The sequence below is a fragment of the Marivita geojedonensis genome, from assembly GCF_002115805.1.
Taxonomy (GTDB): Bacteria; Pseudomonadota; Alphaproteobacteria; order Rhodobacterales; family Rhodobacteraceae; genus Marivita; species Marivita geojedonensis.
Genome location: NZ_JFKC01000003.1, coordinates 225,908 through 282,732, shown reverse-complemented (window position 1 = coordinate 282,732; position 56,825 = coordinate 225,908). Strand labels below are relative to the sequence as shown.

Below are 56,825 nucleotides of genomic sequence, written 5' to 3'. Positions count from 1 at the left end.
GCCGCTGCGCACGGGCCAACGCCAGCGTCAACTGATGCGCCAGGAGCTCGTCATAGGCCAAACGCCGCCGCGCCGGGCTGTCAAACGACAGCGCGCCCGTGCCCTGCGGCGCATGTGCCATCTCCATCGCAGCATGCCAGCTGGGCCAGTCTTCACGCTCCATCAGACGCGGGTCGATCCATTCCGGCAGGTCCGGCGCACGGGACAGCGCGTCAGTTGCTGCCTTGACCATCGTTTTCTGCGTGACCCCGGCAGTCAGTGGATAGACCGGCTCGAACGGAAGAAGGCTGTCCGCCTCATCCGGCATCAGCACGTGGTCGGGATGCACCATCTGCGCCATGCCGTCAAAAAACTCGACCTTGCCCGACACGATCCGCCGCGCACCGAAAGGCAGGATTTTCGCAACGTAATCACCACGTGCGTGGAAAAAGACGATCTGGAACGCGGTCCTCGAATCCTCCACCTGCACCCGGTACGCGCCGCCCTTGTTGCGCGGCGGGCGATGTTGGCCGATCTGCACCTCGACCGTCAGGGTCGCTGGCAGATCCGCCCCGTTCACCGTGTCGCGCAGACGACGATCCACCACCGAATGCGGCAGCGTATAAAGCAGGTCGCGCGGCACCTCGATGCCGATCTGGCCGAGCGTGTCTGCGGTTTTCGGGCCGACGCCCTTGAGCCCGCTCAGTTCGCCAAAGAGCGGAAACAGGATTTCCGGCCTCCCGCTCATGCGCCCTCGATCAGTTTGAACCAGCCGTCTTCGTCGATGATCTCGACCCCCAGATCCCGCGCCTTGGTTTCTTTCGACCCGGCCCCCGGCCCGGCGACGAGCAGGTCGGTTTTGGCGGACACGGAGCCAGACACCTTGGCCCCCAGAGATTCCGCCCGCGCCTTGGCCTCGGCCCGCGTCATGCGTTCGAGCGTGCCGGTGAAGACAACGGTTTTGCCCGCAACCGGGCTGCCTTCGGTGCGGGGGCGTTCGGCCTCTTGTACCGTCAGATGCGCCACCAAGCGGTCAATCGAGGCGCGTTCGGCCTCCTGTGCAAAGCTGTGCACCAATGAGTTGGCAACCACCGTGCCGATGCCGTCGATGCCGATCAGGCCGACCCAGGCCTCGCCCTCAGGGTCATGGGCTGCGTCGATTGCCGACTGAAACGCATCCCACGTGCCATAGGATCGCGCGAGCAGGTTGGCGACCACTTCGCCCACATGTCGAATTCCGAGGGAAAAAATGAGACGTCCCAGTGGGATGGTACGCTTTTCGTCGATGGCATCGAAGAGGTTCTGAGCCGATTTCTCGCCCCACCCCTCGCGGTTCTTAAGTTGCTGGAGGCCACTGCCATAGCGGTCTTTCAGCGTGAAAATGTCGGCGGGTTCCTTGATCCAGCCGTCATTGTAGAACTGTTCGACCTGTTTTGCGCCCAGACCTTCAATGTCGAAGGCGGCGCGGGACACGAAGTGCTTGAGCTTTTCCACCGCCTGCGCCGGGCAGATCAGACCACCGGAGCAGCGTCGAACTGCGTCGCCCTCCTCGCGGATCGCTTCGGACCCACATTCAGGGCAAAGTTTCGGAAATTCATAGGGTTGCGCGCCATCTGGCCGCTTGTCGAGATCGACATCGGCCACTTTGGGGATCACGTCTCCGGCGCGGTAGACCTGCACCCAGTCGCCAACGCGAATGTCCTTGCCACCCCGGATCGGCGCGCCATTGGCGTCGCGCCCGGCGATGTAATCCTCGTTGTGGAGCGTGGCGTTCGACACCACAACGCCGCCCACGGTGACGGGGGTCAGCCGCGCCACGGGGCTGAGCGCGCCAGTGCGGCCGACCTGAATATCGATCGCCTCAAGCCGGGTCCAGGCGAGTTCGGCGGGAAATTTATGCGCGATGGCCCAGCGGGGCGTGGTGGAGCGGAAGCCAAGGCGGGATTGGTAGCCGAGGTCATCCACCTTGTAGACCACCCCGTCGATGTCATAGCCGAGCGTCGCGCGCTGTTCTTCGATGGATTTGTAATGCGCGATCATGTCGGCGGGGCCGTCGCAGCGTTCGGTCAGCGGGTTGGTCTGGAACCCAAGCTCCTGCAGGCGTTGGATTGCGCCGATCTGCGTGTCGGCCAAAGGCGCGCTGAGCGCGCCCCAGGAATAGGCGAAGAACCGCAGCGGCCGGTCCTTGGTGATATTCGCATCCAACTGGCGCAGCGATCCTGCGGCGGCATTGCGCGGGTTGGCGAATGTCTTGGCGCCCTTCGCGGCCTGCCGTTCATTGAGATCCGCGAAATCGGCGTGGCTCATATAGACCTCGCCGCGCACTTCCAGCACCTCGGGCGCACCGCTGAGCGTTTCGGGAATGTCGTCGATGGTACGGGCATTGGCGGTGACGTTTTCGCCTGTGGCACCATCGCCTCGTGTGGCCGCCTGCACCAGCTTGCCGTTCTCGTAGCGCAGAGACAGCGACAGCCCGTCGATCTTGGGTTCCGCCGTATAAGCCAGCGGGTCCCTGTCCGAGAGCCCCAGATAGCGCCGGATGCTCTGGTCAAAGCTGGTGATGTCATCGTCTTCAAAGGCGTTGGAGAGCGACATCATCCGCACTTCGTGGCGGACCTTGGCAAAGCCGTCGGCAACCGGAGCGCCGACCTGTTCGCTTGGGCTGTCGGCGCGTTTCAACGCCGGAAAACGGGCCTCGATCTCGGCATTGCGGCGCTTGAGGCGGTCATACTCCGCGTCCGGCATCTCGGGCGCGTCTTCGGTGTGATAGGCGGTGTTGGCTTCTGCCAACAGCGTCGCCAACCGCTCCAACTCAACGCGGGCGTCTGCCTCTGACAGGTCTTTGACCGCGATCTCCTGCTCTGCCATGTGCCCCCCGCTGGCTGCCTTGATGGACAGAGTGATAGGCCCGGGGGTGCTGAGCGTCCAGATTTGAAACGATGCAAAACCCGACTTCCTGCCGGTCAGGTCGGTCGGGAGGCCAGCGCCGCCGCCAACCGCCGGGGCGCAAGACGGGCCTCAGGCCCCGATGGCAAGACGCCCTGTTTCCTCAACCTCCGGATCACGCAGGACATAGCCCCGCCCCCAGACGGTTTCGATATGGCTGCCCTCGCCGGTGGCTTCCGCGAGTTTCTTACGCAGCTTGCAGATGAACACATCAATGATCTTGAGTTCGGGTTCGTCCATCCCGCCGTAAAGGTGGTTGAGGAACATTTCCTTGGTCAGCGTGGTCCCCTTGCGCAGGCTGAGCAGCTCGAGCATCTGGTATTCCTTGCCGGTCAGATGCACCGTGTTGCCATCCACCTGAACGGTCTTGGCGTCGAGATTGACCTCTACCTTGCCGGTTCGGATGATCGACTGGGAGTGACCCTTCGAACGTCTGATAATCGCATGAATCCGCGCGACCAGTTCTTCGCGGTGGAACGGTTTGGTCAGGTAGTCGTCCGCGCCAAACCCGAAACCCTTGATCTTGTCTTCACTGGCGTCATTGCCCGACAGGATCAGGATCGGCGTTTCGATCCGCGCAAGGCGCAACTGCCGCAGCACGTCAAAACCGTTCATGTCAGGCAGATTGATATCAAGAAGGATCAGATCGTAGTCATACAGCTTGGCCAGATCGACGCCTTCTTCCCCGAGATCGGTGGAATAGACGTTCAGGTTGGCATTGCCCAACATCAATTCGATGCTTTTTGAAGTCGTCGGGTCATCCTCGACCAAGAGTACACGCATCAATTTTCTCCGCAATGTCAGTCTCCGGCGTGGGGAGACTGTCTCAAAAAGGTTAACCCAAGGTTAGCAGCGTACGCGCAATTAACTCAACCATAGATTGTGTTGATTCCAACAGTCATCGAAACCGTTGCACTGCAGTCGCTTTGAGCGCCTCGCGGCCATGACGGGTTGACGCGGCGATCCAGGACTCAAGTTCCTCTTCGCTTAACTCGTACCGTTCAAGCGCTTCTTTCTTTGTAATGAGACGGTGCACCACCGCATCAACCACGATGGCCTTGCGTGACGCCACCCAGCGATATGTGTTGGGCGGCGGCAGATCCCCGCGCGACAGGACCGCCCCATTGGCGAGGGTCACGGTGCGGGGGCCGTGCGATTTCTTTAGATACATGTGCGGCCCCTTCCAAGCCAGATTTCCGTGTTGCCCGGCACTTTGGGCGTCCCAGCCTTAATGCGAGGTGAAGCCAAGGGTTGAGAGTGTCTCGGATTTACCTATATTTCGCCCGATCAGCCCGACCGACCCGGAGACACCCGAAATGGCCCTCGATGCGCCAAAGCTCAATTCGCTTGGATTTGCCAAGCCCCCGTCCGAGACACGTGTCGTCGTGGCGATGTCGGGCGGCGTGGACAGTTCGGTTGTGGCCGCGCAACTGGCCGAGGAAGGCTATGACGTGGTCGGCGTGACGCTTCAGCTTTATGACCATGGCGCAGCTTTGGCCAAGAAAGGCGCGTGCTGCGCCGGCATCGACATCCACGATGCGCGCCGCGTGGCCGAAGACATGGGTTTTCCGCATTACGTTCTGGATTACGAAAACATCTTCAAGGATGCGGTGATCGACGAGTTTGCCGACAGCTACCTTGCCGGCGCAACGCCGGTTCCGTGCATCCGCTGCAATGAGCGGGTGAAGTTCAAGGATCTGCTGGAAACGGCCAAAGACCTTGAGGCCGACTGCATGGCGACCGGCCATTACATCCAGCGCAAGATGGGGGAACACGGGCCCGAACTACATTGCGCGACCGATGCGAACCGCGACCAGAGCTATTTCCTGTTCTCGACCACGCCGGAACAGCTTGATTACCTGCGCTTTCCGTTGGGCCACCTGCCCTCCAAAGACGCGACCCGCGAATTAGCGTCGCGCTATGGCTTGCAGGTGGCGGACAAGCCCGACAGCCAGGACATCTGTTTCGTGCCGAACGGCAATTATGCCAGCGTGATCGAGAAACTGCGCCCCGGTGCGGCGGAACCCGGCGAGATCGTGCATGCCGACGGACGGGTGCTGGGCACGCATCACGGCGTGATCCATTACACCATCGGTCAGCGCCGGGGCTTGGGCATCGGCGGGCTGAGCGATCCGCTTTATGTGGTCAGACTCGACGTGGACGCCAAGCAGGTGATCGTCGGTCCGAAAGAGATGCTGTCCACCCGCACCATCCCGGTGCGCGAAATCAACTGGCTGGGTGATGCGCCCTTCACCAGCCAGAAAGAATGGCATGTCTCGGTCAAGGTCCGCTCCACCCGCCCCCCACGCGAGGCGATCATCCGGCCCCTGACGGACACCACCGCAGAGGTGGAACTGCTGACGCCTGAAGAAGGCGTGTCACCGGGTCAGGCCTGCGTGTTCTATGAAACCGAAGGCAGCCGCATCCTTGGGGGCGGCTGGATCTGGCGCGGCTGAGCAAAAGTCATTGCGTCGCGGGCGCGCTTAATTCACCTTAAGGGAGAGCAGCACAAAGCCCTCTCTGATGCCCGAACGCACCTCAACGCACATCATCTGCATCGTTCCCCGTCTGGGCGCGAGCGTTGGGGGAGGTAAGATCAACGCGGTGTTCCGCAGAATGTGCCTGCTTGCGGACCGTCCTGATACGCAGGTGACGCTGCTCAACCTTCAGCATGACTGCAATCAGAAGATCGCGTTTGCCGAACTGGTGGCACAGGGTGTTCTTGATCCTAGGATTGACCATCGATCGCTCTATGAGATCTGCGTCCCCGACCAGCCTGCCTCAGAAGGTCCAGATATCGCTCTGCCGGAATGGGACGAACAGACCTCGAGCATGGGGGCCAAACTCCGGATCACCTACACTCGGGACGGCGTGCCTGTCATGCGGGACAGCATTGCGCCAAGCGCGGCCGGACGCCTGACAATCCGGCAGATCCTGACCGACCCCGACAAAGACATCCGCCTGAAATATCTGGATCAATCCCTGGTCGAGGCCCGCACCCGGTCGGGTGATGGAATGGTGGACAAAATCGCCTATGTCGAAGGAGAGGCCCGCTGCGTCATCCGGCGGGAGACACGCGCCTTCGTGCATGTCGAGGATTTCGGCATGGGTCAGACATTTACCGATGAGGTCGCACATCAGCGGGCGCTGGTGCTGCGGTATTTCCCACAGGATTGCATCGTCTTCATCGACGGAGTGACATCGGCGCATCTGTCCCGGCCGATCACGGCCCGCAAAGTCCTGTTCCTGCACGCGGACCATCGCGATGCGGCGGGCAAGGTCGTGCCGCGGTCGCGCGGCCTGATCCAGGCTTTCGACGGGGAAGCGATCATCACGGCCACCCATGTCCACAAGCGGCAACTCGAACGGGACACCTCGCCTTCGGCGCCGATCTACGTGATCCCGCATGTGGTCGATGCTGCCCCCGCCACCAAAGGCCCCCGCCATCACATCTGCACGGTGTCGCGGCTGGATCTGACCGGCAAACCGATCCACCAGTGTATCGAGGCCTTTGTGAGGGTCATGCATCTGATCCCCGGCACCAACTACCTGATCTACGGCTCCGGCATCGGTCAGGCGCGGTTGCAGCAATTGATTGACCACCATGATTGCGGCGACCGGGTCAAGCTGATGGGCCATACCTCGGATGCGCCCGGTGTTTTTGCCCGGTCGCTTCTGTCACTCGCGCCGACCATGACCGAAGGGTTCGGTCTTGCCCTTCTTGAAGCGCTGAACGCCGGTTGCCCCGTAATCAGCTACGACGTGGATTACGGACCGCGGGAACTGATCACGCCGGGCCGGAATGGCGAGCTGGTGACACCCGGAGATATCGACGCGATTGCACAGGCGATCCTGCGTGTTCACGCCAATCACGAGCAATATACCGCGGCCTGCCCGGCGTCGGTCGAAAGCTATTCGTTCGACGCCTACAAGACGCGGTATTACAGGCTGATCGACGATCTGAACGCCAGTCGCTTTTCTTTCGATATCGGCGCGCCTGACCTGAAGGCCGAGGCCCTTGCGGCGCTTGAACGTGCGCCCGGCCGACACCGGGAGCGCTTGCTCGACCTCTACATCCATCTCTGCCACCTGAGCCGTGATCTGGGCGGGATGTATGATGGTTTCCTTGAAAAACACCACAAAGCACCGGACGATCAACGTCCTCTGGTGCGCTGCATCTGGCTCAGCCGCAGGCTGGGACAGCAGGATGCGTGTCGTGGACATTTAAGGGACTTCGCGCACGGCTTTCCCGACGCGCACGCGCAATTCCTGCGCCGTTACCCAGAGTTCCTTGACCTGTCCGAGACCGCGCAGAACTCAGGCTGACCGCCGATCAGAGCGTCAGAGGTTGCATTTGTCCCGCATGAAGGCCAGCGCCACCGACAGACCGTCCGGCGCGATGCCATGTGCCGTGCCCTTCATGATATGGGCATAAACCTCATCCCAGCCCGCTTTCTGCAGAGCCTCGGCTGCTTCCGGCAGAGATTGCGGCGGCACCACGTCGTCCTGATCGCCATGCACCAGAAGGATCGGGAAGCGGCTTTCCACCTCGTCGGCAAGCAGCTCCGGCGCCAGCAGACGGCCCGAGAACGCCACCATCCCGGCAATGGCGTCTTCGCGGCGCGGAGCGACATGCAGCCCCATCATCGTGCCCTGGCTGAAGCCGAACAGCACCACCTGCTCGGGCAGCAGATCCTCATCCACCATCAACGCGTCAAGAAACGCGTTCAGGTCATCGACCGCGCGGGCCATGCCCGCCATCGATTCCTCCTCAGAGGAGCCGTCAATCCACGGGATCGGGAACCACTGGAACCCGAACGGCGCGCCGGCACAGGCTTCGGGCGCGTCAGGCGCGACAAACAGCGTGTCTGGCAGGTGTTCGCCCAGCGGATCCGCCAACCCCAAAAGGTCGGCCCCGTTGGCCCCGTAGCCATGCAGGAACACCACGGCAGATCGGGTTTCCCCGGATAGCGGTTCCTTGCGGCCTGCGTTCAACACCCGTGTCATGCGATCCCCTCTCGGTCTTTTGCCACATGGTAGTAGGCCCAGAGCGCCCGCGCCGCAACCGATCTCCACGGGCTCCACGCTTCGGCCATCTGGCGCAGCGGCTTTTCCTTGGGGCGTTCGGGCAGATCGAACAAAATCCGCGCACCTTCCTGCAAGGCAAGGTCGCCGGGCGCGAACACATCCGCCCGGCCAAGCGAGAACATCGCGTAGATTTCAGCGGTCCAGACGCCGATCCCCGTGACATTGGTCAGGGTCTTGATGACCTCGTCATTGGGGGCATGACGCAAAGCGTCATAGTCGATCCCCGCCTCGGCCAGCGCACAGGCATAGCGCGCTTTCTGTCGACTGAGCCCCAACTCTCGCAAGCCGTCCTGATCATGGCGCAGCACCGCGTCGGGTGTGACCGCCCCCGCGTCCTCCAACTTGGCCCAGATCGCACGGGCCGAGGCCACGCTGACCTGCTGGCTGACAATCGCACTGAGAAGCTGCGCAAACCCGTCCGGCCTGCGCCGCAGCGGCAGCGGTCCGGTCTGTTCAAGCGCGTCGGCAAAGCGTGGCTCTGCCTTCGCCAGCCACGCGGCACCTTCGGCCACGCAGGCGTCGGTTTCGATCAGGCGTCCAACCACAGCTTTGTCTCCAGCCAATCCATCGCGGCCTCGACCGAGTTCACCTCCGGGCCGGTTGCGATGCGCGGGCGGCCGACCATGTAGACCGGAAGACCCAGCGCCCGCGCCGCCGCGATCTTGGGCCAGCCGCCCGGCCCTCCTGCATTGCGGGTCAGCACCGCGTCGATCCGAAACCTGCGCATCAGCGCGATTTCTCGCGCAACGGTGAACGGGGCGGTGCCGTGCAGATAACGCCCGTAGCGCAGCGGAAACGGGTCGTGGTGTTTGTTCAGTTGCCGGACATAAAGAACCGCGTGCCGCAACGCCCGCAATTCGTGCAAGGCTGGTCGCCCCAGCGTCACCAAGACCCGCGCCCCTTTCGGGATATGCGCCGCCGCGTCCCGTGCGCTGGGCAGAACGACCCAATGATCCCGTGCGGTCGGTCGCCACGCCGGACGCGCGAGGCGCAACACCGGAACCCCGGCCTGCGCACCGAGCCGCGCGCCAAGGCGCAGGCTGTCCACGTCACAGGGATGAGGTGCAAGAACCAAGGCGTCCGCTGACTGCACCTGCGCGACCAGCGCGGCCGAGGCTGATGCCCCCTGCCCGGTGATCCGGTCACTGTCCGGCAACCAGAGCTGTGCTGTCGCGCCAAGCCGTTCCGCCAGATGCCGCGCTTCGGCGGAACCGCCGAGTATCACCACCTGGCCGCGGCCAGCGGAATTGGAGCCGTCAAAATCCTTCATCCCGCCCCGTTTACAAAACCTCGGGGCAAAGCGCCACGCAGCGTTGCGCACACTTGCAGGAACTTGAATTTGGACATACGGCTTCTCGCATGAGCACAATTGACCATGCCACCCCCGACAACACCACAGAAAACCGCCGTGCCAAGCGCAACGTGTTTGTTCTGGTCCTCGCCCAGGCCATTCTGGGTGCGCAGATGCCAATGCTGTTTACCGTGGGTGGTCTGGCAGGTCAGTCGCTGGCATCAAACATCTGCTTTGCCACGCTCCCGATCTCGCTGATCGTTCTGGGGTCGATGACCACCGCAACACCCATCTCGGCCTTCATGCAGAAATTCGGGCGTCGTGCCGGGTTTGCCGTGGGCGCAATGGGTGGCGCACTGGGCGGTGCCATCGGGGCCTATGGTCTCTATATCGCGTCTTTTCCGGTCTTCCTCTTGGGCAGTTTCCTGACCGGTATCTATATGTCAGCACAGGGGTTTTACCGCTTCGCTGCCGCCGACACCGCCACGGATGATTTTCGCCCCAAAGCCATTTCCTATGTCATGGCAGGTGGCCTTGTCGCCGCGATCCTTGGGCCGCAATTGGTCAAGGCAACGGCGGATTGGTACGTTGTGCCGTTCCTAGGCACCTATTTTGCGGTGATCACCCTGAACCTGTTCGGTTCGACGCTGTTCCTGTTCCTCGACATTCCAAAGCCCAAGGCACCCAACGCGGACGACCCCAAGGGTCGCACCCGGTTGGAGCTGATAAAGACGCCGCGCATCGCAGTGGCGATCATCTGCGGCATGGTCACCTATGCGCTGATGAACCTCGTCATGACCTCGACACCGCTGGCCGTGGTCGGATGTGGCTACACCGCCAACAACGCGGCCGACATCGTGTCCGCGCATGTTCTGGCGATGTTCATTCCGTCCTTTTTCACCGGGCATCTGATCGTTCGGTTCGGGGTGGAAAAGATCGTCGCCACAGGATTGTTGATCCTCGCGGCCGCCGGCGCTGTGGCGCTGCAGGGTGTGGCGATCGAGAATTTCTATATCGCCCTGATCCTGCTTGGCTTTGGCTGGAACTTCGGCTTCATCGGCGCAACCGCGATGCTGACCGCCGCGCATGAGCCGCACGAGCGCGGCCGTGTGCAGGGCATGAACGATGTGCTCCTGTTCGGCGGCGTGACGATGGCCTCACTGGCGTCGGGCGGGTTACTGAACTGTTCCGGCGGCACCCCGGTTGAAGGGTGGAGCGCCGTGAACATGGCGATGGCGCCGTTCCTGATGCTGGCCGGTGGCGCGCTGATCTGGCTGATGTTCCAGTCGAAAGAGACCACGGCCTGATCGGTAAAATGCAACGCAGTTTTCCTATCGCCGGGTAAGCACGCGTTCACAGGTTTCACGCAGGGTTGCAGGCAAATTCCACCAGAACGGTGTTTGCCATGCTCCGACTCCTCTTGCTCTCTCTCCCCCTGCTGGCCGGGTGCCAGCATTACGACAAGGCCGCGCATTTCGCCGCCGGTGCGGCGGTGTCACATATCGTGACACAGGAAACCGGAAACCCGACGGCGGGCTGTCTTGCCGCCATCGGGGTCGGGGTTCTCAAGGAAATGGTCGACGAGGTCGCGGACCCGGCGGATATTCTGTCGACGGGTTTGGGATGCAGCGTGGCGCTGGCGTTCTAAGTCACCAGCGCCCGGTTCCGGCCTGCCACATCAGGCGCAGCGTCCTGTACGCGTCAGACATGCCAAGCGTTCCGTTCGCCACCCGGCGCGGATCAGCCTTTGCCTGTTTCAGGACTGGCCCCGCCTGCCACGCGGCAAGGGTAAGCGGCTGCGCCGCCTTGGGCAGATCGGCGCGGCGCTGGCGGGATTTTACCAAACGGTCAAATCCTTCAGCAGCCAGATCGCGCACCGCATCGGGACGCCCATCCACCAGCGGCCTGCGACCCTGCCGTTCCAGTTCCGGCACAGCCCGGAGGAATTGCGCGAGGCCGCTGGCATAGCCAAGGTCGGACAGCATGTCGGGCATGGTGCCACTCAGGGCTTGGGATGCTGCACGCAGCAGCGACGCGGACGTATCTTCGATATATTTTGAAAATGCTGCCTGATCTTCAAACGGATCGCGATAAACATCCCAGAACCGCGCCTCGACCACCTTTTGAAGCTCCCGCGCGGCGGGAGCATCCAAAACATGTGCCAACGAGGTCACCACCTCATGCCGCCGCACCAGCCCACCGCTGGCGATTTCCTCCAGCGCATCAGTCCACCATTGCAGGCGCATTTCGGCGATGATCGCCTCTTTCGTCACCCAAGGCGCGCGTGAGACTTCGACATTGAATGCATATATGGGAAACAACACCTTACGCGCCTCGACCGGCGCGGCCATTGTTGAGGCGAACCGGTCGGGATCACCCTTTTCGACGAGCTTCGCGCAGGCGATCAGGTCGGCGTCAAAGCTCATGCCGGGGCTGCGTCCCGCACCAGTTTCCAGCGCACCGCATCCAAAAGCGCTTCGAACGACGCGTCGATGATGTTGGCGCTGACACCGACAGTAGACCAACGCCGCCCCTGACCGTCTTCGCTGTCGATGATGACACGGGTCACGGCCTCGGTCCCGCCCTGGGTGATACGGACCTTGAAGTCTACAAGACGCAGATCGTCGATCATGTGCTGATACGGGCCAAGGTCTTTGGCGAGCGCCTTCGACAGCGCGTTCACAGGGCCGCGGTCATTGCCAAGCTCGTCCATGGACTCACTGACCGACAGCTTCTTCTCGTCGCCCACCTTCACGACAACCACCGCTTCGGAATGAGAGATCATCTTGTTGTACTTGTTCTTCCGCCGCTCCACCGTCACGCGGTAGCGTTTGACCTCGAAGAACTCGGGCAGCATTCCCAATTCATCACGCGCCAGAAGCTCGAAACTCGCCTGCGCGGTGTCGTAGGAATAGCCTTCCGCCTCGCGCGCCTTGATCCGGTCGAGGATGCGGGCAAGCGCCGGGTCCTTGTCCGGCACCTCGATCCCGGCCTCGGCCAAACGGCGGCGCAGGTTCGACTGTCCAGCCTGATTGGACATCGGGATCACCCGGCGGTTGCCCACCAGTGCGGGGTCGATATGCTCGTAGGTCGTCGGGTTCTTCAGGATGGCGCTGGCGTGCAGACCGGCCTTGTGCGCAAAGGCGGATGACCCGACATAGGCCGATTGCTTGAGCGGCACGCGGTTGAGGATTTCGTCCAGCATCCGGCTGATCCGGGTCATGCCTTCGAGCGCCTCCAGCGTGACACCGGTCTCATAGGTGCTGGCGTAAGGTTCCTTGAGCAGCAGCGTCGGGATCAGCGATGTGAGGTTCGCGTTGCCGCAGCGTTCGCCCAACCCGTTCAGCGTGCCCTGGATCTGCCGCGCGCCTGCGTCGACGGCGGCCAGAGTGGTGGCGACCGCCATTTCCGTATCGTTGTGGGTGTGGATACCCACATGGGTGCCGGGGATGCCAGAGGCGATGACGGCTTCGGTGATCCTGCCCACTTCGCTGGGCAGCGCGCCGCCATTAGTGTCACAGAGCACGATCCAGCGCGCGCCCGCCTCGTATGCGGCGTGCAGGCAGGTCAGTGCGTAGTCGGGATTGGCCTTGTAGCCGTCGAAGAAATGTTCGGCGTCAAACAGCGCCTCGCGTTTCTGCGACACGATATGGGCGACCGAGGCCCGGATGTGTTCGACGTTTTCCTCTAGCGTGATCCCAAGCGCGGCAGTGACGTGGAAATCATGTGTTTTGCCGACAAGGCAGACCGACTTGGTCCCGGCGTTCATCACGGCCGCAAGGACGTCGTCATTTTCGGCCGAGCGGCCCGCGCGTTTGGTCATTCCGAAGGCGGTGACGGTGGCGCGGGTGTGGCCGACCTCGTCGAAGAACGCGCTGTCGGTGGGGTTCGCCCCCGGCCAGCCACCTTCGATGTAGTCGATGCCAAGCGCGTCGAGCGCCTCGACAATGCGGTGTTTTTCGGGGGTCGAGAACTGCACGCCCTGCGTCTGCTGGCCGTCGCGGAGCGTGGTGTCGTAGAGGGTCAGGCGGGTTTTGGTCATAGCTTGGCCTTTGTGCAGAGGGCCGCGCCCGACCCTGGGTGGGCGCTTTTTGTGTTCGAGCGGTAAGAGGCGGCGTCACGCGCATATCGTTGGTTCGGAGCGAGCGGGTCCCCAATGCGCCCTCCCGGGGGGAGGGTCGGGCGCGGCCCGGCGTGCCGCCGGGCACAGTGCTTCGAGCGGAGCACCATTACACAGCCTCCAGCTTTGCCGCGTCGAAACCCGTTCCCGGGACCAATTCGACACCAGCCTTGGACATGCGCACTTCGACACCGGCCTCGGTCAGCGCGGTTTTCATCGCGTCAACAGCCGAGAAATCCTTGGTCTGCATTGCGGTCTCGCGCAGAGAAGCGAGGCGATCCGCGAAAGTGGACAGATCGACACTTACACTGTCCCATCCCCCAAGATCGTCTGTCAGCAGGCCAATCATCCGCGCTCCGGCCAACAGCCCGGCTGCATCACCGTCCCCAGCCAACTTGTGCAGGATCGAAATCGCGCCGGCGGTGTTGAGATCATCCGAGAGCGCATCGATGATCTCGGGAGATGCCTCTCCCGCCGCCACGCCATCTGTCATCGCCCGCCACTTGCGCAGCGTCGCTTCGGACTCTTCGCGCTTTTTCTCGGTCCAATCCATCGGCTTGCGGTAATGCGTCGACAGGAACACGAACCGGATCACCTCGCCCGGCACGCCCTGATCGAGCAAATCCCGCACGGTGAAGAAATTGCCCAGTGACTTGGACATCTTCTTGCCCTCAACCTGCAGCATCTCGTTGTGCAGCCAGTAGCGCGCAAAGCCGTGGCCTGCGCATTTCGACTGCGCGATCTCGTTCTCGTGGTGCGGGAACATCAGGTCGTTGCCGCCGCCGTGGATGTCGAACTGATCCCCAAGCAGATCATAGGCCATGGCAGAGCATTCGATATGCCAGCCGGGTCGGCCCCGGCCCCATGGGCTGTCCCATCCCGGCAGATCGTCAGAGGACGGCTTCCACATGACGAAATCCATCGGGTTACGCTTGTAAGGCGCGACTTCGACCCGCGCACCGGCGATCATGTCATCGACCGAGCGGCCCGACAGCTTGCCGTAGCCTTCTTTCCACGAGTCGACGGCGAAGAGAACGTGCCCTTCGGCCTCATAGGCATGGCCACGCGAGATCAGGTCTTCGATCATCGCCACCATCTCGGCGATATAGGTGGTGGCGCGTGGCATATGTGTCGGCTCCAGTGCGCCGATGGCAGCCATGTCTTCCAGATACCACGCGGTTGTCTCGGCAGTGATGTCGCCGATGGAGCGGCCGGACTCGGCCGCGCGCGCGTTGATCTTGTCGTCGACGTCGGTGAAATTCCGCACGTAAGTCACATGATCCGCGCCATAGACATGGCGCAGCAGGCGGAAGAGTACGTCGAACACGATCACCGGACGCGCGTTGCCGATATGGGCGCGGTCATAGACGGTGGGCCCGCAGACATACATCCGCACGTTTGTCGGATCGAGAGGCGTGAATTCCTCTTTCTTGCGGGTGGCGGTGTTGGTCAACCAGATGGTCATGGATGCTCCTCGCGGGCCGGGTTCGCGGCGGGAGTAGCAACTTCACTTCAAGATGGGAATAGAAGACCGGCCCGCCAGGTGGATTAGCGGATAATGCAGCAAATAATCGTTGCGATACGGGTCATGGCGCGCAGTTAGACGCGATCCGCTTTTCCGGTCAAGGGTTTTGCGCCAGGTGCCGGTTCGATCTGGACTTTCGGGCACCGGCTCTGGCAGGAGTCGGAGACCAGTATCCGGAGACCATCATGCCAGCCTTGTCACACCGCATCACCACGCTCAACGGCGACGGATCCGATGGCTGGGACGTGTTCTACCGCGCCCGCGCGATGATTGACGCGGGCACACCGGTGACCGAGTTGACCATCGGGGAGCATGACATCCGCACAGATCCGTCGATCCTCAAGGCGATGTACGAAAGTGCTGTGGGTGGACACACGGGTTACGCAATTGTGCCGGGAATCAGCGCCTTACGGGACGAAGTCGCGGCACGTGTCGAGGCGCAGTCAGGTGTACCGACCCGGCGTGAGAACGTGCTGATCACACCGGGTGGTCAGGCCGGGCTCTTTGCCGCGCATATGGCGGTTTGCGGACCGGGAGATGTGGCGCTCTATATCGACCCCTATTACGCGACCTATCCCGGTGTTGTGCGGTCCGCGGGCGCGGTGCCTCGGGCCGTGCCGACACGGTCGTCGCAAGGCTTCCTGCCCCAACGCGATGTTTTGGAGGCGGCAAGCGACGGGGCTGTTTCGCTGCTGATCAACACCCCCAACAACCCGACCGGTGCGGTCTATCCGCGCGACACGCTTGAGGGCATCGCCGACGTGGTGACGGAGCGGGACATGTGGCTGATCTCGGACGAGGTGTACGACACACAGGTCTGGGAGGGCGCCCATCTGAGCCCTCGCGCCCTGCCCGGCATGGCCGAGCGAACGCTGGTGATCGGATCGATGTCCAAAAGCCATGCGATGACAGGCAGCCGGATCGGCTGGATCGTCGGGCCGGAAGAGGTCATCACCTGTCTCGTCGATCTGGCGACCAACACCACCTACGGCGTGCCGGGTTACATTCAGGACGCGGCCCTGTTCGGCCTTCGGGCCGGGGCCGAATTGGAGGCGCAGGTCGCTGCTCCTTTCCTGCGGCGGCGTGCCATTGCCGAGCGGGTTCTTGCCGGGCAGCAGGCGGTGCGGATGATCCCCGCACAGGGCGCGATGTACGTGATGCTGGATGTGCGCGCGACAGGGATGAGCGGTGAGGAATTCGCCTTTGCCCTGCTCGACGCGCATCACATCGCGGTTATGCCGGGCGAAAGTTTCGGTCAGTCGGCAGCGGGCCATGTGCGGGTGGCCAAGACGCTGGAGGACAGCCGGTTCGAGGCGGCGCTGCGCACCCTGTGCGCGTTTGCAGCCGGGCTGGCCCAGGCCGCGTGATGGCAGAGCCGGTCTCGTCGATCCGCAATCTGGGACCGGCGATGGATGCCGCCTGCGCCAAGGCGGGGATCACATCGGCAGAGGAGTTGCGCGAAATGGGCGCGGATGCGGCCTATCGGCGCCTGCTGCTGTCTGGGATGCGGCCGCATTTCATCGGCTATTACGTTCTGGTGATGGGCTTGCAGGGGCGACCGTGGAACGATTGCAAGGGTGATGAGAAGAAAGCCCTGCGGATGCGTTTTGATGCCATCGAGACTGAAGCTGCCGAAAGCTCGGATGGTGTACCTTCCGGGATCGAGCGGTTTCTGGACGAGATTGGCGTCGTAGCCAAAAAATAAGCCGGGCAAATGCCCGGCTTACATCATGTCAGACGTCTGCGACGGGTGGCTTAGCCGACCAGTTCGAGACCCGAGAAGAAAAATGCGATTTCTTCTGCTGCGGTTTCCGGAGCGTCGGAGCCATGCACGGAGTTTTCACCAACGGATTCGGCGAACTCGGCGCGGATGGTGCCGGGAGCGGCGTCTGCCGGGTTGGTTGCGCCCATGACTTCGCGGTTCTTGGCAATTGCGCCTTCGCCTTCGAGAACCTGCACGACAACCGGCTCGGAGGCCATGAATTCGCACAGTTCGTCGTAGAATGGACGCTCGGCGTGTACGGCGTAGAACTTGCCAGCCTGCGCCTTGGTCAGGTGGATGCGCTTCTGCGCAACGATGCGCAGGCCCGCTTCTTCGAACTTGGCGTTGATCTTGCCGGTCAGGTTGCGGCGGGTGGCGTCGGGCTTGATGATCGAGAATGTACGTTCGAGGGCCATGATGGTCGCTCCGTGGTTGGGTTTAAGGATTGGTGCGCCCGTTAGCATGAGGGTTTGGCGTTGGAAAGCCCCTGCCGTGGCGTACGGGGGCTCTGCCGCCGAACCCCCGAGGTATTTTTGGCCCAAAGAAGCGAAGGGTGCTGGTTTGTCATCACCGGCGTTGCTATGGGCGTGCCATGCTGAAGATCGAAGACATCACCTATTCCGTTGAAGGGCGCCCTCTTTTCGAGGGCGCGAGTGCCGTTATTCCCGATGGCCACAAGGTGGGTCTTGTCGGGCCGAACGGGGCAGGAAAAACAACGCTGTTCCGGCTGATCCGCGGGGAACTGGTGCTGGAAGGCGGCAGTCTTTCCGTGCCGCGCGGGGCGCGGATCGGCGGGGTGAGCCAGGAGGTGCCGGGGTCGTCGGTCTCTCTGATCGATACGGTTCTGGCCGCAGATACCGAGCGCGCTGCCCTCATGGCCGAGGCGGCGACAGCCACGGACGGGGCACGCATCGCCGAGGTACAGACGCGGCTGGCGGATATCGATGCGTGGTCGGCGGAAGCGCGGGCGGCAGCGATCCTCAAGGGGCTGGGCTTTGATGATGACGAGCAGCGGATGCCATGCTCGGCCTTTTCGGGCGGTTGGCGCATGCGGGTGGCTTTGGCGGGGGTGCTTTTTGCCCAGCCCGATCTGCTGCTGCTCGATGAACCGACCAACTATCTGGACCTTGAAGGCGCGCTGTGGCTGGAAAGTTATCTGGCGAAATATCCCTATACGGTGATCGTCATCAGCCACGACCGCGGATTGCTGAACCGGGCGGTGGGGTCGATCCTGCATCTCGAAGATCGGCGACTGACCTATTATCAGGGACCCTATGACCAATTCGCGCGGCAGCGCGCCGAACGGCGGGCGCAGGCGGCGGCGGTGGCCAAGAAGCAGCAGACGCGCGTGGCGCATCTGCAGAGCTTTGTCGACCGGTTCCGCGCCAAGGCGAGCAAGGCCAAGCAGGCGCAGTCGCGGCTGAAGATGATCGAGCGGATGGACATGGTGGCGGCGCCGGAAGACATCGCCAAGCGCGTCTTCACCTTTCCGCAGCCCGATGAACTGTCGCCGCCGATCATTCGCGTGGAGAACGGGGTCACCGGCTATGGCGACACCGAGGTGCTGCGCAAGCTGGACCTGCGGATCGATCAGGATGACCGGATCGCGCTTCTGGGCAAGAACGGCCAGGGGAAGTCCACTCTGGCCAAGCTGCTGTCCGACCGTCTGCCGCTGATGGCGGGTCGGATCACGCGGTCGTCGAAGCTGCGGATCGGGTTCTTTGCCCAGCACCAGGTGGACGAGTTGCACGTGGACGAGACACCGCTTGACCACCTGCGTCGGGCGCGCCCCGATGAGATGCCGACACGGCACCGCGCGCGGTTGGCCGGGTTCGGGCTGATGGCGGCGCAGGCGGAAACCGTCGTGGGCAAGCTGTCGGGTGGGCAGAAGGCACGGCTGTCGCTGCTTTTGGCAACTTTGGACGCGCCACATCTGCTGATCCTCGACGAACCGACCAACCACCTTGATATCGAGAGCCGCGAAGCGCTGGTTGAGGCGCTGACCGCCTATTCGGGGGCGGTGATCCTTGTGAGCCATGACATGCATCTGATGTCGATGGTGGCCGACCGGCTTTGGCTGGTGAAAGACGGCACTGTGGCGCCCTATGAGGACGACCTCGATGCCTATCGCGCCATGCTGCTGGCTGCTGACAAGCCGGTGAAGCCCGAGAAGCCCAAGCCTGCGCGCCCTGCCCGGCCCGACCGGGACACCATGCTTGCGCTGCGCGCCGAGGTGCGCAAATGCGAAGCGCGGGTCGAGAAGATCGAGGAGATGCGCGAGACGCTGGCGAAGAAACTCGCCGACCCGGCGCTGTATGAGGACGCCCGCAAAGGCGAGTTGGAGACCTGGAACCGGAAATATGCCGAGGTGATGGAGGGCTTGAGCCGCGCTGAAGCGCTTTGGGAAAAGGCGCTGGAGAAACTCGAGGCGGCGGAAAGCGCCTGAGAGGCGCGCTGGCGAAACGTGTTCTTAGCGTACAGCGCTTGCGCCACGGGCACGAACGTGATTGAGCGGGGATCATGGACAGCGCCTTTCTCATATCCGCCTTCGTCACCATGTTCGTGGTCATCGACCCGATCGGACTGACGCCGATCTTCATTGCCCTGACACCCGGAATGACGGCGCAGCACCGTCGGGCGATTGCCGTGCGGGCAACAGTGATTGCGGCAGGGCTTCTGTTTCTGTTTGCCTTTCTGGGCGAGCAGGTTCTTGGGTTTATCGGCATCTCCATGCCGGCCTTCCGCATCGCCGGTGGTATCCTGCTGTTTCTGACGGCCCTCGACATGCTTTTCGAACGGCGTACAAAACGACGCGAAGATCAGGCCGAGATGGACGACGTGCCCGATCCCTCGGTGTTTCCAATTGCAATCCCGCTGATTGCCGGACCCGGGGCAATCGCATCGATCATCCTGCTGGTCGGTCAGGCCGACGGTACGGTTGGGATGATGTCGGTTCTGGGCGTGATGGTGGGCGTTCTGGCCATCGTGTTTGTGCTGTTCCTGAGTGCGACCTTCATCGAACGCGCGCTGGGCAAGACCGGGATCGTCGTTGTGACAAGGCTTCTGGGGATGCTTCTGGCCGCGCTTTCGGTTCAGTTCGTTCTGGACGGCATCCGCGGATTTGGGCTCATGATGGGGGCATAAGCAGCCTGCCCTACAAAACCGCGCCCCGCTGACCTACATTTCCTGAAGGGCAAGCTGGGGTGTGACAATGACCGCGATGGAGTATGGCAATCTGGCCTATCTGGTGCTGCTTGGCGCCGTCATCGGTTTTTGGTTCTTCGTGCAAAACCGGCAGAGCCTGAACCGTACCCTGCAGCAGGGCGCGATCTGGGGCCTGATCTTTCTCGGTGTGATCGCGGCGGTCGGTCTTTGGGGCGATATCCGTCAGACGGTCCAGCCACAGCAGCTTGTCATGGCGGAGGCTGGTCGGATCGAGGTGCCGCGTGGGCCGGATGGGCATTACTACCTCACTCTTGAAATCAACGACGCACCGGTTCGGTTCGTCGTCGATACAGGGGCGACAGGGATGGTCCTGACGCAGCAGGACGCCGAACGGATCGGTCTGACAGACGAGGACATGATCTTTTATTCCGAGGCCATGACGGCGAACGGTCCTGTGCGGACCGCGCCGGTCCGGCTTGAGGATGTGGCGCTAGGACCGTTTCACGACAGCGATGTGCGCGCCTTTGTCAATGAAGGCGAAATGAGCAAATCTCTGCTTGGGATGGAATACCTCAACCGGTTTGCCCGGCTGGAAATCAACAACGGCCGCCTGATCCTCGAACGCTGAGCGACCCCGCCGTTTCTGGGGGGTTGGCGGAACCAAAGCCTTGGGCTACGGTCAGCCCGTACGACAAAGAGAACCCTATGCGCCACTCGCTGCCACTTGCGCCGCAGTTCTATGTGACTGCGCCTCAGCCCTGCCCGTATCTTCCGGGCCGGATGGAGCGCAAGCTGTTCACCGCCCTTCAGGGTGAAGCGGCGGACAAGTTGAACAACAGCCTGTCGAAACAGGGTTTCAGACGGTCGCAGAACGTCCTTTACCGCCCGTCCTGTTCGGACTGTGCGGCCTGCCTTTCGGCGCGGATCTCGGTGGAAAAGTTCCGTCCGTCCCGCAGTCAGAAACGGACCATCAAACGCAACGCTCATCTGCGGCGGCGGGCGACAAGCGCCTGGGCCACAGAAGACCAGTACGAGCTGTTCCGAACCTATCTGGATGCGCGCCATGCCGATGGCGGAATGGCGGATATGGATGTGTTCGATTTCGCGGCCATGGTCGAGGAAACGCCGATCCGGTCACGTGTGATCGAATACAGCGATGAGGTGACGCGCGAATTGCAGGCGGTGTGTCTGACCGATGTGCTCGATGACGGGTTGAGCATGGTCTATTCCTTCTATTCGCCCGACGTTCCGGCGCAGAGCCTTGGCACCTACATGATCCTCGATCATGTGGAGATCGCGCGAGAGGCCGGATTGCCTTATGTCTATCTTGGCTATTGGGTGCCCGGCAGCGCGAAAATGGGGTACAAGTCCGCCTTCTCGGGGCTGGAACTTTACCGCCATGGTGGATGGGAGCCGTTCCGCAGCAGGGACAGCTATTCGGCTGACACGCACCCGATGTCCACGGATCCGATTGCCGAGCAGGTGGCCAACATCTCACTTCCCGATCTTCGCGGGTAGCCGTCAGTCAGCTACGGGAACGGATCCCGAAGTCGCACGTTCTTCTGTCGCAACGACACAGGAGCGAGCATTCATGGCTGAACATGACACATTGGTACTGCCGGTGGCGGAACTGGCGCGGAGCAACGACAAGTTCCGCGAAGTGATCTGGACAGGGAACAAGACGCAATTGGTTCTCATGGCGATTCCCGAAGGTGGTGAGATCGGTGGCGAGACCCATGAAGGCCATGATCAGCTTCTTTATTTCGTGGACGGTACGGGAACAGCCAAGATCGGCGATGACGAGATGCCCGTGTGGGCTGGCGACGTGGCAATCGTGCCTTCCGGCCAATATCACAACTTCAGGAATACCGGCTCGGGGATGATGCGGCTCTATACGACCTATTCCCCACCCGAACATGAGCCCGGGACGGAGCACAAGTCAAAGGCCGATGCCGAGGCAGATCCGAACGAAGACTGAAACGAAAAAGGCCGCCCTCGGGGGCGGCCTTTCGCTTTGGATTTCTGTCGCCGATCAGTTCGGCATCAGATCCGGCACAATCGTCACGATACCCGGGAAGAACCACAGGATCGCAAGACCAAGAACCTGGATCAGCACGAACGGGATCACGCCGCGATAGATATGTCCGGTTGTCACCTCTTTCGGTGCGACGCCGCGCAGGTAGAAGAGTGCAAAACCGAAGGGCGGTGTCAGGAACGACGTCTGCAGGTTCACCGCGATCATGATGGTCACCCATGCCGGATCGAAGGATCCGCCATAGATAACCGGACCGACGATGGGCACGACGATGTAGATGATCTCAAGGAAGTCGAGAACGAAGCCAAGGATGAACATGATCAGCATAACGATCAGGAACACCTTGAATTCGTTGTCGAAGCTCTTCAGGAAATCCTGAATGTAGTGTTCGCCACCGAATGAAATCACCACGAGGTTCAGAAGCTGCGAGGCGATCAGAATGGTAAACACCATACTGGTTACCTTTGCCGTTTCCCGCACCGCAGGCGTCAGAACACCCGAGCGGAACAGCACCCAGCAGCTGAACAAGAGGCCAAAGAAAGCATAGAGATAGGCCGCATATGCTACGAAGAAGCCAACCCAGCTTTCCGCCGAAACGGTGTCGAGATTGATCCGGAGATCGAAATTGACACCGATCAGGATCATGATCGCCACCGCGAAAGTGGAGTTGATGATGATCTTGCCCGACTTATCCTGCTCGCGCAGTTTACGATAGGCCGCAAGCATGATCGCACCTGCCGCACCAAGTGCCGCAGCGGGTGTCGGATTGGTGATGCCGCCGAGGATGGACCCCAGCACGGCGACAATCAGAACCAGCGGCGGGAACACGACGCGGATCAGTTCGTTCCCGGCCATCAGCCTGACCGCCGCCGCAGTCCCATAGAGCGTCAGCACAGCGGGGATTGCCATCAGGGCAACGGTGCCACTGGCCGAGGTCGTCGGCTTGATGAACAGCATATCCACCAGCACCATCAGAGCCAAACCGCCTGCACCGATGATCAGCGGGCGCGGTTCCGCGCTGGGCGAAACACCCCGTCCAATGCTGAGCGCCAGTCCGAACATGACAATCAGAACGGCAATACCGGTTCCGATGGGCGCAGCATTTGCGACCTTCTCGGCAATGGCTGCGGTCATTTCCTCTTCGCTGAGACGCACACTCTGGGCTTGCCCGCCGGCTGCGTTGATCGCTTCCTGTTCCTCAACAGCGGTGTCCCATGCTTCCTGACCGTGCAGTTCGATCATGGACGCCTGACACTCCGGGCTGACGCTGGTGCGCAGGCTTGCCGCCTCGCCGATGTCCGAGAAGCTGTCCACCTGTGTGGACTGCGATCCGACAACGTTGACCTGTCCCAACAGGAGCGTACCGGCAATCAGCGCGACCGGAATAAAGAGGAACCATGTCAGAGCCTCACCCCGTGTCACCGGTTCGGCATTGGTGGAGCCAAGCTCGACCGGCGGGGCCTTTGACGGGTTCAGCATCGCGAACCCAAAGGCATAGGCCGCATAGAGACCCGCAAGGAGAATACCCGGAAGCAGAGCGGCCTGGAACAGGGTTCCGACCGACACAACCGCCGGTTCGCCAAGATAGGTCAATGCGTCGGTACAGCCCGCAAGAACGGCGCGGTTTTCCTGTGCGGCGGAATAGATGTCGCCGGCGAGCGTTCCGAGAAGAACGATCACAATCGAGGGCGGGATGATCTGTCCGAGTGTCCCGGATGCCGCGATTACACCGGTCGCCAGTTCCGGCGAATAGTTGTTCCGAAGCATCGTCGGCAAGGCCAACAGGCCCATCGTCACAACGGTCGCGCCCACGATCCCGGTGGATGCCGCGAGGAACGCACCCACCACAACGATGGACACCGCGAGACCGCCCGGCAGCGGACCGAAGACCCTTGCCATCGTCGTCAAAAGATCGTTTGCAATCTTCGAACGCTCAAGCACGATCCCCATCAGAACGAACATCAGAACGGCAAGCAGAGTTTCGATCGACTGGCCTGCCAGCACGCGTTCGTTGATGCGGTTCACAATGAACGACACGTTCCGGTCAAGCGCGACCTCCCAGCCCTGTGGGAAGACATGTTCACCGATCCTCGGAAGTTCAGGATACCTGAATATCGAGATCGAGTTCGGATTGGTTCCTTCAGCGACCAACGCGGCATAGGCCGGCGACGCGGTGTCGATTGCCTGGTGGATCAGCAGGCCCGCACTGTCGAGTGCGGCGATGATTCCAAAGGAAATCGCCCCTGCCCCACCGATGGCGAACGCCACCGGGAAACCCGAAAGAATTGCGCTGAAGAGCGTGAGAAAAACGATGATCAGGCCGATCTCGACGCCATCAAGTCCAAAAAGCATGACTGTCTCCGCCCTTAGAATTCTGCGTGGTCGTAGGGTTCTTCGCCAGCTTCAAGCACATCCCTGTCGAGATACTTGTCCTGGCTGTCTTCGCCTTCCCTGAGTTCAAGGTAAGACCGGTAGAGGAAGGCGACGGCCTGAAGGAAGATCAGTCCGCACATTATCACCAGAAGCACCTTGAACATGAAATAGCCGTTGAACCCCGATGGGCTGAAACCGATCGTCTCGACGTTCCAGCGCAGCGCGCGCGCCTTGTTGATCAGGCGGTCGAGGTCTTCGGAGGCCGATGGCTTCGGCACGATCAGGTGCCGCCACATGAAGAACCAGCTGTAGAGCCAGATCAGCACCGCCATGGGCATCATGAAGATGACGCTGCCAACCATGTCGATGATCTTTTTTGTCCGGTGCGATACGGCAGAGTAGATCAGGTCCACGCGCACGTGTCCGCCCTGCACGAACGTGTAGGTCAGACATAGCGTCACGACGAGCGCGTTGTAGAGCTTCAACTCTTCCGCCCACCACGAAATATCGAACTGGAGTGGGATGCCGAACCCCATCGAGATGTCCGGACGCGTAAAGATCCGCTGCATGAAAACGATGACGACCTGCTGGATCACCATAAGCAGACCGGCCCATGCAAAGAACCGGCCGACCGTGTTCGCCATCCCTTCTAGACCGCGTACACAGGCCCACATGAAGTCGTTGCGCCACAGGCCGATGGCCGTGACGATCAGGAAGGTGGTGAAAACAACAAAGAAGAATTCCACCGAGCCGCCGTAATAGACAAACCGCATGATCGCCTGTTTGTCGCTCCAGTCGAGCCACAGCCCCGGATGTGTGATTGCGTAGCCGAAATTGTAGAAGGATGCGGCAATATTCTGCAGCACCCAGACAATTCCGCCCCCGAACGCAGCTAAGGCTTCACCAAAGCTGACTGCACGGACCTCTTCCATGATGTTCCCCCGTCACTCCCAGATCGGACCCTCTCTCCCCGGGTCCTGTATCGGGTTGCCCGGCATTTTGTACCGGACGCCAAACAAGGGCCCCTGCGATGCAGGAGCCCCCGATTATTGTGAAACTGGCCGGATCACTGACCCAGAACGCGAACGCGCTGTTCGACGTAGTAACCGTCGGACTTGTTGATCCATGCGGCCGAGGTCGCGAGGCTTTCCTCGAAGGACGCGCGGATCTTGGCGAACAGTTCGTCGTTCATGTTTTCGTCCATGACCTCTTTCGAGGCTGCGCCGAACGCATCCCAGACGTCGTCGGAGAACTGAAGCGTCTTGACGCCCTGCGCCTGCAGACGGGCCAGTGCGGCACCGTTGTTGGCGAGAGTTTCGGCCAGCTGGAACTGTGTGGTCGCCATGGATGCATACCGCAGGATGGCCTTGTGCTGGTCGCTGAGCTCGTTCCAGACGTCGAGGTTGACGTTGGCAGCAAGCGCCGAACCCGGCTCGTGGAAACCGGCGGTGTAGTAAACTTTTGCCACTTCCTGGAAGCCGGCGCGTTCGTCAGCCATCGGGCCAACCCACTCCAGACCGTCGAGCGCACCCGAGGACAGAGCCTGGTAGAGTTCGCCACCCGGAATGTTCTGCACGGAGGCGCCCATCTTGGTGAGAACCTGACCGCCAAGGCCCGGCATACGGAACTTGAGGCCGTTGAAGTCGTCTGCCGACGTGATTTCGTTGCGGAACCAGCCACCGGACTGCGAACCGGAGTTACCGGCAATCAGACCCTTGAGGTTGAAGATCGAGCCCAGTTCGTCGTGCAGCTCTTCGCCGCCGCCATGGTAGTACCAGTTCGATACTTCCTGCGCGGTGCCGCCAAACGGCACGGCGGTGAAGTACGCGTAGCCCGGGTGCTGACCGATGAAGTAGTAGTCTGCGGAGTGGTACAGGTCTGCCTGACCCGAGGACACAGCGTCGAACACTTCGAACGCGCCCACCAGTTCGCCCGGTGCTTTCTTGTCGATGACGAGGCTGCCACCGGACATTTCGCGCACCATGGTTTCAAAGTAGCTTGCTGCGTCATCGAGAACCGCGAAGCCGCGCGGCCAGGATGTGACCATTGTCAGCGTCCGGGTGCTCTGAGCGACAAGCGGTGTTGCCAGAGTGGTTGCTGCGGCAGCACCTGCACCGACAGTAGACGCACGTAGGAATGAACGACGATCCATGTATTTCCTCCCCTTGAATTGGATGCGCAAAAGCAGCCAGCCCGCTGTTTGCGCGGATCGTTAAGTGCGCCGACCCTAGCCAGACGATTTGGCGATGCAAATACCCACTCCTACGTAGGCCATGCAGAAATTGCGCCGATTTCCGACAAAAATTGCGTCATTTGCCGATGTCCCGATGATTTCGCCGCTTTGCATCCTCCCCCTCCTGCGGTAGCGATTTGTCATGCGCAGGGCGTTCGAACGACTTCGGATCACCAACGGCCAGAAGCTGTTTCTGTTGGCCTCGCTGCCGTTGATCCTGTCGGCAGCGGCCATCGCTATTCTTGTGGCGAATCAGTCGCGGGCAATGGCGGATCGCGAAATCGCAGTGCTTGAGAGCCAGTTGATCGAGGCGAAAAAGCGCGAGCTTCAGAACTATGTCACACAGGCGCGCAACGGGTTTTACTTCATTTACGGGTCTGCAGCCCCCGATGACATGGCGGCGCGCGATCAGGTGGCACAGATCCTCAGCGCCATGATCTATGGCGATGAAGGGTTCTTTTTCGTTTACGATTACGATGGCACCAACCTTGTCAGCCCGCGGCAGACCGAGCTGATCAATGGCAACTGGCTCGATCTCGAAGACAGCGATGGCACCCGCGTTGTCGAAGAGTTCATCCGAACCGCGAGATCCGGTGCCGGATATGTGGAACACCTGTGGCCCAAACCTTCGACCGGAGAAGAGGCGCGGATGATCACTTACGTCACTTCATTTCCAAGCTGGCGATGGGCCGTGGGGACCGGTGTGTTCATTGACGACATCCTTGCCTCGGTTGCGGCAGCGCGGGCCGAAGTGGAGGCACGGGTTCAGCGTACCTTTGTCTATATTTCGGTCATCACGCTGGTCGCCCTGACAATGGTGTTCCTGAGCGGGTTGTTCCTGAACGTGCGCGAACGCAAGCTGGCCGACGCAAAGCTGCGAGAGCTTACCCAACGGGTGCTGGACGCGCAGGAGGAAGAACGCGGTCGCGTTGCGCGGGAATTGCACGACGGGATCAGCCAGATTCTTGTCGGGGTCAAATATGCGCTGGACGTCGCTCTTCGCCGCACCCGGAAAGGTGAGGCAAATGCAGCCGAACCGCTGCAGAAAGGCATCGACAATCTGAACACCGCGATCACCGAAGTGCGCCGGATCAGCCGCGATCTGCGGCCCGGCGTTCTTGACGATCTGGGCCTCGGTCCGGCGATCAAATCCCTGAGCGAGGATTTCCGCAGCCGCACCGGCATCCGAACGGATTTCGACACCGTGGTGTTCCGCAATCGGCTGGATCAGGATGCCAAGATTGCGCTTTATCGGATCGCGCAGGAAGCATTGACGAATGTTGAACGCCACGCGCAGGCCACAGAGGTGAAGATCGATCTGCGTGGTCACCGGGATGGTGCCACGCTTCGGATCGAAGACAATGGGCGCGGCTTCGAAACCGGCGGCAAGGAAGGCCGCACCGGGATCGGCCTGCGCAACATGCAAGAAAGGATCGACCAGCTGGGCGGTTCGTTGCGGGTCTTGTCAACGCCAAAGGGGACCCTTATCGAAGCGCAGGTTCCGTTGACCCACATCCTGCCGCCGGAAGATCGGCGCAATACGAAACTGACGGAGGCACCGGTATGACTGATCGCACACGGGTCGTTGTTGTCGATGATCATCCGATGGTGGCCGAGGGGATCGAGGCGATCCTCGAAGGCTATGACGACATCAAAGTGATTGCGACACTGAGCAACGGTCAGTCATTGATCGACCAGCTGGACGAACTGGCGCCGGATGTGGTCCTGATGGACCTGAACATGCCGGGCCTGAACGGTCTATCTGCAACGGAAATCGTGTTGGAGCGCCGTCCGCAGACCCGCGTGCTCGTCCTGTCCATGCATGATACCCCGGAATACATTTCGACTGCGCTTGGCCACGGAGCAAAGGGATATGTGCTGAAAGACGTGCCAACAGACGAAATCAAGAACGCGATCGACGCGGTGATGCGCGGTGAACAGTATCTATGTACGGGTGCCGAAGGTGCGTTGACACCGGCAGAAGGGTCCGGGCGCGAACAGCTGACCAACCGGGAGCAGACCATTCTTCTGGAACTGGCCCAGGGCAAATCCAACAAGGAAGTCGCTCTGAGCCTGGATATCTCTGTGCGCACAGTGGAAACGCACCGCAAGAACATCAAGCGAAAGCTCGGCATCAGCTCGACCGCCGGGCTGACACGATACGCGCTGGAGCACGGTGTCCTTCAGGGCACCGGCGTCAACGGCTGATCACACGTCGACATCGTCCACTTCGGTTTCGTCGCAGGACCAGAACGCCTTGAAAGACGCGCGGATGATCCGTGGCTCAGGCTGTTCCTGGTAGGACAGCTCTGACAGCTCGACGCCAGCCGCCTTGCGGATGTTGTCCAGCTCCGCACTCAGGATCGGAGCCAGTCCAAGCGCAGCGATCAACACACCCGCATGAACCAGAGTGAAGGACGCTGCCCGGGTTTTGTGTTTGCCAATCATGGAACCCTCCCTGCGGGAACTTTGGCGTTACAAGTAAACTCTGCGGTTCACTTTAAATCTGAAACCCCATTACAGGCAATTCACAACTCCGCGCGCTGGCGCACATGGCGTGTGAGAGCCGGCAAACCGAGTCGTATTGGTGGCATCCGCCCTCTGGATTTCGCGATATTTCGCCAAACAGGTCACTTCACGAAATTTCTGACAAGAAAAACTGCCGCACGGGTACTTTTTTCGCGCTTTTCGATGTTGACGCCCCAGAAGGCTCACCATAATGTCCGCCCCACGCGAAAAGGAGCCAAAATGGCACGAGTACTTGTCATTGTTGTAGGAAAGCGCATGGGCCGGTAACGGAACCTGATGAGGACCCCATGCGCCCCCGACTGAAAAGCGGGGGTTTTTTTTCGCGTAACGAACAGAAGTGTCTGTAAACGGAGCAAAGCGATGACACGTCAGATGACCGGAGCGAAAATGGTGGTTCAGGCCCTGAAGGATCAGGGTGTGGACACAGTATTCGGATATCCCGGTGGCGCTGTGCTACCGATTTACGACGAGATTTTTCAGCAGAACGGAATTCGTCACTATCTCGTGCGCCACGAACAGGGTGCGGTGCATGCCGCAGAAGGCTATGCGCGCGCAACCGGAAAGCCCGGTGTGGTTCTGGTGACATCCGGCCCGGGTGCCACCAATGCTGTGACCGGCCTGACCGATGCGTTGATGGACAGCATTCCGATTGTGGTTCTCACCGGTCAGGTGCCGACCTTCATGATCGGTTCGGACGCCTTCCAGGAAGCGGACACCGTGGGCATCACCCGCCCCTGCACCAAGCATAACTGGCTGGTGAAAGACACCGACACGCTGTCCGGCATCATCCACGAGGCGTTTCATGTCGCCACCTCTGGCCGTCCCGGCCCGGTGTTGATCGACATTCCGAAGGACGTTCAGTTCGCGAGCGGCGCCTATACCGAAAAGGCCAAAGCCTCGGTGAGCCATTACCAGCCGCAGGTGAAGGGCGACATGGAGACCATCACGCAGCTGGTGGAAGCCATCGAGACGGCAGAACGCCCGGTGTTCTACACCGGGGGCGGCGTCGTGAACTCCGGACCGGGTGCGAGCCAGCTTCTGCGCGAGTTGGTGGATGCCACCGGCATTCCGATCACATCGACCCTGATGGGTCTGGGCTGCTACCCGGCGTCCGGCAAGAACTGGCTGGGTATGCTGGGAATGCATGGGCTTTACGAAGCCAACCTCGCCATGCATGGCTGCGACCTGATGATCAATGTGGGCGCACGGTTCGATGACCGGATTACTGGGCGTCTGGATGCGTTCAGCCCGAAGTCGCGCAAAGCCCATATCGATATCGACCCGTCTTCGATCAACAAGGTAATCCGCGTCGACATGCCGATCATCGGAGATGTGGGCCACGTGCTTGAGGACGTGCTCAAGGTTTGGAAAGCGCGCGGTCGCAAGGTGAACCGCGAAGCGATCCAGAAATGGTGGGCGCGGATCGAGGAATGGCGCAAGGTCGACTGTCTGAAATACAAGCCCTCCGGCAAAACGATCCGGCCGCAGCACGCACTTGACCGCCTCGAGGCGCTGACCAAGGGCCGCGATCGCTACATCTGCACCGAGGTCGGCCAGCATCAGATGTGGGCGGCGCAGTACCTCGGGTTCGAAGATCCGAACCGGTGGATGACATCGGGCGGACTCGGCACGATGGGCTATGGCACCCCGGCCTCAATCGGCGTGCAGGTTGCGCATCCGGACGCGCTGGTGATCAACGTGGCCGGTGAGGCCTCCTGGCTGATGAACATGCAGGAAATGGGCACCGCAGTTCAGTACCGCCTGCCGGTCAAGCAGTTCATCCTCAACAATGAACGTCTGGGTATGGTGCGCCAGTGGCAGGAACTGCTGCACGGTGAACGTTATTCGCACAGTTGGTCAGAGGCCCTGCCCGATTTCGTAAAGCTGGCCGAGGCCTTTGGCTGCAAGGGCATCCTCTGCAGCGATCCGGCGGATCTGGACGACGCGATCATGGAAATGCTCGACTATGACGGACCGGTGATTTTCGACTGCCTTGTCGAAAAACACGAGAACTGCTTCCCGATGATCCCGTCGGGAGAGCCGCACAACAAGATGCTTCTGGGTGAAGCAAGCACCAAGGATGCCATCGGCTCCAAGGGCGCAGTCATGGTGTAAAGGTTCGCGCCGGCTTTGATGCCGGCCCGATCCGTGGGGGGCCAGCCCCCCACACCCCCCGGCATATTTGGAAAAAGAAGAAGATCATGTCCCCGCTGAATATCAAAAAAGGCTCCACCAAGCATTCCGCCTACAACCTTCGCCCGACCTTTTCGGACGTGCAGGAAACCCACACACTTGCGGTTCTCGTGGACAACGAACCCGGTGTGCTTGCCCGGGTGATCGGGCTGTTCTCGGGCCGGGGATACAACATCGAAAGCCTGACAGTTGCGGAGGTCGACCATCTGGGTCACACCAGCCGCATCACCATCGTGACAACCGGGACACCTCAGGTCATCGAACAGATCAAGGCGCAGCTTGGTCGGATCGTTCCGGTGCATGAAGTGCATGACCTGACTGTCGAGGGTGGATCGGTCGAGCGGGAACTGGCGCTGATCAAGGTCGAAGGGGCCGGCGACAAACGTGTCGAGGCGCTCCGGCTGGCCGATATCTTCCGTGCGCAGGTGGTCGACAGCACACTGGAAAGCTTCGTGTTCCAGATCACAGGCACTCCCGAAAAAGTCGATGCCTTCGTCGATCTGATGCGCCCGCTTGGCCTGGTCGAAGTGGCGCGCACGGGTGTTGCAGCGCTGTCGCGCGGTTTGTGAGACAGTCTCAGCCGACTTGAACCGTCAGACTTGCGGTTTCGCAGGCTGACGTCAGATCACGCCATTTTTCTCTGCGGTTCGGAATCGAAGTAATCCGCGAGGTCCACAACTTTGTTTGCCGGCTTCCCGCACGGGAGGTCCGACGAACCGGAGTAAGCTTTCTGGCGCGCCTGCAGTTGCCGGGGCAGATCCGGCGAATGCGATTGCATCAGAAGCTGCGGATTGGTCGCTTTCCGCACGTTTTGCTGAATCGAAACGTCAAATTGAATAAGATCACCCGCATCGAGCGACGGCGCCTCGTGAACGCAGTCGTCACCCGGTGTATAATAGGCGAGTTCGCCCTGATCTTCACACCAGATGACCGCCTTCTGGGCATCTGCGTCCGACCACAGGACAACACCGAACATGTTCTGCAGTTTCATACTATTGGTTCCCCATTTTGGAATTCCAATGTCTTAATTTTTTTTGCGTCACAACATCCCGAATTTGGAGACGGACCCTCGGAATTTGTGTCATTTGCAATTGACCCTGACGCGAACACGCGTCACCATTGACACAATTCCGCACCACTCACAACAGAAACTCTCACGGAAAACCTGTTATAGTTTATACGGAATGTCTATTAACACCTTATACGTGTAATGCGTATGAGCAGACCGCACGGACACTTCAAAAAGGCATCATGTCGTGTCGACCCCGAGCCCATCCGAATTGCGCAACACGCTGGGAGCCAATCTGCGGGAATTGGTCAAATCGACGGAATCCGTTTCGGCGCTTTGCAGGGATCTCGGGATCAATAGAACGCAATTCAATCGATACCTGTCTGGTGAAAGCTTTCCCAGACCTGATGTGCTCTTTCGGATTTGCCAGTATTTCAACGTAGATGCGCGCATCATACTCGAACCCCTGTCGGATATGGACTCGGGCGCTCGGTCGCTGCTCAACCATCCGGAGATCTCGGAATTTCTTTCGGGTGGTGTCGGAGAATTGACGGAAAGCCTGTTTCCCAGTGGCTTTTATCAGTTTGCCCGACGCAGTTTTCTGGACGAGACCCAATTCATTCAGGGGCTGGTCTATGTCTACCGCAAGGATGACGCGACCTTTCTGCGCGGTTTCGAGGCAAAGCAGGCCATTATTCAGCAGGGATTGCCGCCCAATGCCAAGACCCGCGAGTTCCGAGGAATTCTTTTGGCGCAGGAGGGTGGCATTGCCGGTCTGGTCAGCAGACGCGGTGCGCTGACGACATCGTTCAATTTTCTCGCACAGGTGCCGTCTTTCCAGAACAATTACTGGGTCGGCTACACCGTTCGGACCGTTCGCGAAAGCCTGACCGGATCGCGTGTCGCGCGGCTCGTCTATGAATATCTTGGATCCAATGGGCCCAAAGTCCGAGAGGCTGCCCGAAAATCCGGCTTCTGCTCGGTGGATGATCTGGTTCCCTATCAACGCACGCAGTTGCGGGTGGATGAACCCTTCCACTAACGAAATCAGGAAATGCGGAGGTCGGTTGGCGTCAGTTTGTGTCGTGATCTGACGCGAACCAGTGCGCGCATTCGAGGCAGGTTGCCGGTCAGTCAATGATCGGAGGCGGCGATGACTGTGATTGATCCCATTCTGGCGGATGTTCAGAAACCCACGGCCAAGGCACGCGGTCTTCCCAACGCGCATTATACCGATCCGGAGAAATTCGCCGAGGAACGGGACGCGCTGTTCGGCGCGGGTTGGGCAGGTCTTGCAGTTGCCTCTGATGTGCCAGAGGCGGGAGACGCGGTTCCGATCACATTTCTCGATATCCCGCTGCTGCTGATCCGGGGACGAGACAACGTGGTGCGGGTGTTCCAGAACATCTGTCGCCATCGCGGCATGATCCTTGTTGAGGAACCGCGCAAGATCGAGGGTGCAATCCGATGCCCGTATCATTCGTGGTGCTACAGCACTCAGGGGCAGTTGGTTGCCACACCGCATGTTGGCGGCCCCGGCTTCAACTCGCATCAGGACGTTGACCGCAGCACGCTAGGCCTGATCGAAGTGCGCAGCCATGTATGGCGCGATGTGGTCTGGATCAACATGTCCGGCACCGCACCGGCCTTCGAAGACGCGATGGCCGATGTCATTGCCCGTTGGGCGGAGTTCGAGCAGCCTATGTTCCATGGTGGCGCGGACAGCACGTTTTCGCTGACTGTGAACGGCAACTGGAAACTCGCAGTCGAGAACTACTGTGAAAGCTATCACCTGCCTTGGGTGCATCCCGGGTTGAACAGCTATTCCCGGCTCGAGGACCACTACAATATCGAACAGGACGGGCTGACATCGGGTCAAGGCACGCTCGTGTACCGTCAACTGCACGGCGATAATGGGGCGATTTTTCCGGATTTCGCCAATCTTGACGCCAAGTGGGATGCCGGCGCGGAATACCTGTCGATCTATCCCAACGTGCTTCTTGGGGTACACCGGGATCATGCATTCGCGATCATTCTGCGCCCGAACGGACCGGAACAGACCGAGGAATTCATCCATCTCTACTACGCCACGCCCGACACAGACGACGCGTTGCGCCAGAAAAACGCAGCGCAATGGAAGGTCGTGTTCGAAGAAGACATATTCGTTGTGGAAGGGATGCAACGTGGACGGCGCGCGCCAGGTTTCGATGGCGGACGGTTCTCGCCGGCAATGGACGGTCCGACGCATTGTTTCCATAAGTGGGCGGCGGATCGGATCGCGAGTCACCGCGCGGCCAAATGAACCGCACACTGGACGAGGCTTTGCTGGCTGCGCACGACCGCGAAGACGGCCCGGCGCTGATCCAACTGTATGAACAGGCGGCCAACGAGGCCGGCGACGAACAGGCCTCGGGGTTCTTTCTGACGCACGCCTATGTCTTTGCGTTGGAATGTGGCGATGCACGTGCGGATACTCTCCGCCGTCGCCTTGCCAAGATGGGCCGCGAGACCCTCACCTGAGAAAAACATGCGGGCGCGCGGGCGTCCGCATGTTGCATCGTTTTCCTATTTCTGGATCGACTCGAGGTAATAGGCCACGGACAGCATCTTGCCCCGTGTATAGAGCACGTCGCCATAGGCAGAATTGCTGTGGCTTTCTTCGTCGAACAATGCACCGTACACCGGCATCGGCCCACCATGGGCACGCAGACCGGTGCGCCCATCGATGATATGGATCACATCAAGCATCGGGAACGCGCCGTCATTCGAAGCAGCAAGCGTGGTCAGATCGGGCACCGAGGTCGTCATGATCTCGGTCAGTGGACCATCCCCTGCCCCACTCATGCCGTGGCATGTGGCGCAATATTGCTCATAGGTGGACTTGCCAACATCGGCATCCTGAGCGACGGCCAAAGAACCGGCCAATAAGGTACTCGTCAAAACTGAATAGAAAACAGTCAGTTTCATAGTCTCCTCCATATCTGGGCACATGTGCCAAGGGCGGCCCGTGGATACGGACACCCACAATCACATGCTATCGCCCGAATATGAAGGTCACTTTGACACAGGTCATGGTGCCAATGCCGAATTCTCAGGGGACTACACTGTCATCGGAGGCCGACGCACCTGATCGTAGAGGTGCCAGGTTGCATGTCCCAAGAGCGGAAGCGCTATCAGCAGTCCGAGAAACCCCGGAATCAGTGCAAGGAAAGTCACCACTGCAATGAACAGGCCCCATCCCAGCATGACGACCGGGTTTTGCAGCACGTACTGGAACGAAGTGATCATCGCCGTGACAAAATCCACCTCTCGGTCCAGAAGAAGCGGGAGAGCGATGACGGTTATGTTGAACAGCAGAATGGCAAAGAGCGCGCCCACAATGCTGCCTACGGTGAGCATCATCAAACCGTTCGTGGACAGATACACATCGAGGGAGCTGGAAACATTCGTCATCGTGCTCAGGCCCAGAAAGAGAGCAAAGATCATGTGCGCGATGAAGAACCAGAAGAGGAACACCATGATGATGATCGCGCAGATCGACGGCAGTTGCCGCCGCGACTGGTGCAGGACAACACCGAATATGTCTGACGACACCAGCGGGTCACCACGCTCGAGGCGTCGGCTGACTTCGTAGAAGCCGACCGCCGCAAAAGGTCCGATCAGTGGAAACCCGATCGCGGCGAGCACAAGCCAATAGGTCGTTCCGGTGCGCAGCGTGATCCAGGAAATGAACCAGCCCGCCAATACGTAAAACCCGGCAAAAACCAGAGCATAGCCCGGTGCGCGCACCAAGTCGCTCCATCCGCGTTTCAAAGCGGTTCGCAGAGTATCGACCGACACAGGCTCCAGTGTCGGTACGCCGAGTTCAGGGGTTTCCCTCATGCCCTCCTCCCAAGCATGACGTTCGCGCCAAGGCATGAAAGCGGGTTACGCAGAGTTTGGCAACAGAAGGATCAGCGGAATATGATGAAGGCGATGCAGCGTGGCACCGCCTCTCTGGATTTGGCAGACGGGATTATTCGGCGCGTGCGTCCGCGCGGGATTTGCCGGACACGTTCTGAGCCAGAGTTGCCGCCATGAACGGATCAAGGTCTCCGTCCAGAACTCCCTTGGTGTCCGAGGTCTCGTGTCCCGTGCGCAGGTCCTTGACCATCTGGTAGGGTTGCAGAACGTAGGATCGGATCTGGTTCCCCCAGCCTGCGTCGCCCTTGGCCTCGTGTGCGGCGTTGATCGCCTCGTTCCTCTTGTCGAGTTCGAGTTGATAAAGGCGCGACTTCAGGGCTTTCATGGCGATGTCGCGGTTCTGGTGCTGCGATTTTTCCGAGCTGGTCACGACGATCCCGGTGGGAGCGTGGGTGATCCGTACAGCGGAGTCCGTTGTGTTGACGTGCTGTCCACCTGCCCCCGAAGACCGGTACGTATCGATCCGAATGTCGGCGGGGTTGATCTCGATCTCGATGTTGTCATCCACCACCGGATAGACCCAGACAGAGCAGAAGGACGTATGGCGCTTGGCCGCGCTGTCGAAGGGCGAAATCCGGACAAGACGATGCACCCCGGACTCCGATTTCAGCCACCCATAGGCGTTCGGTCCCGAAATCTTGTAGGCCGCCGATTTGATGCCTGCTTCTTCGCCGGGCTGCTCGGATTGAAGTTCAACCTCATAGCCGTGCTGCTCGGCCCAGCGGACATACATCCGCGCCAGCATGGATGCCCAATCGCAGCTTTCGGTTCCGCCCGCGCCCGAGTTGATTTCGAGGAACGTATCGTTGCCGTCCGCCTCTCCGTCGAGCAGCGCTTCAAGTTCTTTTTTGGATGCTTTCTCAGCAAGGGATTTCAGTGCGTTCTCAGCGTCGACGACAACTTCTTTGTCGCTTTCCATTTCACCGAGTTCGATCATCTCGACATTGTCGCTCAGATCCTGCTTGATCGATGTGTAGGTCTCGATGGCATCCACAAGCATCTGGCGGTCACGCATCAGCTTCTGCGCCGCGGCCGGGTCGTCCCAGAGGTTTGGATCCTCGACGCGGGCGTTGAATTCCTCAAGCCGGTGCTGTGCCGTTTCCCAATCCAGACGCTGCGCAAGCAGCTTCAGGGATTTCTCAATCTGTTCAACGGTGTTTTCGATTTCAGCGCGCATTGGCGATCCTGTTTGCTCGGCTCCTCGTGACGACCCGTGATAGACCAGCGCCGCTGCCCCTTCAAGGCGGCGTCGTCAGAGCCGACCGTGTCAGAACTCAGTAAAGGCCGCCGGAACTGAGCGTGCCGAAAGAGGCTTTGGGTCCGACGATGGCTGTCCCGCCGCTACTGGTCGTAACCTGCTTGGTTGCACCCGCACTGTCGGAATAGAGTTCGAAATTCGACCCCATCGCAAAGCCGCCATCAAACTGGATACCGAAGATCGGCTCCTCGCCTTCGCGGAAACACTCAGCCACAACGTTGTCACCGCTCGCACTGTCAGACAGGCGTGCGCCGGTGTTCCGGTCAATCTTGATGAACTGGCAGCTGTCCGGCGCGCGGAAGCTGCTGCCGCCGTATTTGGCCACGGCTTTTTGCATGAAAGAATTGAACACAGGGCCACACATGCCACCACCGGATGCGCCGCTGCCGAGGCTGCGCGGTTGGTCGAAGCCGATGTAGCAGCCCGCCACGATGTTCGATGTGAAACCAACAAACCAGACATCCTTGGCGTCGTTTGTCGTGCCGGTCTTGCCTGCGGTCGGAACCGGCAGATTGACGGCCCGGCGCGCGGTGCCACGTTCGACCACGCCCTGCATCATAGAGGTCAACTGATAGGCCGTAACCGCGTTCATCACGCGCTCGCGGTTGCTGCGCACGGTCGGTCCCAGTCCCGGTTGCAGGCTGGCAAGGGTACAGTCTTCGCAAACACGCTGGTCGTGTTTGTAAACCGTATTGCCATAGCGGTCCTGCACGCGGTCAACCAGCGTGGGCTCCACCCGTTCACCACCGTTGGCGAACATCGCATAGGCGGCCACCATCTTGTACAGCGTGGTTTCATCCGCACCCAATGCGTTCGCCAGAACGCGGCCCATGTTGTCGTAGACGCCGAATTTCTCGGCATAGTTGGCAACGGTATCCATCCCGACTTCCTGAGCGAGCCGGATGGTCATCAGGTTACGCGACTGCTCGATCCCGGTGCGAAGGGGTGTCGGGCCATAGAACTTGTTCGACGCGTTTTTGGGGCGCCACACACCCTGCGGCGTGTTGATCTCAATCGGCGCGTCCACAACGATCGTCGCCGGGGAATACCCGCTGTCGAGGGCGGCCGCATACACGAAGGGCTTGAAGCTCGATCCCGGCTGCCGCTGCGCCTGAGTTGCGCGGTTGAAAACCGAATGCTGGTAGCTGAAACCGCCCTGCATGGCGATCACACGACCGGTGTTGACGTCCATCGCCATGAAGGCGCCCTGCACCTGCGGGACCTGCCGCAGCGTCCACCTTATGAAACTGCCGTTGTCATCCGCCGTCATGCGTCGGACATGTACCACATCACCCACTTCGAGAAGGTCACCGGCAACCTGTCCGCGCCGGCCAAGCGATCCATCGCTGTTACGTTTGCGGGCCCATTGAACGTCTTTCGCCGGGATCCAGTGCCCGTCCTCATCATCGGCGACACCTTCGATACCAATGCGGGCATCGTTCTGCCCGATTTCAAGCACAACTGCAGGATACCACGGGTTCTCAAGCTGGATATCGCGGGCGATGGTGACGTTGGCCAGCGCTTCGCGCCATGTTGTCTCATTGGTCAACTGATCCGCCGGTATTTTCTTTCCGGTGCCACGCCAGACACCCTGAGAGCGATCATACTGCTCTAAGGCACGCTGAAGCGCATCCTCCGCCTCGACCTGCAATTCAGGATCAAGCGTCGCGCGCACGCTGAAGCCGCCCGAGAAGAATTCGCCCTCGCCGAAGTCCTCGCTCAACTGACGACGAATTTCGTCCGTAAAATAGCTGCGCGGAGGCAGCGCATCCCGAAACGGATCGTAGTCCCCGTTCTGAACCGATTTCAGGGGCATCGCGACTTCGGTCTCGTAGGTCTCTTTGTCGATATAGCCGTTTTCGTACATTTCCTTGAGAACGAAGTTCCGGCGTGACAGCAGCCGATCCTTGCGCCGCACCGGATGGAATTCCGACGGTGCCTTGGGCATGGAGGCCAGCGTGGCGGCTTCGTGCGGAGCCAGTTCCACAAGGGATTTGTTGAAGTAGGTCTGCGCGGCGGCCGTCACCCCGTAGGAGTTCTGACCGAGGAAGATCTCGTTCATGTAGAGTTCGAGAATCTTGTCCTTGCTCAGCGTGTCCTCGATCCGGGACGCAAGGATGATCTCCTTGATTTTGCGCTCGACCCGGCGATCCCCGGACAGAAGGAAGTTTTTCATGACCTGCTGGGTGATGGTCGATGCACCGCGCACGTCACGGCCGCCAGAAGCAACCGCATCAACCGCCGCCGCTGCGATACCGCGCAGGTCGTAACCCTGATGGGTGTAAAAGTTCTTGTCTTCCGCCGAAATGAAGGCCTGCTTGACCAGATCGGGTATTTCGTTGGCCGGAGTGAACAGACGCCGTTCCTGCGCGAATTCGTCGATGATCCGGCCCTCGACCGAATAAATCCGGCTGATCGTCGGAGGCGTATACTGCGCAAGGCTCTCATGGCTGGGGAGATCGCGGCCATACATCCAGAAGACACCGCCCACGCCAAGCGCAACCATCATCATCCCCATGGTGATGAGGGTGAAGATCGCGCCGAAGAATGACAGGATAAATCTGATCACGTGGTGCCCCTGAGCAAGTTTGATACCCCTACAAAATCAGGGGCCGATGGTCAAAACACATTGCCGTTCCTACCGGCACTCGATTGCCTATGACGCAAGGTCATTCCCAAATCGTCAATTCCGCCGAAGCGGCGCCAGCGCGGCGTCTTCATCGCGCCAGGCGATCAAACCGTCGCGCACACCTGCTGCCATGCCCTGTCGCCAGATCGGATCACTGAGATTCTTCAGGTCCTCATCAGTGGACAGAAACCCGACTTCAAGCAGAACCGAAGGTATGTCCGCAGCCTTGAGAACCGAGAAACCTGCACTGCGCATCGGACGTTTGTGCACCCGGCCAACCGCGTTCTGGATGCCTGACAGCATGTGACGTGCCAATGCTTCGCTGCGCGGAGCGTTGTCCAGCCGCGCGAGGCTCATCAGCACATTGGCGACCCGGTCGTCGGATTGGCTCAGATCGACACCGGCCAGCAGATCGTCACGATCATGCCGTTCAGCAAGAGCAGCCGAGGCCGCGTCGGACGCATCATCGGACAGCGTATAGACAGCCGCACCCCGTGCCTCCCCTTCGGCCAAAGCATCGGCGTGAAGCGAAATGAAGACATCCGCGCCGGCATCCCGCGCCCGTGCCACGCGGGCTTCGAGAGACACGAAGTAGTCCCCGTCGCGGGTCAGAACGACGTCAAATCCCCCTGCCCGGCGCAGCACGTCCTGCAATTCCCGTGCAAAGGTCAGCATGAGATCGGCCTCGCGGACTTCCCCGCGTTCCGCTCCGGGGTCGATGCCGCCATGCCCCGGATCAAGCACGATCCTCAGACGTCCGGGATCGCGCGGCGGCAGAGGCTCCACCTGCGCCGCTTGCGGCAGGTCCCAGCGCGGATCCCTCGGCGCACCAGCCTCGGCGTCGAAACTCGATTGATCTGCGGTGTCGAGGCGCACAAGAAGAACCGCCGCTCCGGTGGCACCCTCTGTGTCCATCTGTGCCGTGCTGACGGTCATCGGCTCGGCCATTTCCGCCACCAGTCGGGACCAGCCCGGACGGTAGCCGCCCATCCGCAGGGACGTGATGCGGTCGCCTTCGGTCAACGAGGCCGGGTCCACCTCGCCCCATTGCACTTCCCGGAAATCCATCACCAGTCGGTTCGGGTCGGTCAGGGTGAAGACCCGCCACGGGACTCCCTGACTCAGATTGAGTTGCACCTCTGCACCGCCCCATCGGTCGGTCACTGCGCCCCCCTCGAAGCGCGCAAGCGCACCGAGTTCCTGCGCAGCGGCAGGTACCGCCAGCATAACCGACAGGATCAGAGCCAATACCTGTTTCAAAACACCGCTCATGGTTTCACCAAGGCCTCTCACCGGGCCATTGATGCCACCATACCGGATTCGTCCGACCGGCAACAGCAGGAACGCTTATGCGATAAATCCGCGCTGACGCATGAAGCGTTCCAGTCTTTCAAGCCCTTCAACGATGTCGTCCGTAGACCGCGCATAGGAAAAGCGCAGCGTGCCGCCCCCGCGCACCGGATCGAAATCCAGCCCCGGAGTGACCGCCACACCAGCCTCATCAAGAATGGCACGGGCAAAGGCGCGGCTGTCATCCGTAAGGTGCGCAATGTCCGCGTAAACATAGAACGCCCCATCCGGAGGTGCGATCCGGTCGAACCCGGCTTTGGGCAGCCCTTCAAGCATGAACTGCCGGTTTCTGCGGTAGACCGCCATGTTCGCCTCGAGCTCTTCATCGGCATCCATGGCCGCCAGCGCCGCAACCTGCGCGGCATGGGGTGCGCAGATGAACATGTTCTGGGCCAGCCGTTCAACCTGTCGGACGCTGTCCGGCGGAAGGACCAGCCAACCCACACGCCAACCGGTCATGCTGAAAAACTTCGAGAATGAATTGATCACGCAGACATTGTCGCTGATCTCCAGCGCGGTCACGGCTTTACGGTCATACTCAATGCCGTGGTAAATCTCATCCGACAGGAACGCGGCTCCATTGTCGTGCGCTGCTCCAATCAGCGCAGCAAGAGCGTCTTTGCCAAGCATGGTGCCCGTCGGGTTGGCAGGAGACGCAACCATCATACCCTGATACTCAAGCCCCTCCAGATCGGACGGCTCAAGCTGGTAACGCGCTTCCGGACGGGTCTGGACTTCGATCGGTGTCAGATCGAGCGATTTCATGATCTGCCGATACGACGGATATCCCGGTGCGCCGATGGCAATCCTGTCTCCGGCATCGAACAGCGCCGTAAAGGCGAGGATGAACCCACCCGATGAACCAGGGGTCACCACAACGCGCGCGGGGTCCAGATCGACACCATACCAGTCGGCATAGAGCCTCGCGATCCGCTGACGAAGCGCGGGCAACCCCAGCGCAACCGTGTATCCCAGCGGATCGTCGCTCATAGCTCTTGCCAGCGCGTCGCGCGCCTGCGCAGGCGCCGGAGTCCCGGGTTGGCCCACTTCCATATGGATGATGTGGCGCCCCGCAGCCTCGGCCTGACGTGCGGCTTCCATGACATCCATCACGATAAAGGGATCAACCGCCCCACGGCTTGAGTTCCGCATCATTCTCTCCCTACACTGCCCGCAGCAGACCTAGGGGCGAAGGCAGGGCCACGTCAATGTATCACGCAACACTGCACCTCTTGCGGGTGACGGGATTGGTCCTGTGCCTGACCGCGCTGATTGGCGCGGTTCCGGCCCGTGCGGTGACCCTTCTGCGCGATGCGGATATCGAATATGCCCTGAAACAGCTTGGGGCGCCGGTTCTCAGAGCCGCAGGACTCAGCCCCAACCAGATCCGGATTCTCGTGATTGACGACAGTACGCTCAACGCGTTCATCGTCGATACGCAGCACATCTTCATCCATTCCGGGCTGCTCACCAAGCTTGAGACAGCCGCCCAGGTTCAGGCCGTGATCGCGCATGAGGCGGCGCACATCGCGAACGGCCATATCTCGCGCCGACTTGGCAACATGCAGACGGCACGGACCGCAGCCGGATTGGGCATGGTTCTTGCGGCGGCGGCCGCAGCATCGGGCGGAGGCCGGGCCGCCGTTGGTCTTGGGATCGGATTACAGTCGTCGGCCATGCGGAATTTCCTTGCGCATACACGCGCCGAAGAAGCATCTGCCGATATCAGTTCGGTGCGGTACATGGTGCGCGCGGGCGTCGATCCGCAGGGGGCGATCGAGGTTCAGGACCTCTTTCGCGGACAGGACGCTCTCGCGGAAAGCCGGCAGGACCCCTACATGCGGTCGCATCCATTGACGCGTGATCGGTTGCGGGCCCTCAAGGGTTTGGTTGCCGGAGCATCGGCCCGAACGCCGCCCGATCCAACCGGGACCTACTGGTTCGAACGGGCGAAGGGCAAGCTGACCGCCTTTACCCGCGCGCCCGGCTGGACCTTGCGCCGCGCCGACAGCAGCGTAACCGCTGATATCGCGCAGCTTCGCAAAGCAGTGGCCTATCACCGCCAGAGCGATCTCGGACGCGCGCTGAGCAATATCGATGCTGCCATTTCCAGCCGACCGAATGATCCGTTTCTGCGTGAACTCAAGGGTCAGATCCTGTTGGAATCCCGCCGCGCATCCGATGCGGTGAAGGTGTATTCAGCCGCGGCACGGCTTGCTCCACGCGAACCCCTGATCCTGGGAGGACTGGGGCGTGCATACCTTGCCGCCGGCAACCCACAGGAGGCCCTGCGCACGCTGGAAGCCGCGCGCGGACGCGACTTCAGTGACACCCGCATCCTGCGCGATCTGGCTGTTGCCTACGCCAAGATGGGTCAGACCGCGATGGCATCGCTTGTCACAGCGGAACGGTATGCGGTTCAGGGCCGCTTCAAAGATGCAAGTATTCACGCCAAACGGGCCGAGGGCGCACTTGCGCGCGGTTCCGGCCCGTGGCAACGCGCGCAGGATGTGCTAAGTGCAGCCCAACGCGCCGGACAGCGCTAATCCCGATCACTGGAGACCTTCATGCTCAAAACCCGTTTTGCCCCGTCCCTTCTGGCCCTGATGCTGGCCACAGCCACACAGGCGTCCGATCTGGACTTCGACAACATGTCCGAGGCGGAACGTACTGCCTTTGGGGCACAGGTTCGGACTTATCTGCTGGAAAACCCCGAAGTGATCATGGAAGCGGTTCAGGTGCTCGAAGAGCGTCGGGCAGCCGAGCAGGCGCAGGGTGATGTGCAGCTGATCGCAAACAACGCCGACGCGATTTTCAATGACGGATATTCCTGGGTTGGCGGAAACCCGGAAGGCGACGTGACCATCGTCGAATTCTTCGACTACCGCTGCGGCTTCTGTCGTCGTGCTCACCCTGAGGTCGCGCAACTTCTCGAACTCGACGGCAATATTCGCTACGTCGCCAAGGAATTTCCGATCCTCGGCGAAAACTCTGTGATCTCTTCCCGGTTTGCGCTGGCCGTCCGCGAAGTCGCGGGAGACGAGGCCTACGAAGCGGCCAAGGAAACGCTTATCGCACTGAATGCCGATATGGACGACACGGTTCTGCGTCGTCTTGCAGACACGCTCGGACTCGATGCCGACGAAGTGATTGCCGCGATGGACAGCGAGGACATCACCGCACAGCTCGCGAAAACCCGCGAGCTTGCGCAGGCGCTTCAGATCAACGGAACACCGTCGTTCGTGATGGGCGATCAGCTGATCCGGGGGTACGTGCCGCTTGACGCGATGCAGCAGATCGTGGCTGAAGCACGCTAAGACAGTCGTCAGTAAGACTTTGTCGATTTGGCGCGATCAGTGATCTCGACCATGCCATCGTCGTGCAAGACAACAGTGTACGTGATGAGATCCAATCGCTCTTCGCGCGCAATCGCGACCGTGTATTTCCAAGTCGCATCTTGGGTGATCGACGCGATTCCACCGCCATCAAGGCCGGTATACGTGTCTGAAAGATCGCGTAAAATCGCTTCGATTACGCAACGGGACGTTTCAACGGGAGTTCTTGCACATTCCGACATGGTGCCTCCGAGAGAAGGATTTTGTATCATGAGGCTGCCGAGCAAAGCCAGTGTGCTCAACCGGATCACCGCGAAGGCCTGCGCGTAATTGCCTGCCCGAGTCTGGCCTCATCCTGGGTTCGAGGATAATGGCGGACCATTTTCGCCGACCAGTCATTGGTCGTGGGATCAGGCTGGGGACCTCCCAACAGCCGGGTGCGCCGCGCGCGCAACTCCCTGTTGTCAGCGGGGCTTCTTACCGTGCCTTTGCCGGTGATATCCGCCGCAGCCCAACGCCAGGGAAATGCATGCACCGTGTATAAAGCCATACCAGACCCCATCACAGAATGCATGTCGTGATCCGAAGTTCCGTAACACGCATCGGCGTTGGTATCGTCCCTGGGGCCCTGCGGGCACGCCGCCGAACCCTGGGTTGCGTGACCCATTCCCAAAAGATGACCAATTTCATGCACATGCGCGCGCTGCATCACAGCCGCCCCGGTACTATCAGTGTCTTTGGGGGTCGGTTGGGTATCGTTGCTGTCATACAGCGTTGAATGAGACCCGAAGAAAGACTCTGACGGGTCAAGACGCACAACATCAATAGTATGGTGGTATGAACCGCCAGCCGCGACATCAGCTCCGCTTAATCTGAAACGACAATAGATGTTGGGGCGATAGGTTTGACCGTCTTCAAACTCCAGGCACGTTGGAAAGTTGTTCACCAACCAGAATTTCCCATTCCAGAAAGGCTGTGCCGACCGCACGAAGTTGGTCTTCCAACGGCTCCAGCTTCCCGGTGTCCAACGCACGATAGTTCTCGCGGGCTTTGTTGGATCACCGTAGTCGTGATATGTGCCGCTTGCAGCACCACCAGCCGGGTTGATCTGCCGAAAACCCAGACGCATGGTCAACGTCAAATTGGCATTATTATACCGGTCGCAAACTGTCGTATCGAGTTCTGCGTCGTATTTCGCATATCGTTTTGTGGTCTTGATGTGGACCACGTGCCTAACCGGAGTCAAAGCCATCACGAATACCTAATTAAATAAGTAATTAGGATGTCTGATCTTGGGTCACATGACAAGTAAATCCTGCAGCGACGGCAGAACGGGTCCGACCTCAACCGCCTTGTTATCATAGTGTTAGAACACTCTGAGATTGTTTACTCAGCCGCTTCCGGCGTACTGGCAGCTTCAAGCTCAGCCGCCTTTTTCTCGACCTGCTCGACGATATGATCCACCATCTGGTCATTGGTCATCTTGTGGCTTTGCTTGCCCGCGAGATACACCATGCCCGCACCGTTGCCGCCGCCGGTAAAGCCGACATCGGTCATGAGTGCCTCGCCGGGTCCATTCACCACGCAGCCGATGATCGACAGGCTCATCGGAGTCTTTATGTGCTCCAGGCGCTTTTCCAATGTCTCAACGGTCTTGATCACGTCAAATCCCTGACGCGCGCAGCTGGGGCAGGAAATGATGTTCACACCGCGGTGGCGCAGGCCAAGAGACTTCAGGATTTCGTAACCGACCTTCACCTCTTCCACCGGATCCGCAGAGAGAGACACCCGGATCGTGTCACCTATGCCCATCCAAAGAAGGTTGCCCAAGCCAATGGCCGATTTGATGGTCCCTGACATCAGGCCACCCGCTTCGGTGATGCCCAGATGGATCGGTGCGTCGGTCGCCTCTGCGAGCTGCTGATAGGCGGCCGCAGCCATAAAGACATCAGATGCCTTGCAGCTGATCTTGAATTCGTGAAAATCGTTGTCCTGCAATATCTTGATGTGATCCAAACCGGATTCCACCATCGCATCGGGACATGGTTCGCCGTATTTTTCGAGCAAGTGCTTTTCCAGCGAACCGGCGTTCACACCGATCCGGATCGAACAGTTGTGGTCCCGCGCAGCTTTGATGACTTCACGCACCCGGTCCTGCGATCCGATATTTCCGGGGTTGATGCGCAGGCAGGCGGCGCCTGCTTCTGCCGCCTCGATGCCCCGTTTATAGTGAAAGTGAATGTCCGCGACGATGGGAACAGGGCTTTCCCGGACGATTTCCTTCAGCGCACGCGAACTGTCTTCGTCAGGCACCGACACTCGCACGATATCGGCCCCAGCATCCGCTGCAGCCTGAACCTGCGCGACGGTCGCTTTAACGTCCGGTGTCAGCGTGTTGGTCATGGTCTGCACGGAGATCGGTGCATCGCCTCCTACCGGCACATTGCCCACCATGATCTGGCGCGAGGTACGACGGTAGATGTTGCGCCATGGGCGAACGTGATTGAGGCTCATGCAGGGTTCCTCCGGCGGAAAGTGTCAACCAAACCGTACAGTTTTTCCAGACGTATAGCTAGGCCCGCTGGCGGGGTGCTTCAAGCGTGAATTGTCAGGGGTGCGTCGCTCAGTCCGTGACCAGCGGCAGCTCGAGTTCCGCAACGACACGCGCCAAGTCACTATCCGCCTCGATCGACGCGACGGAGTAGGTCTGCGAAAGCTCATCGACCGACAGCGCGAGGTTCGATGTGACGGAGCCACGCGGACCCGCCGGGCCATAGGTCTGACCGTTCATCGCAAAATAGATCGCGCCGGATTCCCCAACCCGCAGAGTCGGCGGTTCTTCAGTCGCGGGAACCTGGTAGGTGTCCCCGGCATTCATGATAGTTTCGAAAATCACGCTTCCGTCTGCGGCACGCACGCGGATCCACGCCGGACGCACCGCCACGAGTGTCACACCCGGCGCGCTGTCCTCAAGAATTTTCGGCTGTCCAACGACCGGTTGCTCGACCGTACCGCCCAGATCCGAGAGAACACGAGACAGATCGGCATCCGCCCGCAGATCTGCAGGCTCGAGCGCTGCGGCCAGTGTCGGACCATCCAGAGGCAAATCCGATGTCACTGTCCCCGATGGGCCGACCGGACCAACGGTCTGCCCGTTGACTGAGACATAGAGCGCGCCACTCTCTCCAACATTCAGCAGAGCGTTCGCTTCGGACTGAGGGACTGTCCAGGTGTCGCCAGCCGCCATCACCCGCTCGAAAAGGATGGAACGGTCTTCGCCGCGCACGCGGACCCATGCGGGACGCGCCGCGATCAGTGTCACACCCTCTGCAGAGAACGTGTTGGACGAGGCGAACCGAGACACGACGCTGCTGTCCGCCGGGTTGAGATCGACGGACGGCAGATCCTGTGTCGCGACCTGCGCAAAAGCTCCAACACTGTTGGGGTCGAGCGTCGAGATCGGTGCGTCACGCGCAACGAGAACCGGAACGTCAAGAGCCTGCGGCCGATAGAGACGATCAAACGCTTCCACGTTCGCGGGCGGCGTGAACACCCCTGCCCCGGCATCGGCAACTGTTTCCGTCCCGACTGCGCCCGTGCTTTCCGTTGGCTGGATTGTGGCCTGGAGCGGATCGAGATCAGACAGGACAACGGGGGTTTGATCCACAGGTGCCAGCTGAACCCGCTGGACCTCCTGCAGAACGGAATACCCGCCATAGCCGAGACCACCCAGAAGCATGACAAGCACAAGTGTCGATCCGATCGCGCCCGGTTCGATCCGCGACAGGAAGGAATCGGTGCTCGGGGCGAAGGGCAACGCAGGCTGCGAGAACGGATCACGCGCACCGACGGGGCCAGACGCAACCTTTACTTCGGTCTTTTTCCGAGAGGACGCAGCATCCGACATGCCGTGCGCGGTTTCAAAACCGCTTTCGGCGCAAAAGACCGCATAGGTGTCATCCGGGTCCATGCCCAGATACCGGGCGTAGGAGCGCACATATCCGGCGATGAAGCCAGGCGTGTCAAATGCGGTGGGATCACAGTTTTCGATCGCGGCGATGTAGCTCGCCTTGATGCGCAGTTCACGCTGAACATCGAGAAGCGATTTTCCGAGGGTGGCACGTTCCCCACGCATGACATCGCCCAACCGGAGTTCGAAATCATCGAACCCGCGCGGTTTGGCGTCAGATGTGTCCTGCGAAATCTTTTGGGGTTTCCGCCCAATCATACTCGCTGCCCCTTGCCGTTTCCACTAACTAACTACACGCTGCCTGCGTCACACGTACCCGGTAATGAGTCGAGTCGTGCGGTTTATTACGTGTACGCTAACATACGGCAAGGTTTATTGCACTGATTCCACGGCTTAGGCGCTCAGTTCGGCACGATTCAGCGCACAATGCGCCCAAAGTTCATCCATCGCATGCACAAGAGTGTCGATCTCTTTCGGTCCGTGCACCGGCGACGGCGTAAACCGAAGCCGTTCAGTTCCGCGCGGAACAGTCGGGAAGTTGATCGGCTGAACGTAGATGCCAAAACGGTCGAGCATCATGTCTGACAGTTTCTTGGTGTGCACCGGATCACCAACGATGACCGGAATGATGTGGCTGCCGTGGTCGATGATCGGAAGACCAAGACCCTTAAGGCGCATTTTCAGGATTTTTGCCTGAAGCTGGTGCTGGTCGCGCAGGCTCTGATCGGTTTTCAGATGCGCAACCGACGCCGCAGCGCCTGCTGCAACGGCAGGCGGAAGCGAAGTCGTAAAGATGAACCCCGGCGCGTAAGATCTTATTGCGTCGCACATTTTAGCCGACGAGGCGATATAGCCGCCCATCACGCCATAGGCTTTCGCAAGGGTGCCATTGATGATGTCGATCCGGTCCATCAGGCCGTCGCGTTCTGCAACACCGGCCCCGCGCGGGCCATACATCCCGACCGCATGAACTTCGTCGATATAGGTCAATGCGTTGAATTCGTCCGCAAGGTCGCAAATCGCTTCGATCGGGCCGAAATCGCCGTCCATCGAGTAGATCGATTCGAATGCAATGAGTTTTGGAGCGTCAGGATCATCCGCGGCGAGCAGTTCGCGGAGATGTTCAACATCATTATGCCTGAAAATCCGCTTTGCCCCACCGTTGCGACGGACACCTTCGATCATCGACGCGTGGTTCAACTCATCCGAGTAAATGATCAGGCCGGGAAACAGCTTGGGCAGTGTCGAAAGCGTGGCGTCGTTTGCGATGTAGGCCGAGGTGAACAGCAGCGCGGCCTCTTTCTGGTGCAGATCGGCAAGCTCGGCTTCGAGACGCTTGTGATACACGGTTGTGCCCGAAATATTGCGGGTCCCGCCCGATCCCGCGCCTGTGGCGTCCAACGCCTCGTGCATCGCGGCCAGAACCGCCGGATGCTGGCCCATGCCAAGATAGTCATTGCCACACCACACGGTGATGTCCTGCTCGGATCCGTCGGGCTTGCGCCAGACCGCATGCGGAAACTGACCGTTTTGACGCTCAATATCGATGAAGGTCCGGTAGCGTCCCTCTTCGTGCAAACGGTTCAGGGCTTGATCAAGTTGGTCAGTATAGCTCACCGGCGTCTCCTTGCAGTCTGCGATCTTGTAAGGCCGTTTTCGTCGCCCCACGTCGCATTCACGTTTTAGAATGGATATAGATCACATCCCCGTCTGACAATGTGTGTATGGAATGACCAACCGTCGCAGCCTTGATCTGGGTCAACTTAAACCGTGCCACAGGGCTTTGACCCTGAAAAAAGGGACATTTCTCAATCATCAAATGCCGAAGCTGCGGGAATCGCACCCCTCTGGACAGTGGATTTGGCAGTGTTACGGTCCCGCCAGACCAGCGCGAAGGAGCTTTGCATGTCTGTCGATCCCGTTCTGAACCGTATCGATTCTTCCCTGCCTGAAAGCCTTGACCGGCTGATGGAACTGTTGCGCATTCCCTCGATCTCGACAGATCCCGCGTACAAGGCCGAATGTGACCGCGCCGCTGACTGGCTTGTTGAAGACCTGACATCTCTTGGAGCGGCAGCATCCAAGCGTCAAACACCCGGCCACCCGATGGTCATCGGCCACATTGACGGCCCTGGCCCGCATTTGTTGTTCTACGGACACTACGACGTGCAGCCGGTCGACCCTCTCAACCTTTGGGACAATGATCCATTCGATCCGCAGATCGAAGACACGCCCAAAGGCAAAGTGATCCGTGGTCGGGGAAGTGCTGACGACAAAGGGCAGCTGATGACCTTTGTCGAAGCCTGCCGCGCATGGAAGGCGGAACACGGATCCCTGCCCTGCAGGATCACCTTCTTCTTTGAAGGCGAAGAGGAATCGGGGTCTCCTTCTCTGATCCCTTTCCTGAAGGAGAACGCCGACGAGCTGAAAAGCGACGTTGCCCTGATCTGCGACACCGGGTTGTTCGACAGCCGTGTACCGGCGATCACCACAATGCTGCGCGGCCTGCTTCAGGAGGAAATCACGATCACCGGTCCCAGTCGTGACCTGCATTCCGGCATGTATGGCGGCGCTGCAATGAATCCGATCCGGGTGCTGTCACGCATCATCGCCGCGCTGCACGATGACTCCGGCAAGATTACGGTTCCCGGATTTTATGAGGGCGTTCCCGAACTGCCCGATGATGTGATTCAGCAATGGGAAGGTCTCGGCTTCGATCACAAAGCGTTTCTTGGAGACGTCGGGCTGGCTGACCTGGCGGGCGAGGCCGGGCGCAGCGCGCTGGAAATGCTTTGGTCGCGGCCGACCTGCGAAGTCAATGGCATCGGAGGCGGGTATCAGGGCGAAGGGTTCAAGACGGTTCTTCCGTCAACAGCCAGCGCCAAGATCAGTTTTCGCCTTGTCGGGCAACAGGACCCGCACGCGATCCGCGAAAGCCTGCGTGCGATGATCAACGATATGGTTCCCAACGACTGTAAGGTTGAATTCAAGGCGCACGGCGCGTCCCCTGCTTCCGTCATGCCGATCGACAATCCTGTTTTCGAAAAAGCGCGGCAGGCGCTGAGTGACGAATGGCCTGATGAGGCAGCGTTTATCGGCTGCGGCGGATCCATTCCTGTCGCCGGGTATTTCCAGACGTTGCTCGGAACCGAATCAATGCTCATCGGATTCGGAAAAGACGACGACCAGATTCACAGCCCCAACGAAAAATACGACATTGAGAGCTTCCACAAAGGGACAAGAAGTTGGGCCAGAATCTTGGCTGCGCTCACAAAGTGACCCTCAATCTGTCTTTTTTTGTGGCGGATTCTACTTTAACGCGCGCTAACTTTCGCAGTTAAGCCGCATGCCGATCCAATTCTGGACACATTTCAGGGCGATTGGTTAACGCATGAGACGAGTGCTTCGGAAACAAGATCGTAACGATTTCAACAGCCGCATTAAGCGGTTGGACCCCGCTTTCGCTGCCATGCCCGCCACCGCCAGAGTTGTTCGGCAACCCTGGGAGCTTGAGAAATCCGCCCGTGGAGCAGCGGAACATCCGGTTATGATGTCGGCTCTGGGCTGCGGACTTGCCCTGTCCGCGATGTACGCAGCCGATGATCCCGACAGCGTCCGAGAACTGCTCGTCTGGTCAGGCTGGCCCGTTCAATTTCTGACCTATGCGATGAAGGGCATTTCCATCCTCATCATCGGTCTGATCATCTTTTACCTTGCCAGCATGATCCGTATCGTAAATCCGCGCGCCACCGGCCGCCGGAACGCCGCAGGTCTTGTCATTGGGGCGATCGCGGCCATTGGCGTCATGAATCTCGATCCCGCACATGTTGAAGCCGGTTTCCAGTATGCCGGCCTCGACGGGCCGGGCGATCTGCTGATCCTGGCGCAGGAACAATCCGTTCAACTGGCCAATGTTGACTGGGGCAGCGTTGTGATGGTTTCCTCATCGGCGAAATGAGCCGATACCAGACCTTTCAGACGGGTAATCAAAAAATCGCATACGAGGTGGCCGGAAACGGACCGCCTCTTTTGCTGTTGCACGGGTTTCCGCAGACACGGTCGATGTGGCGACCCATCGTGGCAAGGCTCACAGGAACATTCACCGTCGTGACAGCGGATCTGCGGGGGTATGGTGACAGCAGCAAACCAGCAACCATGCCCGAGATGAGCTTTCGGCTTATGGCGCGTGACATGGTGGAACTGATGGCGTCACTCGGTTTCGACCGGTTCCATGTTGCCGGTCACGATCGTGGAGGCCGCACAGCACACCGTATGGCGCTGGATCATCCTGATGCCGTTCAGACGCTGACGGTGATGGATATCGTTCCGACAGAGCACCTGCTGACGCAGATGACTACCGATGTTGCGCGGGCCTATTATCATTGGCTCTTCCTCGCCCAACCCGAACCCTTTCCGGAGACACTGATTGGCTTTGATCCGGACATGTATTTTGAACGCTGCCTGCTGGGTTTTGGAAAGGCACGCCTGGAAGATTTCGATACGGCATTGCTGAAAGAATATCGACGCGCCTGGTCAGACCCCGCCTGTATCCGCGCCATGTGCCATGATTACCGCGCGGCGATTGATGTGGACTGGGCGGACGACCGCGCCGAACTTCACCGCAAGGTAACCTGCCCCGCTCTGGTTCTCTATGGTCAGGATGGTGCGATGGCGAGGCTGATGGATGTTCCCGCAACATGGAGCGACCGCCTCGCAGACATGCAGCATGCCGCTCTGCCCGGCGGACATTTCTTTCCGGACCAGAACCCGGACGATACCGCCCAAGCCATGATGGACTGGATCAAACTTCATATCTGAGGGTGAAAAGTGGCGCGGTTGACGGGGCTCGAACCCGCGACCCCCGGCGTGACAGGCCGGTACTCTAACCAACTGAGCTACAACCGCGCTTTTCACGCTGATACGTTTGGCAGTGGTGGCGCGGTTGACGGGGCTCGAACCCGCGACCCCCGGCGTGACAGGCCGGTACTCTAACCAACTGAGCTACAACCGCTCACTGCCGCCCGCATCTGGGCGTGTCGCGGGTTCTATGGTCAGCGCCCTGCCCCGTCAAGCGGTTTCATCCGCTTTTCCGATGCAAAAATCACTTACCTGGAAACTGCCCGCAATCGGGGTGTTTCCTGCCCTGCGGACACTCAGGAATTCGGCAGCGGAATGAACTCGTCTTCATCACCCGGTGGCAGTTGAAACCGGCCATCGTTCCAATCCTCACGCCGCCATGCTTCCTTGACCTCTTCGATGCGTTCTTTTGATGACGCCACGAAGTTCCACCAGATATATCGTGGTCCTTCCATGGTTGCGCCACCAAGCAACATCAGTCGCGCGCCAGTCTCGCCCGCATGAAGCGATACCGCATCCCCTGGACGGAACACCATCATCTGACCGGACTGATAGATTTCGCCCGCCACGGTGACGGATCCTTCCGTGACGTATACACCCCGGTCTTCGTGATTGTCCGGAAGGGGAATCCCGGCGCCCGGTTGCAGAACGACGTCCGCATAAAACATTTCGGATGCCGTTTTGACCGGAGCGGTTTCGCCATAGGCCGAGCCGAGAATAAGCCTGACCTGTTTTCCCTCACCGTCGAGTATCGGCAACTCAGACGGGGCCGCATGCACGAATTCCGGCGCACGGTCTTCATGATCCTTCGGAAGCGCGACCCAGGTCTGAATACCGAAAAACGGCATCGGATCTTTTTGGGTTGCATCGTCCGTGCGCTCGGAATGTGTGATCCCGTGCCCTGCCACCATCCAGTTCACCGCGCCCGGTTCGATCCATTGGTCAGTCCCCAGACTGTCACGATGGTGCATCCGACCCCGGTAGAGATAACTGATCGTCGCCAGCCCGATATGAGGATGCGGGCGCACATCCAGTCCACGTGACGGCAGAAATTCCGCAGGCCCCATCTGATCAAAAAAGATGAACGGACCGACCATCTGCCGCTTGGGCGCAGGCAAGGCGCGACGCACTTCGAATCCGCCCAGATCCCTCGCGCGCGGAATGATCAGAGTTTCGATGGAATCCACTTCGTCACCGGTCGGGCAATGCGGATCAAGGGCGGGGTTCCAACTCATGGCGTGATCTCCTGTTGTTTGCGCCTAACATACACTTAACATTTTCAAACTAAAGTAGATCAAATGAACCCATTACGTGCATATTTGCACATAATTGCAACGTGGCTGAGACCTCTTGATCACCATTTCGGCATTGAGGTTACTGAAGCAAAAACTTGCGATTGCCCTGTGCGAAAACTTTTCTATTCTCCGCGCGGGTATGAGTGTGGGCCAAACATTTCCGTGAAAAACCTTTTAAAAACCGACATTAAGATGTGGGACCTTCTGGGTGGGCCGATGTCGTTCAGCCCTACGGTCTTTTCCGAAGTGGTGCGGCACCGCACAACTCTGATGTTCGTGTTCCTCAGTCTGCTGGTCTTTTTCGCCGCTGATCCGTCAAACGCGCGTGACTACATTCCGTTCTGGTTCAGCATGATCGTCTGGCCGCTGGCCTTCTGCCTGTATCTGCTGGCCTACGAGATCGAGCTGTTTTTCGTCGCGGCACTCACGCAGCTTTTGCCTTGGCTGCGCGTACCGACACCGCTCCTGAGCCTGATCGCGCTTACCCCAACGGTGTACCTGTGTGAGAAGCTTGTTGATCAAATGAGCAACGGGGCTTTTCCAGAAGATATCCTCTCGCGCATGGTGTTCTATTTCCTGACGGTGCAAGGGGTGGAGACACTCTTTTATCGGTTCATCATGCCCGGTGTCCGTCAAGAGATCGAAAGCCGTCAGCAAAAACGCCATCTGGTTGTGGGCGGTGAGAAAATCGAACTGTGTAAGCTTTTGCACATCGAAGCGCGCGAGCACCACGTCCACCTGACGTTCGATGATGACAAGTCGCTGTTCCGCGCACGACTTGGTGACATAGTCGCCCAGACCAAGACCGAAGACGGTGTTCAGCCGCATCGATCCTGGTGGGTCGCACGGGACCCCGCAATCAAGACAGAGCGGCGTGATGGCCGTTTGTTCCTGCGGCTGCGCGACGACACAGAAGTGCCCGTCGCGCGCACACGCGTGAACGACGTGCTCGACTGGCTGGAAACGCACATCAACCCGCTTCAATAGCGGAATATGCGCCGGTTCTCACCAGGTCGTGGCGCGGCCTAACCGGCTATCTCTGCCGAAAACCCGTCAAGACTGCGGTCAACCGCCGACAGGATTTCGCTGATTTGCTCAGCTGTGATGATCAGTGGCGGACAGAATGCCAGCGTATCCCCCAAGTTGCGGGAAATCAGGCCGTTCTTCAGGAATTGCGCGTTCAGTGCCGCACCGAGTTTGCCCGGCGCGAACTCATCGGCACGCCCCTCCGGAGCCACGATTTCCAGAGCCCCAATCAACCCCACGCCTCGCGCCTCACCCACCAGCGGATGGTCCACGAACTTGCGCAGGCCAGCCTGCAACTCGGCACCGCGTTCGGCGGCATTGGCCACCAGATCACGCTCTTCGATGATCTTGAGGTTCTCCAGCGCCACCGCAGCGCCCACGGGATGCGCACCGCCGGTATAGCCGTGGCCCAGAACGCCGATGCGCCCGGACTCATCCGCGATGGGCGCATAGACCTCTTCGGTCATCATAAAGGCCGAGAACGGGAAATAGGACGAGGTGATCTGCTTCGACATGGTCATGATGTCGGGCTTGATGTTGTAGGTTTCGCAGCCGAACATCTTGCCGGTGCGGCCAAATCCACAGATCACCTCATCGGCGATCAGCAGAATGTCGTACTTGCCCAGCACCGCCTGGGTCTTCTCCCAATAGGTCTTGGGAGGCACAACCACGCCACCTGCGCCCATCACCGGTTCTGCGATGAAAGCGGCAATGGTATCCGGCCCTTCCGCCTGGATCATCGCGTCGAGGTCTTCGGCGCAACGGGTGGCGAATTGCTCTTCGCTCTCGCCATCACGCCCTTCGCGCCAGTAATGCGGACAGGTCGTGTGCAGGACACCATCAATCGGCAGGTCGAAGGATTTGTGGTTGCAGGGCAGCCCCGTCATAGACGCG

53 protein-coding genes and 2 tRNA genes (2 of these 55 running past the window's edge) are annotated in these 56,825 nt (G+C 60.1%); 24 read left to right on the top strand and 31 right to left on the bottom strand.

The window, feature by feature from the left end; all coding sequences use genetic code 11:
• The 4 genes from recG to sciP all read right to left on the bottom strand — a co-directional run.
• Positions 1–727 carry the beginning of an ATP-dependent DNA helicase RecG gene (recG, locus tag MGEO_RS06410; RefSeq protein WP_085635875.1) on the bottom strand. The gene continues 1,364 nt to the left of window position 1, outside the view, so the window shows 727 of its 2,091 coding nt (coding positions 1–727); it begins with the start codon at positions 725–727; its stop codon lies beyond the left edge, outside the window.
• Complete coding sequence (gene ligA, locus MGEO_RS06405) at positions 724–2,847, bottom strand: NAD-dependent DNA ligase LigA (RefSeq protein WP_085635874.1); 2,124 nt, start codon at positions 2,845–2,847, stop codon at positions 724–726. Before ligA ends, recG begins: the two co-directional genes overlap by 4 nt.
• A 150-nt stretch (positions 2,848–2,997) precedes the next feature.
• Entirely contained in the window at positions 2,998–3,708 is a 711-nt protein-coding gene (gene ctrA / locus MGEO_RS06400) for a response regulator transcription factor CtrA (protein WP_085635873.1), read from the bottom strand.
• A gap of 115 nt (positions 3,709–3,823) precedes the next feature.
• Complete coding sequence (gene sciP, locus MGEO_RS06395; RefSeq protein ID WP_085635872.1) at positions 3,824–4,096, bottom strand: CtrA inhibitor SciP; 273 nt, start codon at positions 4,094–4,096, stop codon at positions 3,824–3,826.
• A gap of 145 nt (positions 4,097–4,241) precedes the next feature.
• Between sciP and mnmA the strand changes: the two genes are divergently transcribed.
• Positions 4,242–5,381, top strand: coding sequence for a tRNA 2-thiouridine(34) synthase MnmA (gene mnmA / locus MGEO_RS06390; RefSeq protein ID WP_085635871.1), 1,140 nt, complete (start codon positions 4,242–4,244; stop codon positions 5,379–5,381).
• A gap of 67 nt (positions 5,382–5,448) precedes the next feature.
• Positions 5,449–7,251 carry a glycosyltransferase gene (locus tag MGEO_RS06385; protein ID WP_085635870.1) on the top strand — a complete coding sequence of 601 codons (1,803 nt, stop codon included), beginning with the start codon at positions 5,449–5,451 and terminating at the stop codon, positions 7,249–7,251.
• A 15-nt stretch (positions 7,252–7,266) separates the two neighbouring features.
• Here the strand turns inward: MGEO_RS06385 and MGEO_RS06380 are convergent, their stop codons facing one another.
• The 3 genes from MGEO_RS06380 to MGEO_RS06370 are packed head-to-tail and all read right to left on the bottom strand — an operon-like array spanning position 7,267 to position 9,283.
• Complete coding sequence (locus MGEO_RS06380; RefSeq protein WP_085635869.1) at positions 7,267–7,932, bottom strand: alpha/beta hydrolase; 666 nt, start codon at positions 7,930–7,932, stop codon at positions 7,267–7,269.
• Positions 7,929–8,558: a DNA-3-methyladenine glycosylase family protein gene (locus MGEO_RS06375; protein WP_085635868.1), complete on the bottom strand. Its 630-nt coding sequence runs from the start codon at positions 8,556–8,558 to the stop codon at positions 7,929–7,931. Before MGEO_RS06375 ends, MGEO_RS06380 begins: the two co-directional genes overlap by 4 nt.
• Positions 8,543–9,283: a precorrin-6A/cobalt-precorrin-6A reductase gene (locus tag MGEO_RS06370; RefSeq protein ID WP_085635867.1), complete on the bottom strand. Its 741-nt coding sequence runs from the start codon at positions 9,281–9,283 to the stop codon at positions 8,543–8,545. The genes MGEO_RS06375 and MGEO_RS06370 overlap by 16 nt, the downstream gene beginning before the upstream one ends.
• 89 nt (positions 9,284–9,372) lie before the next feature.
• Between MGEO_RS06370 and MGEO_RS06365 the strand changes: the two genes are divergently transcribed.
• On the top strand, positions 9,373–10,611 hold the full coding sequence (locus MGEO_RS06365) for an MFS transporter (RefSeq protein ID WP_085635866.1): 1,239 nt from the start codon (positions 9,373–9,375) through the stop codon (positions 10,609–10,611).
• Positions 10,612–10,709: 98 nt separating this feature from the next.
• Complete coding sequence (locus tag MGEO_RS06360; protein ID WP_085635865.1) at positions 10,710–10,952, top strand: hypothetical protein; 243 nt, start codon at positions 10,710–10,712, stop codon at positions 10,950–10,952.
• Between the two features lies 1 nt (position 10,953).
• Here MGEO_RS06360 and MGEO_RS06355 read toward each other — a convergent pair whose 3' ends face one another.
• The 3 genes from MGEO_RS06355 to cysS form a co-directional block, all read right to left on the bottom strand.
• A complete protein-coding gene (locus MGEO_RS06355) occupies positions 10,954–11,730 on the bottom strand; it encodes a squalene/phytoene synthase family protein (RefSeq protein WP_085635864.1) in 777 nt (258 codons plus the stop codon).
• Entirely contained in the window at positions 11,727–13,346 is a 1,620-nt protein-coding gene (gene cimA / locus MGEO_RS06350; RefSeq protein WP_085635863.1) for a citramalate synthase, read from the bottom strand. The genes MGEO_RS06355 and cimA overlap by 4 nt, the downstream gene beginning before the upstream one ends.
• Positions 13,347–13,533: 187 nt before the next feature.
• The gene (gene cysS / locus MGEO_RS06345; protein ID WP_085635862.1) at positions 13,534–14,889 is read right to left on the bottom strand and encodes a cysteine--tRNA ligase; all 1,356 of its coding nucleotides are present in this window, start codon (positions 14,887–14,889) and stop codon (positions 13,534–13,536) included.
• Between the two features lie 245 nt (positions 14,890–15,134).
• Here cysS and MGEO_RS06340 point away from each other — a divergent pair, with 245 nt between their 5' ends.
• Positions 15,135–16,316, top strand: a complete 1,182-nt coding sequence (locus MGEO_RS06340; RefSeq protein ID WP_085635861.1) for a pyridoxal phosphate-dependent aminotransferase — start codon at positions 15,135–15,137, stop codon at positions 16,314–16,316.
• On the top strand, positions 16,316–16,654 hold the full coding sequence (locus tag MGEO_RS06335; protein ID WP_085635860.1) for a TfoX/Sxy family protein: 339 nt from the start codon (positions 16,316–16,318) through the stop codon (positions 16,652–16,654). Before MGEO_RS06340 ends, MGEO_RS06335 begins: the two co-directional genes overlap by 1 nt.
• 50 nt (positions 16,655–16,704) lie before the next feature.
• On the opposite strand, the gene ndk is transcribed toward MGEO_RS06335, so the two are convergent.
• Complete coding sequence (ndk, locus tag MGEO_RS06330) at positions 16,705–17,127, bottom strand: nucleoside-diphosphate kinase (protein WP_085635859.1); 423 nt, start codon at positions 17,125–17,127, stop codon at positions 16,705–16,707.
• 176 nt (positions 17,128–17,303) lie between these two features.
• On the opposite strand from ndk, the gene MGEO_RS06325 reads away from it, so the two are divergent.
• From MGEO_RS06325 to MGEO_RS06305, 5 genes are all read left to right on the top strand, one after another.
• Positions 17,304–19,157: an ABC-F family ATP-binding cassette domain-containing protein gene (locus MGEO_RS06325; RefSeq protein ID WP_085635931.1), complete on the top strand. Its 1,854-nt coding sequence runs from the start codon at positions 17,304–17,306 to the stop codon at positions 19,155–19,157.
• A gap of 74 nt (positions 19,158–19,231) precedes the next feature.
• Positions 19,232–19,855 carry a MarC family protein gene (locus MGEO_RS06320; protein WP_085635858.1) on the top strand — a complete coding sequence of 208 codons (624 nt, stop codon included), beginning with the start codon at positions 19,232–19,234 and terminating at the stop codon, positions 19,853–19,855.
• 67 nt (positions 19,856–19,922) lie between these two features.
• A complete protein-coding gene (locus tag MGEO_RS06315) occupies positions 19,923–20,504 on the top strand; it encodes a retropepsin-like aspartic protease family protein (RefSeq protein WP_085635857.1) in 582 nt (193 codons plus the stop codon).
• A gap of 77 nt (positions 20,505–20,581) precedes the next feature.
• The gene (locus tag MGEO_RS06310) at positions 20,582–21,394 is read left to right on the top strand and encodes an arginyltransferase (protein ID WP_085635856.1); all 813 of its coding nucleotides are present in this window, start codon (positions 20,582–20,584) and stop codon (positions 21,392–21,394) included.
• A 73-nt stretch (positions 21,395–21,467) separates the two neighbouring features.
• On the top strand, positions 21,468–21,854 hold the full coding sequence (locus MGEO_RS06305; protein WP_085635855.1) for a cupin domain-containing protein: 387 nt from the start codon (positions 21,468–21,470) through the stop codon (positions 21,852–21,854).
• Positions 21,855–21,908: 54 nt separating this feature from the next.
• On the opposite strand, the gene MGEO_RS06300 is transcribed toward MGEO_RS06305, so the two are convergent.
• The 3 genes from MGEO_RS06300 to MGEO_RS06290 form a co-directional block, all read right to left on the bottom strand.
• Positions 21,909–24,263 (bottom strand): TRAP transporter large permease, encoded by a 2,355-nt coding sequence (locus tag MGEO_RS06300; RefSeq protein ID WP_085635854.1) that lies wholly within the window; start codon positions 24,261–24,263, stop codon positions 21,909–21,911.
• Between the two features lie 14 nt (positions 24,264–24,277).
• Complete coding sequence (locus MGEO_RS06295; protein WP_085635853.1) at positions 24,278–25,216, bottom strand: TRAP transporter small permease subunit; 939 nt, start codon at positions 25,214–25,216, stop codon at positions 24,278–24,280.
• Positions 25,217–25,350: 134 nt separating this feature from the next.
• Entirely contained in the window at positions 25,351–26,436 is a 1,086-nt protein-coding gene (locus MGEO_RS06290; protein WP_085635852.1) for a TRAP transporter substrate-binding protein, read from the bottom strand.
• Between the two features lie 223 nt (positions 26,437–26,659).
• Here MGEO_RS06290 and MGEO_RS06285 point away from each other — a divergent pair, with 223 nt between their 5' ends.
• Together MGEO_RS06285 and MGEO_RS06280 are read left to right on the top strand one after the other, a co-directional pair.
• Entirely contained in the window at positions 26,660–28,084 is a 1,425-nt protein-coding gene (locus MGEO_RS06285) for a cache domain-containing protein (protein ID WP_085635851.1), read from the top strand.
• On the top strand, positions 28,081–28,725 hold the full coding sequence (locus MGEO_RS06280; protein WP_085635850.1) for a response regulator transcription factor: 645 nt from the start codon (positions 28,081–28,083) through the stop codon (positions 28,723–28,725). Before MGEO_RS06285 ends, MGEO_RS06280 begins: the two co-directional genes overlap by 4 nt.
• Here the strand turns inward: MGEO_RS06280 and MGEO_RS06275 are convergent, their stop codons facing one another.
• Positions 28,726–28,965 (bottom strand): hypothetical protein, encoded by a 240-nt coding sequence (locus MGEO_RS06275; RefSeq protein ID WP_085635849.1) that lies wholly within the window; start codon positions 28,963–28,965, stop codon positions 28,726–28,728.
• A gap of 441 nt (positions 28,966–29,406) precedes the next feature.
• Between MGEO_RS06275 and MGEO_RS06270 the strand changes: the two genes are divergently transcribed.
• Positions 29,407–31,161, top strand: coding sequence for an acetolactate synthase 3 large subunit (locus MGEO_RS06270; protein WP_085635848.1), 1,755 nt, complete (start codon positions 29,407–29,409; stop codon positions 31,159–31,161).
• 86 nt (positions 31,162–31,247) lie between these two features.
• Complete coding sequence (gene ilvN / locus MGEO_RS06265) at positions 31,248–31,808, top strand: acetolactate synthase small subunit (protein ID WP_085635847.1); 561 nt, start codon at positions 31,248–31,250, stop codon at positions 31,806–31,808.
• Positions 31,809–31,864: 56 nt separating this feature from the next.
• Here ilvN and MGEO_RS06260 read toward each other — a convergent pair whose 3' ends face one another.
• The gene (locus MGEO_RS06260; protein ID WP_085635846.1) at positions 31,865–32,230 is read right to left on the bottom strand and encodes a hypothetical protein; all 366 of its coding nucleotides are present in this window, start codon (positions 32,228–32,230) and stop codon (positions 31,865–31,867) included.
• A 265-nt stretch (positions 32,231–32,495) separates the two neighbouring features.
• On the opposite strand from MGEO_RS06260, the gene MGEO_RS06255 reads away from it, so the two are divergent.
• The 3 genes from MGEO_RS06255 to MGEO_RS06245 all read left to right on the top strand — a co-directional run bounded on the left by MGEO_RS06255 (position 32,496) and on the right by MGEO_RS06245 (position 34,768).
• A complete protein-coding gene (locus tag MGEO_RS06255; RefSeq protein ID WP_085635845.1) occupies positions 32,496–33,290 on the top strand; it encodes a helix-turn-helix domain-containing protein in 795 nt (264 codons plus the stop codon).
• Between the two features lie 111 nt (positions 33,291–33,401).
• Entirely contained in the window at positions 33,402–34,550 is a 1,149-nt protein-coding gene (locus tag MGEO_RS06250) for an aromatic ring-hydroxylating oxygenase subunit alpha (protein ID WP_085635844.1), read from the top strand.
• Complete coding sequence (locus tag MGEO_RS06245) at positions 34,547–34,768, top strand: hypothetical protein (RefSeq protein ID WP_085635843.1); 222 nt, start codon at positions 34,547–34,549, stop codon at positions 34,766–34,768. Before MGEO_RS06250 ends, MGEO_RS06245 begins: the two co-directional genes overlap by 4 nt.
• A gap of 45 nt (positions 34,769–34,813) precedes the next feature.
• On the opposite strand, the gene MGEO_RS06240 is transcribed toward MGEO_RS06245, so the two are convergent.
• The 6 genes from MGEO_RS06240 to MGEO_RS06215 all read right to left on the bottom strand — a co-directional run bounded on the left by MGEO_RS06240 (position 34,814) and on the right by MGEO_RS06215 (position 42,600).
• The gene (locus MGEO_RS06240) at positions 34,814–35,215 is read right to left on the bottom strand and encodes a c-type cytochrome (protein ID WP_085635842.1); all 402 of its coding nucleotides are present in this window, start codon (positions 35,213–35,215) and stop codon (positions 34,814–34,816) included.
• Positions 35,216–35,347: 132 nt separating this feature from the next.
• Entirely contained in the window at positions 35,348–36,130 is a 783-nt protein-coding gene (locus MGEO_RS06235; RefSeq protein WP_085635841.1) for a DUF2189 domain-containing protein, read from the bottom strand.
• Positions 36,131–36,263: 133 nt separating this feature from the next.
• Positions 36,264–37,388, bottom strand: a complete 1,125-nt coding sequence (gene prfB, locus MGEO_RS06230; protein ID WP_085635840.1) for a peptide chain release factor 2 — start codon at positions 37,386–37,388, stop codon at positions 36,264–36,266.
• Positions 37,389–37,485: 97 nt separating this feature from the next.
• Complete coding sequence (locus MGEO_RS06225) at positions 37,486–40,038, bottom strand: penicillin-binding protein 1A (protein ID WP_085635839.1); 2,553 nt, start codon at positions 40,036–40,038, stop codon at positions 37,486–37,488.
• 114 nt (positions 40,039–40,152) lie between these two features.
• A complete protein-coding gene (locus MGEO_RS06220; protein ID WP_085635838.1) occupies positions 40,153–41,370 on the bottom strand; it encodes an N-acetylmuramoyl-L-alanine amidase in 1,218 nt (405 codons plus the stop codon).
• Positions 41,371–41,445: 75 nt separating this feature from the next.
• Positions 41,446–42,600: a pyridoxal phosphate-dependent aminotransferase gene (locus tag MGEO_RS06215; RefSeq protein ID WP_085635930.1), complete on the bottom strand. Its 1,155-nt coding sequence runs from the start codon at positions 42,598–42,600 to the stop codon at positions 41,446–41,448.
• Between the two features lie 56 nt (positions 42,601–42,656).
• On the opposite strand from MGEO_RS06215, the gene MGEO_RS06210 reads away from it, so the two are divergent.
• Both MGEO_RS06210 and MGEO_RS06205 read left to right on the top strand, forming a co-directional pair.
• Entirely contained in the window at positions 42,657–43,994 is a 1,338-nt protein-coding gene (locus MGEO_RS06210; protein WP_085635837.1) for a M48 family metalloprotease, read from the top strand.
• Between the two features lie 21 nt (positions 43,995–44,015).
• A complete protein-coding gene (locus tag MGEO_RS06205) occupies positions 44,016–44,765 on the top strand; it encodes a DsbA family protein (protein ID WP_085635836.1) in 750 nt (249 codons plus the stop codon).
• 8 nt (positions 44,766–44,773) lie between these two features.
• Here the strand turns inward: MGEO_RS06205 and MGEO_RS06200 are convergent, their stop codons facing one another.
• The 5 genes from MGEO_RS06200 to hemA all read right to left on the bottom strand — a co-directional run bounded on the left by MGEO_RS06200 (position 44,774) and on the right by hemA (position 50,370).
• A complete protein-coding gene (locus MGEO_RS06200) occupies positions 44,774–45,085 on the bottom strand; it encodes a hypothetical protein (RefSeq protein WP_143746238.1) in 312 nt (103 codons plus the stop codon).
• A gap of 5 nt (positions 45,086–45,090) precedes the next feature.
• Positions 45,091–46,011, bottom strand: a complete 921-nt coding sequence (locus MGEO_RS06195) for a hypothetical protein (RefSeq protein ID WP_233139702.1) — start codon at positions 46,009–46,011, stop codon at positions 45,091–45,093.
• 158 nt (positions 46,012–46,169) lie between these two features.
• Complete coding sequence (gene ispG, locus MGEO_RS06190; RefSeq protein ID WP_085635833.1) at positions 46,170–47,297, bottom strand: flavodoxin-dependent (E)-4-hydroxy-3-methylbut-2-enyl-diphosphate synthase; 1,128 nt, start codon at positions 47,295–47,297, stop codon at positions 46,170–46,172.
• A 109-nt stretch (positions 47,298–47,406) separates the two neighbouring features.
• A complete protein-coding gene (locus tag MGEO_RS06185) occupies positions 47,407–49,011 on the bottom strand; it encodes a helix-turn-helix domain-containing protein (protein ID WP_085635832.1) in 1,605 nt (534 codons plus the stop codon).
• Positions 49,012–49,146: 135 nt separating this feature from the next.
• Positions 49,147–50,370, bottom strand: a complete 1,224-nt coding sequence (gene hemA / locus MGEO_RS06180) for a 5-aminolevulinate synthase (protein ID WP_085635831.1) — start codon at positions 50,368–50,370, stop codon at positions 49,147–49,149.
• Between the two features lie 288 nt (positions 50,371–50,658).
• Between hemA and MGEO_RS06175 the strand changes: the two genes are divergently transcribed.
• The 3 genes from MGEO_RS06175 to MGEO_RS06165 all read left to right on the top strand — a co-directional run bounded on the left by MGEO_RS06175 (position 50,659) and on the right by MGEO_RS06165 (position 53,571).
• On the top strand, positions 50,659–52,032 hold the full coding sequence (locus tag MGEO_RS06175; protein WP_085635830.1) for a M20/M25/M40 family metallo-hydrolase: 1,374 nt from the start codon (positions 50,659–50,661) through the stop codon (positions 52,030–52,032).
• Positions 52,033–52,222: 190 nt separating this feature from the next.
• A complete protein-coding gene (locus MGEO_RS06170) occupies positions 52,223–52,711 on the top strand; it encodes a hypothetical protein (protein ID WP_143746237.1) in 489 nt (162 codons plus the stop codon).
• Entirely contained in the window at positions 52,708–53,571 is an 864-nt protein-coding gene (locus MGEO_RS06165) for an alpha/beta fold hydrolase (RefSeq protein WP_085635828.1), read from the top strand. The genes MGEO_RS06170 and MGEO_RS06165 overlap by 4 nt, the downstream gene beginning before the upstream one ends.
• A gap of 10 nt (positions 53,572–53,581) precedes the next feature.
• Here the strand turns inward: MGEO_RS06165 and MGEO_RS06160 are convergent.
• From MGEO_RS06160 to MGEO_RS06150, 3 genes are all read right to left on the bottom strand, one after another.
• Positions 53,582–53,658 (bottom strand) — tRNA-Asp (locus MGEO_RS06160).
• A gap of 29 nt (positions 53,659–53,687) precedes the next feature.
• Positions 53,688–53,764 (bottom strand) — tRNA-Asp (locus MGEO_RS06155).
• 142 nt (positions 53,765–53,906) lie between these two features.
• A complete protein-coding gene (locus MGEO_RS06150) occupies positions 53,907–54,845 on the bottom strand; it encodes a pirin family protein (protein WP_085635827.1) in 939 nt (312 codons plus the stop codon).
• A gap of 252 nt (positions 54,846–55,097) precedes the next feature.
• Here MGEO_RS06150 and MGEO_RS06145 point away from each other — a divergent pair, with 252 nt between their 5' ends.
• On the top strand, positions 55,098–55,892 hold the full coding sequence (locus MGEO_RS06145) for a LytTR family DNA-binding domain-containing protein (protein ID WP_158090976.1): 795 nt from the start codon (positions 55,098–55,100) through the stop codon (positions 55,890–55,892).
• 38 nt (positions 55,893–55,930) lie between these two features.
• Here the strand turns inward: MGEO_RS06145 and MGEO_RS06140 are convergent, their stop codons facing one another.
• Positions 55,931–56,825, bottom strand: partial view of an aspartate aminotransferase family protein gene (locus tag MGEO_RS06140; RefSeq protein WP_085635825.1) — the 3' portion only. It continues 473 nt past the right edge of the window; the window shows 895 of its 1,368 coding nt (coding positions 474–1,368); its start codon lies off the right edge, out of view; the stop codon is at positions 55,931–55,933.

What these genes read in the sequence shown, in the direction of transcription:
- ligA (WP_085635874.1), bottom strand. Translation starts at nt 2,847, where the DNA reads ATGGCAGAGCAGGAGATCGCGGTCAAAGACCTGTCAGAGGCAGACGCC.
- ctrA (WP_085635873.1), bottom strand. Translation starts at nt 3,708, where the DNA reads ATGCGTGTACTCTTGGTCGAGGATGACCCGACGACTTCAAAAAGCATC.
- sciP (WP_085635872.1), bottom strand. Translation starts at nt 4,096, where the DNA reads ATGTATCTAAAGAAATCGCACGGCCCCCGCACCGTGACCCTCGCCAAT.
- mnmA (WP_085635871.1), top strand. Translation starts at nt 4,242, where the DNA reads ATGGCCCTCGATGCGCCAAAGCTCAATTCGCTTGGATTTGCCAAGCCC.
- MGEO_RS06385 (WP_085635870.1), top strand. Translation starts at nt 5,449, where the DNA reads ATGCCCGAACGCACCTCAACGCACATCATCTGCATCGTTCCCCGTCTG.
- MGEO_RS06380 (WP_085635869.1), bottom strand. Translation starts at nt 7,932, where the DNA reads ATGACACGGGTGTTGAACGCAGGCCGCAAGGAACCGCTATCCGGGGAA.
- MGEO_RS06370 (WP_085635867.1), bottom strand. Translation starts at nt 9,283, where the DNA reads ATGAAGGATTTTGACGGCTCCAATTCCGCTGGCCGCGGCCAGGTGGTG.
- MGEO_RS06365 (WP_085635866.1), top strand. Translation starts at nt 9,373, where the DNA reads ATGAGCACAATTGACCATGCCACCCCCGACAACACCACAGAAAACCGC.
- MGEO_RS06360 (WP_085635865.1), top strand. Translation starts at nt 10,710, where the DNA reads ATGCTCCGACTCCTCTTGCTCTCTCTCCCCCTGCTGGCCGGGTGCCAG.
- MGEO_RS06355 (WP_085635864.1), bottom strand. Translation starts at nt 11,730, where the DNA reads ATGAGCTTTGACGCCGACCTGATCGCCTGCGCGAAGCTCGTCGAAAAG.
- cimA (WP_085635863.1), bottom strand. Translation starts at nt 13,346, where the DNA reads ATGACCAAAACCCGCCTGACCCTCTACGACACCACGCTCCGCGACGGC.
- cysS (WP_085635862.1), bottom strand. Translation starts at nt 14,889, where the DNA reads ATGACCATCTGGTTGACCAACACCGCCACCCGCAAGAAAGAGGAATTC.
- MGEO_RS06340 (WP_085635861.1), top strand. Translation starts at nt 15,135, where the DNA reads ATGCCAGCCTTGTCACACCGCATCACCACGCTCAACGGCGACGGATCC.
- MGEO_RS06335 (WP_085635860.1), top strand. Translation starts at nt 16,316, where the DNA reads ATGGCAGAGCCGGTCTCGTCGATCCGCAATCTGGGACCGGCGATGGAT.
- ndk (WP_085635859.1), bottom strand. Translation starts at nt 17,127, where the DNA reads ATGGCCCTCGAACGTACATTCTCGATCATCAAGCCCGACGCCACCCGC.
- MGEO_RS06325 (WP_085635931.1), top strand. Translation starts at nt 17,304, where the DNA reads ATGCTGAAGATCGAAGACATCACCTATTCCGTTGAAGGGCGCCCTCTT.
- MGEO_RS06320 (WP_085635858.1), top strand. Translation starts at nt 19,232, where the DNA reads ATGGACAGCGCCTTTCTCATATCCGCCTTCGTCACCATGTTCGTGGTC.
- MGEO_RS06315 (WP_085635857.1), top strand. Translation starts at nt 19,923, where the DNA reads ATGACCGCGATGGAGTATGGCAATCTGGCCTATCTGGTGCTGCTTGGC.
- MGEO_RS06310 (WP_085635856.1), top strand. Translation starts at nt 20,582, where the DNA reads ATGCGCCACTCGCTGCCACTTGCGCCGCAGTTCTATGTGACTGCGCCT.
- MGEO_RS06305 (WP_085635855.1), top strand. Translation starts at nt 21,468, where the DNA reads ATGGCTGAACATGACACATTGGTACTGCCGGTGGCGGAACTGGCGCGG.
- MGEO_RS06300 (WP_085635854.1), bottom strand. Translation starts at nt 24,263, where the DNA reads ATGCTTTTTGGACTTGATGGCGTCGAGATCGGCCTGATCATCGTTTTT.
- MGEO_RS06295 (WP_085635853.1), bottom strand. Translation starts at nt 25,216, where the DNA reads ATGGAAGAGGTCCGTGCAGTCAGCTTTGGTGAAGCCTTAGCTGCGTTC.
- MGEO_RS06290 (WP_085635852.1), bottom strand. Translation starts at nt 26,436, where the DNA reads ATGGATCGTCGTTCATTCCTACGTGCGTCTACTGTCGGTGCAGGTGCT.
- MGEO_RS06285 (WP_085635851.1), top strand. Translation starts at nt 26,660, where the DNA reads ATGCGCAGGGCGTTCGAACGACTTCGGATCACCAACGGCCAGAAGCTG.
- MGEO_RS06280 (WP_085635850.1), top strand. Translation starts at nt 28,081, where the DNA reads ATGACTGATCGCACACGGGTCGTTGTTGTCGATGATCATCCGATGGTG.
- MGEO_RS06275 (WP_085635849.1), bottom strand. Translation starts at nt 28,965, where the DNA reads ATGATTGGCAAACACAAAACCCGGGCAGCGTCCTTCACTCTGGTTCAT.
- MGEO_RS06270 (WP_085635848.1), top strand. Translation starts at nt 29,407, where the DNA reads ATGACACGTCAGATGACCGGAGCGAAAATGGTGGTTCAGGCCCTGAAG.
- ilvN (WP_085635847.1), top strand. Translation starts at nt 31,248, where the DNA reads ATGTCCCCGCTGAATATCAAAAAAGGCTCCACCAAGCATTCCGCCTAC.
- MGEO_RS06260 (WP_085635846.1), bottom strand. Translation starts at nt 32,230, where the DNA reads ATGAAACTGCAGAACATGTTCGGTGTTGTCCTGTGGTCGGACGCAGAT.
- MGEO_RS06250 (WP_085635844.1), top strand. Translation starts at nt 33,402, where the DNA reads ATGACTGTGATTGATCCCATTCTGGCGGATGTTCAGAAACCCACGGCC.
- MGEO_RS06245 (WP_085635843.1), top strand. Translation starts at nt 34,547, where the DNA reads ATGAACCGCACACTGGACGAGGCTTTGCTGGCTGCGCACGACCGCGAA.
- MGEO_RS06240 (WP_085635842.1), bottom strand. Translation starts at nt 35,215, where the DNA reads ATGAAACTGACTGTTTTCTATTCAGTTTTGACGAGTACCTTATTGGCC.
- MGEO_RS06235 (WP_085635841.1), bottom strand. Translation starts at nt 36,130, where the DNA reads ATGAGGGAAACCCCTGAACTCGGCGTACCGACACTGGAGCCTGTGTCG.
- prfB (WP_085635840.1), bottom strand. Translation starts at nt 37,388, where the DNA reads ATGCGCGCTGAAATCGAAAACACCGTTGAACAGATTGAGAAATCCCTG.
- MGEO_RS06220 (WP_085635838.1), bottom strand. Translation starts at nt 41,370, where the DNA reads ATGAGCGGTGTTTTGAAACAGGTATTGGCTCTGATCCTGTCGGTTATG.
- MGEO_RS06215 (WP_085635930.1), bottom strand. Translation starts at nt 42,600, where the DNA reads ATGCGGAACTCAAGCCGTGGGGCGGTTGATCCCTTTATCGTGATGGAT.
- MGEO_RS06210 (WP_085635837.1), top strand. Translation starts at nt 42,657, where the DNA reads ATGTATCACGCAACACTGCACCTCTTGCGGGTGACGGGATTGGTCCTG.
- MGEO_RS06205 (WP_085635836.1), top strand. Translation starts at nt 44,016, where the DNA reads ATGCTCAAAACCCGTTTTGCCCCGTCCCTTCTGGCCCTGATGCTGGCC.
- ispG (WP_085635833.1), bottom strand. Translation starts at nt 47,297, where the DNA reads ATGAGCCTCAATCACGTTCGCCCATGGCGCAACATCTACCGTCGTACC.
- MGEO_RS06185 (WP_085635832.1), bottom strand. Translation starts at nt 49,011, where the DNA reads ATGATTGGGCGGAAACCCCAAAAGATTTCGCAGGACACATCTGACGCC.
- MGEO_RS06175 (WP_085635830.1), top strand. Translation starts at nt 50,659, where the DNA reads ATGTCTGTCGATCCCGTTCTGAACCGTATCGATTCTTCCCTGCCTGAA.
- MGEO_RS06170 (WP_143746237.1), top strand. Translation starts at nt 52,223, where the DNA reads ATGCCCGCCACCGCCAGAGTTGTTCGGCAACCCTGGGAGCTTGAGAAA.
- MGEO_RS06165 (WP_085635828.1), top strand. Translation starts at nt 52,708, where the DNA reads ATGAGCCGATACCAGACCTTTCAGACGGGTAATCAAAAAATCGCATAC.
- MGEO_RS06150 (WP_085635827.1), bottom strand. Translation starts at nt 54,845, where the DNA reads ATGAGTTGGAACCCCGCCCTTGATCCGCATTGCCCGACCGGTGACGAA.
- MGEO_RS06145 (WP_158090976.1), top strand. Translation starts at nt 55,098, where the DNA reads ATGTGGGACCTTCTGGGTGGGCCGATGTCGTTCAGCCCTACGGTCTTT.